This is a genomic window from Robertmurraya sp. DFI.2.37 (genome assembly GCF_029211245.1).
GTDB classification, from domain to species: Bacteria; Bacillota; Bacilli; order Bacillales; family Cytobacillaceae; genus Robertmurraya; species Robertmurraya methanolica_A.
Genome location: NZ_JARGEJ010000008.1, coordinates 57,672 through 115,342 on the forward strand (window position 1 = coordinate 57,672; position 57,671 = coordinate 115,342).

The following is a 57,671-nucleotide window of genomic DNA, read 5'->3' on the forward strand; positions in this document are numbered from 1 at the left end:
TGATGCGCTGTCTTACCTTGGCCAATTTTTTAAAGGAGAATGGAGCCAGGGTTACTTTTATTTGTGCTGAGCTAGCTGGTAATATGATCGATTATGTGAAGTCTTTCGGCTTTAAAGTGGTTGCTGTTAGTGGGAAATTTGAGTATGATGCCATGCGTACAGTAGCCATATTGAAGGAACAAGAATGTGATCTAGTGATTGTTGATCATTATCAAATAGACGAAAAATGGGAAAGTGTCTTAAAAAGTGAATTAAGTAAGTTAAAGCTTATGGTGATTGATGATTTAGCGAATCGCAAGCATGATTGCGATCTTCTTTTAGATCAGAATTACCAAGAGAATTTTGAGAGCAGATACGATACTTTAGTGCCTGAGCAATGTGAAAAGTTATTGGGACCTTCATATTTACTTCTCAGACCGGAGTTTTATAAAGAAAATAGGGTGCGGACAAATGCTCAGATTGGCAATATTTTAGTTTTTTACGGCGGTTCTGACCCGACTGGTGAAACGGTGAAGGCGCTGCATGCCCTTAGTAAATTAGTGTAGGGGGATGTCCAAATTCATGTAGTAGTTGGACTATCAAACCCGAAGAAAGATTCGATTGCAAAAATATGTAAGAAATCAGGCTTCCGCTATTATGAACAAATCAATTATCTTGCCGACTTAATGAGAGAGTCCGACTTGTCGTTGGGGGCCGGAGGTGTTACGATGTGGGAACGCTGCTATCTTGGGGTGCCTTCGATTGTGACGATTGTTGCTGAAAACCAACTGGAGTCTACCGTTGCAGCAGCTAAGTATGGAGCAATATGGAGTCTGGGCTGGCATGAAGGTGTAAAAGAAAGGGAACTTGTCGATATAATAAAGAGAGCAATGGAATCCCCTGAGAAATTAAGGGAGCTTTCAGCGAAATCAACATTACTCATGCAAGCAAATCGAAAGCATGAAATACACCCTGTTGTTAAAGCAATTATGGAGGTTGGAAATGGCGATTAATATTGGAGGGCGTCTCGTAGGTTCTGCACATAAGCCTTTTATTATAGCAGAAATGTCAGGGAACCATAACCAGTCTTTAGAAAAGGCGTTGCAAATTGTAGAAGCAGCAGCTAAGGCTGGGGTTGATGCATTGAAATTGCAGACATATACAGCAGATACTATGACTTTAGATATAAAAGAGGGAGAATTTTATATAGATAACCCGGAAAGTTTATGGAAGGGAACGTCTTACTATGACCTATATAAAGAAGCCTATACCCCATGGGAGTGGCATGAACCGATCTTTCGAAGATGTCAGGAGCTAGGACTTATTGCTTTTAGTTCTCCCTTTGATGAGACAGCAGTGGATTTTCTTGAAGAGCTTAATGTACCATGTTATAAAATTGCATCCTTTGAAAATACGGATATCCCTCTTATTGAAAAGGCAGCTTCTACTGGAAAGCCACTCATCATCTCTACAGGAATGGCAACAGTAGCCGAGCTCGATGAATCTATTCGTGCTGCCCGCACTGCAGGATGCAAAGATATTATTCTTTTAAAATGTACGAGTACTTATCCGGCTTCTCCTGAGAATTCGAATTTGTTAACTCTTCCTCACATGAAAGAGTTATTCCAATGTGAGGTTGGTTTATCCGACCATACGATGGGAATAGGAGTTGGCGTTGCGAGCGTTGTTTTAGGTGCAACTGTGATCGAAAAACATTTCACGACTTCTCGAGCTGAAGGTGGAACAGATGCTGCGTTCTCTATGGAGCCAGAGGAAATGCAAGCACTCGTAGAAGAGACTGAAAAAGCATGGCAAAGTCTTGGTCAAATTAGCTATGGGCCGACAAAGGCGGAGGAACGTTCGTTAAAAGATCGCCGTTCATTATATGTTGTCAACGATATAAAAGCAGGTGAAATGTTGACGAAGGACAATATTCGTGCTATCCGACCAGGATTTGGTCTGCCTCCCAAGCATTACAAAAATGTATTAGGAAAACAGGCGAAAGTAGATGTGAAAAAAGGAACCCCATTATCGTGGGACATTGTATAAAGTAAGGTGGGACTAAAATGAACGTGTTACTTACTGGTGGAGCTGGATTTATCGGCCGTGCCGTTGCGAAAAAACTACTCTCAGATGGGCATAAAGTTTGGATTTTAGATGATTTGTCGAATGGGCGTGAAGAGAATATCGCAGAATTTAAACAGGAACTTGAACAATTCATCATTGGGGATATTAAAGATGAACCGTTGCTGAAAGAGATATTTTCCAAGAACTCTTTTGATATTTGCTATCATCTTGGTGCGTCCATTAATGTCCAAGATTCAATCGATGACCCTCGTACAACTTTTAATAATGATACGGTTGGAACTTTTTACATACTGGAACAATGCCGAGAGTATAACGTCAAGGTCGTGTTCATGAGTACATGCATGGTTTATGATCGTTGTTTTGATGAGACAGGAATTACGGAAAAGCATCCTATTAAACCAGCTTCACCTTATGCTGGTTCGAAGATTGCTGCCGAGAATATGGTATTGTCCTATTATCATGCTTACGGCTTGCCGACTGTGGTGATACGACCTTTTAACACATATGGTCCCTTCCAAAAAACAGGAGGCGAAGGTGGTGTAGTCGCCATTTTTATTAAGAAGAAGCTTGCTGGTGAGAAGTTAAGCATTTATGGCGAAGGTACGCAAACAAGAGATCTTCTTTTTGTAGATGACTGTGCTGATTTTGTTGTCCAAGCAGGTTATTCAGAGCAGGTTGATGGAGAAATCGTCAATGCAGGCCTTGGTAGAGATATTTCAGTCAATGATTTAGCGAAATTAATTGTTGAAGACTCAGCAAGAATTGAACATGTGGAGCATATCCATCCTCAAAGTGAAATTCAAAAGCTACTGTGTAACTATGATAAAGCAAACAAACTTTTAGGATGGCGGCCAAAAGTAAGTCTCGAAGAGGGATTGCGCAGAACTGAAGATTGGATTAAAACGAGTCACCTTATTTAAGGGTGACTTTTTTTGGAGGAGACATTATGACACTTGCTATATTTGGTGGTCAACCAGTGAGAGCTAACTATTTATCCTATGGCCAGCAGTGGATTGATGAAGAGGATGTTCAAATCGTTGTCGATACATTGAAGGGAGCGTTTATTACGCAGGGGCCTGCAATCGAACAATTTGAACGCACTGTTGCCGAATATGTCGGCGCAAAGTATGCAGTTGCCTTTTCTAATGGGACAGCAGCTTTGCACGGAGCTTGTTTTGCAGCCGGAATTGGGAAGGGTGACGAGGTGATTACTTCCCCTATTACCTTTGCAGCCAGCAGTAATTGTGTTCTTTATTGTGGGGGAAGACCGGTATTTGTTGATATCGATGAACGCACGTACAATATTGATCCCCAAAAAATCAGTAGGGCCATTACCGAGAGTACAAAAGCGATTATTGCTGTTGATTTTACGGGACAACCTGCGGATATGGACGCTATTAGAGAAATAGCAGCAGAACATAAGCTAGTTGTCATTGAGGATGCGGCCCATTCATTAGGTGCAAGTTATAAAGGTCAAAAGATAGGAAAGCTCGCAGATATGACGATGTTTAGCTTTCATCCAGTCAAACACGTGACAACTGCCGAAGGAGGAATGATTGTCACGAATTCGCAGGAGTATGCAGAAAAATTAAAACGTTTCCGTTCGCATGGGATTACCAACCATCATTTATCTAAGGATGAAGGTCCTTGGTATTATGAGATGATTGAGTTAGGCTACAATTATCGTTTGACCGATTTACAGGCAGCTCTAGGTGTTTCGCAAATGAAGAAACTCGATTCTTTTATCGAGAGACGAAGAATGATCGTTGCTAATTACAACAAAGAATTTTCTAAACTTGACGGTGTGCAAATTCCCTATCAGTTGCAGTCAACGGATTCAAGCTGGCATTTATACATGCTCCAGTTGGATTTATCGAAGTTTAAGGCTGGACGAAGAGCTATTTTTGAAGCTCTTCGGGCAGAAAATATCGGTGTACATGTCCACTATCTGCCCGTTTATCACCATCCATATTATCAGGGGTTAGGGTATGAAAAAGGTCTTTGTCCGATTGCGGAAGAATGGTACGAATCTGCCATAACGATTCCTCTCTTTCCGAAAATGTCTGATGAAGATGTGCAATCAGTTATAAAAGGGGTGTCGAAGGTCCTAAGCTACTATTTATTAGATTAAATGATTCCTAAAATAAACAAAAGAGGTTTAACAATAACTCATTGTGTCCGATATAATAATTAGGATAAAAATGAGGAGTTGTTCTTATGAATATTGGAGGAGTTTCCCTTACTGCCAATTCATCTTCTCTTACAGCTTCTACTGGTTTAAAGGAGACACCAATTAACCGTACAGGGCGAGTAAGACAATCAGAACAACATCACGACAGACATCAGGATAAAGTAAAAGAAGAACATAATGGCAAGCTTTCAAAAGAAGAGGTAGAACATATCGTAAAAGGGATGAATGAATTTTTGCAACCGAAATTCACTTCGGTCGTCTTTAAACTGCATGAGGATCTCGATCGTTATTATGTAGAAGTCATTGATAAAGAGACGAAGGAAGTAGTGCGAGAAATCCCGGATAAAGAAATATTGGATATGTATGCGAAAATGACAGAATATCTAGGTCTGTTTATAGACAAAAAGCTGTAAATAGGAGGACAAGATCATGGTAAGTACTATTAGATTTTCAGGGATTGCTAGTGGAATGGATACTCAATCCATCGTTGATTCACTCATGCAGGCTCAAAGAATACCACTTGATAAATTAAATCAAAAAAGGCAAGTCATTGAATGGCAGCGTGATAGCTATCGTGAGATGAATAAATTGTTAGACGATTTTAGCAATTTTATCTTTGATGGAATTTACAGGCAAGCGAATATGCTAACAAGGTCAGCGGTTAGTTCCAATTCAGATGTTGTTACTGCAAAGGCAGCTCCTAATGCTGGGACGATTTCGTACAAGCTCGAAAATGTGACGATCGCAACGGCAGCCAGAATGCAAAGTACGGCAGCTGTAAGTAAAGATGGAAAAATTGATTCTACTAAAAGCTTATGGTCGCAAAGAGATAAGCTAGAAGGGTTTACTTGGAAGCAGGAAGAAATCACAAGTAATTTTAAAGTACCTGAAAAAGGTGCAACAGATTTTCAGCTTACAAAGGGTGCTGTCTCTGAAACATTAAATCTTAATGCTAATGGGAAATTAGAAGTTAAGAATGCAGATGGAGAAGTGCAGGAGTTTGACGTAGTAGTGGGAAGTATTCCGGAAACGAAGGATGCGAACACGGTCTACATTGATGAAAATACTGGAAAAATGTCCTTCGGAACCAAGCTAGAAGGCGATAGCAGTTTTTCTGTTAGTTACAATCATAACTACTTAGAATTTAATATTGAAACGTACAAAGAAGACGGCTCTACCAACAAAAGAGATAGTGATTTCAAGATCGCTGGAAATGTAACTTTAGATAGCATGCTAAGTCAAATCAATAGTTCTAACGTAGGCGTTAACATGTTTTATGATAGCCATACAGATCAAATGGTTGTTCAAAGGAAAGATACAGGGAATTTAATAAATAGTGAAGGTAAGTCGATTAATTTTACAGGGGCTTCAGCAGACTTTTTTACACAAGCATTGAAGTTAACTGAGGAACAAGCTGGTTCAAATGCTAAATTTACGATTAATGGTTTGGAAACTGAACGTGCTTCCAATACATTTACGATGAGCGGTGTCACATTTACGCTGCACAATAATTCGGTAGCAGGCGAATCGACTTCCGTAACAGTCGGCACGGACACTGATGCAATCATGACCACGATAAAAGACTTTGTCAATAAGTACAATGAGTTACTTGATAAAGTAAATGGGAAGTTGACTGAAGAAAAGTATTCTTCTTTTACACCTCTTACACAAGAGCAAAAATTAGCGATGTCTGAAAAAGAGATTGAGCAGTGGGAAGAAAAGGCAAAAAGCGGCTTGCTGCGCAGAGATCAAATTTTAGACAGTGCGATGACAACGCTGCGCAATAATTTGTACTCTGAAGTGAAGTCTAACGAGGTTACATTAACGGATCCGAAATTCAACCAATTAGCAGAGATTGGTATTACGACAACGAAAAATTATATGGATCGTGGTAAGCTTGAAATAAATGAAGATAAGCTGAAAGCGGCTATTGAGGAAAATCCGGAGGCTATTTTCCAATTGTTTATGGCAGACGGTCCAACATATGAGGAGCAAGGTTTAGCAAGACGTGTGCGTGATACGCTTTCAAGCACCGTGAAAAAGATTGAAGAGCGTGCAGGGAATGTTTTTAAAACTGAAGATAATTATACATTAGGTAAACAGTTAGGAAGAGTAAAGGATGATATTTCCCGACTTGAAGACCGCTTGAAAATGGTGGAGAATCGCTACTGGAGCCAATTTAATGCGATGGAAAAGGCGATGCAAAACCTAAATAATCAATCGAATATGTTACTTTCTTATTTAGGCATGGGAGCACAACAACAATAAGTTTATAGAAGGTGATAAAGAAATGGCAATGAATCAACCGCATCAAGCGTATAAACAAAATTCAGTTAATACGGCATCACCTGGAGAATTAACATTGCTTCTATATAACGGCTGTTTAAAGTTTATTAAACTGGCAAAAAAGGCGATCGAAGACAATCAAGTTGAACAGCGGAACGAAAATTTGCTTAAAGCTCAAAACATCGTGCAAGAGCTAATGGTAACACTTAATATGGATGTTGAAGTGTCCCATAATCTATTGCAAATGTATGATTATTTGCATAGGAGACTTGTTGAGGCTAATTTAAAGAATGATGCACAAATCCTTGAAGAAGTTGAGGGCTTTGTAATGGAGTTCCGTGATATGTGGAAGGAAGTTATTCAATCAACAAGAAAACAATATGCTGAAAGTGGCAAAGCGTAATGAGAGAACTTGACCAATTCATGACTGTCTCAAAGGAATTAAAGACTTTGCTTGAAGGTGAGTTTTTAATTGAACAGCGGGAAGAGCAGATTGAGAAAATGGATGAATTACTTGAGAAAAGGCAAAATTTCTTAAATGAACTGTCCGATCTTTCACATCTGAATGAGGAAACAAAGCTGGAGTTGGCGCGTCAAGAACAGGAAATCCAGGCTTTAATGGAACAAAGAAAGAACATGATAAAGCAGGATATAAAAACACTTCAATTAAAGAAACAAAAAAATGAACAGTATGCTAATCTATATGAAAATTTGTCTGTAGATGGCATGTTTCTTGATAAGAAAAAATAACATTCACCGTAGAAGCATGGTGAAATCGGAGGTTCCAAATGGACGTCGCACGATTATCAATGGCTTTAAGCCAAGGGCAGACAAGTCAACAAGCATCGATCGCCCTTTTGAAAAAGACGATGGATATGGCAGAAGGAAATGCAACGGATTTTATTCATCAAATGATGGGCAGTGTTGATGTACAAGCATTACAACATGCTGCTCAGCCCCATCTTGGTGGAAATATTGATATAAAAGGTTAAACATAAATCGGCCCTGCAAAGGGTCGTTTTTTAATTTATAGAAAGAAAACCATACGCTAGGCGTATGGTTCCGGGTAGCTTTCAGCGGTGTATTAAAAAAGCCCCTCTTAGTGCAAAAATAAATTTTGGTTCGCCAACCAAATTTATCTAGCTAGGAGGGACCTTTGTGTCGTCTGATGTTAACAGTTTAGCACATACAAAATGGAATTGTAAGTATCACATTGTCTTTGCACCAAAGTACAGAAGACAAATTATCTATGGAAAATACAAAAAGAGTATTGGAAAAATTATCCGGGATTTGTGTGAACGAAAGGGTGTTGTCATTCATGAAGCAAATGCTTGTTCCGACCACATTCATATGTTAGTGAGTATCCCACCAAAATTAAGTGTGTCTCAGTTCATGGGTTACTTGAAAGGAAAGAGCAGTCTCATGATTTTCGATAAACATGCCAATTTAAAGTATCGATATGGAAATCGAAAATTTTGGTGCTGTGGGTTCTATGTAGATACAGTAGGTCGAAACAAAAAGCAAATACAAGAATACAATCGAAATCAGCTAGTAGAAGACTACCGGGCAGACCAGTTAACATTGTTCGAAGAGTTTGATCCGTTCACAGGAGAAAAAATAAAAAGAAATAACGAGATTCTTTAGAATTGGTGAGTGAATGTGGTGCAAAAGGGAGACCATTTCAGTGGGCCTTTAATGCCAAGGCCGGTAAGAGAGGCTTTCAGCCGCAGAGCAAACCACCAGTTTACACTGGTGGTTTTGATTTCCGTTCTTCTCTAACGAACTACGATAAGTCAAGCGGAGGTGCTAGCACCATTGTTTTCCTATATCGAAAGAACTGGACCTTTTAAGACGTAAGCAGCTTTGGTTGAATGTCCGAATGACCCTGCTATTCGGACAGAAAGTGCAAGGTGCTCCGGTTGAATGTCCGAATGACCCTGCTATTCGGACAGTAAACGCAAGCAGCTCCGGTTGAATGTCCGAATGACCCCTCTATTCGGACAGAAAGTGCAAGCAGCTCCGGTTGAATGTCCGAATGACCCCTCTATTCGGACAGAAAGCGCAAGGTGCTCCGGTTGAATGTCCGAATGACCCCTCTATTCGGACAGAAAGTGCAAGCAGCTCCGGTTGAATGTCCGAATGACCCTGCTATTCGGACAGAAAGCGCAAGGTGCTCCGGTTGATTGTCCGTATATCCCCTCTATTCGGAAACAGAGCATGCAAAAAACAAAAAAGTCGGTAAAAAGTCCGAATGGAAATATACACAAAACTCGCAATTTGTTCAAACTGATGCAATTTAACGAGATCGAAATCAATTCGGTTGTGTTTTAGGTTTTCTCATTTTTGTTCTTGAAGGTGAGTTGCAGTTCTTTATTTCACGGAGTATCTTTGCGGTCATAGACAAAGCAAGAAATAGGGCATGCATTTCTTCCTTCACAATTTCGACAAACTTTTTAAACCTTTTTCACTGTTTTAGCAGGAGTTTCTTGGGTTAAAATAGAAATATAATATATAGTCTTTTTAAAGGGCTATATATCACATCTTTTGTTGTCTGAGCCGTGACGGTAACCGGGCTGCAAAAGGATTGATAGGTGAAGGATAATCAAAAAGGAGGAGTTCACTTATGAATTTTAACGTACGAGGAGAAAACATTGAGGTAACTCCAGCAATTAGAGAGTATGTTGAAAAGAAAATTGCTAAACTCGAAAGATATTTTACTGAAACTCCTGAAGCAAATGTCCATGTTAATTTAAAGACCTACAATGACAAGAGATCTAAAGTAGAAGTAACGATTCCGATGCAGAGCCTTGTGTTACGTGCAGAGGAAATTCATGATGATATGTATGCAGCGATTGATTTAATCACAGATAAATTAGAACGCCAAATTCGCAAACATAAAACAAAAGTAAACCGCAAGTTCCGTGAAAAAGGCGGTGTTAATACACTGTTTGCAAGCTTTGAAGAGCCGGATGCACCTGTGACTGAAGAAGAGCAAGAAGAATTAGAAGTTGTTCGCCAAAAAAGCTTTGATTTAAAACCGATGGATAGCGAAGAGGCTATTCTGCAAATGAATATGCTAGGTCATAATTTCTACGTTTTTACCAACGCGGAAACAAACCTTACGAATGTAGTGTACAAGCGTAAGGATGGCCGTTACGGTTTAATTGAAGCTCAATAATGATTCGTTATCTGAACCGCATTCCAAAGTAAATGGAATGCGGTTTTTTAGAGTGGCTTTTAAGATGATTTAAGATGCACAATGATCTCGCAAACCTCCGTAATTCATGACCATGTTTCTTTGATAAGAACTGTGCTCCATAAAAAATGTGATTGGATTTCTTAAAAAAACAAAAATTGTGAATTTTCCACTTGTCTATTACAATATGAGTATACGAATCTTTCGTATTTCGGAATATAGTTAACACTAAAAAATGCTGGCTGTTATCTTCTGGCACATCTATAAAACCTTGGGAGGATATAGGCATGACACGGGCTAGATGAATGTTTGCAGGCAGCTTGTGTGCTTTTCAAAATAATAAGGAAGGCTCTTGTCACCAATTTTGGTTGGATAGTACGCATTTCGAAACAATTTGCGTCATATTCTGAAAACAAGGCCTACGACAAAGGGGGATATATATGAAGTTTGATTTTTTAAATTACCCATATCAATCGCAGCGAATGGCTGTATTTGCCAATAGAGGAATGGTCGCAACCTCGCAGCCGTTAGCAGCACAAGCAGGCCTTGATATATTGAAAAAAGGTGGGAATGCAATTGATGCGGCGATTGCTACGGCAGCGACATTGACCGTTGTGGAGCCGACATCGAATGGAATTGGCAGCGATGCGTTTGCCCTTGTGTGGACAAAAGGAGAGCTGCATGGATTAAACGGTAGCGGCCCTTCGCCCAAATCGATTAGCATCGAGGCTGTCAAAGAAAGAGGCTATGAAAAAATGCCGACCCATGGCTTAGTTCCAGTTACTGTGCCCGGCGCTCCATCAGCTTGGGCTGAATTATCACAGCGTTTTGGCAAGCTGTCTCTTCAAGAGGTGCTAGCACCTGCAATTGATTACGCGGAAAATGGTTATCCGCTCACACCGATACTCGGAAAATATTGGGAGCTTGCTTATCGTAATTATAAGCAAAAACTAACGGATGAGGAATTCCAGCATTGGTTTGAAACTTTTGCTCCAGATGGGAGAGCACCTAAAATCGGGGAGATCTGGAGATCGGCCGGTCATGCATCAACGCTTCGTTCGATTGCTGAAACGAACGGGGAAAGCTTTTATCGCGGTGAATTGGCTGAGAAAATGGTCCAGTTTTCGAAAAAATACAATGGTTTTCTCGCTGAGGAGGATTTCGCCGAGTATAAGGCTGAATGGGTGCAGCCTATTAAGGTAAATTACCGTGGCTATGATGTGTGGGAAATTCCGCCTAATGGTCAGGGCTTGGTCGCTCTTTTAGCATTAAATATTGCCAAAGGGTTTGAATTTAATGAGAAGGATACAGTTAATACGTATCATAAACAGATTGAGGCAATGAAGCTTGCCTATACAGATGGCAAAGCATTTATTACTGATTCAAGGGATATGCCTGTAACGGTTGAAGAGCTGTTGTCAGATGCCTACGGGAAATCACGAAGAATGGAAATAGCTGAGCAGGCACTTGCTCCAACTCCATATCAACCTCCGCGTGGGGGCACCGTTTATTTGGCAACTGCTGATGGTGAGGGGAATATGGTTTCTTTCATTCAAAGCAACTATATGGGCTTTGGTTCCGGTCTTGTCGTCCCTGGTACAGGTATTTCCTTGCAAAATCGAGGCCATGATTTCTCCCTTGATCCGGAGCACCCTAACGCATTAAAACCAGGAAAGAAAACCTATCACACCATTATTCCAGGATTTTTGACAAAAGGTTCTCAGGCAGTTGGCCCTTTCGGGGTGATGGGAGGATATATGCAGCCTCAAGGTCATATGCAGGTCATAATGAATACCATTGATTTTGGATTGAACCCACAGGCTGCTTTAGATGCGCCACGTTGGCAATGGATCGGGGATAAAAGAATTCAAGTTGAGCCAAGTTTTCCGAATCATATTGCACAAGCACTTTTGCGGAAGGGTCACCAAATTGAAGCAACTGTTGATACAGGTGGATTTGGTCGTGGTCAAATTATTTGGCGCGATCCGGACACTGGTGTATTAATGGGGGGGACGGAATCGAGGACAGACGGATCGATTGCCGCGTGGTAAACTGGAAAGGAAGGTTTGTGGCCGCGGAAAGGCCGCAAGCCATCTGAAAAGGGAGACATTGAAAACAATGAAGCAACTACACATTTTTATCGCTTTTTTTCGCTCTGGGATTTTAGGGTACGGTGGCGGTCCATCAGCAATCCCGCTTGTACATAAAGAGGTAGTCGATAATTTTAAATGGATGGATTCAGATGAATTCGGAGATATCCTCGCTCTCGCTAATGCCCTCCCAGGGCCAATTAATACAAAAATGGCGGGCTATATTGGTTATCGTGTTGGTGGAATAGTAGGAATGCTGAATGCTATTCTTGCCTCTATTGTTCCGACGATTATTCTCATGATCCTTCTGTTAACAGTTTTAAATGCATACAAGGACCAGCCTTGGGTACATGGCATGTCTGTAGCTGTTGTACCCGTTGTCATGGTGATGCTTGGCACATTAACTTGGGATTTTGTGAAAAAATCGACGAATTCAAAGCTTGGCATGAAGTGGGCTATTATATTTATTATCGTTAGTATTATTGTGTTGGAATTTTTGCATATTCATCCGGCTATTATTATCGTTCTTTTATTAGTAGCAGCGTTATGGAAAAAGGATTCAGCAAATAAGGAAAAGAAGGAGGCGGAAGGAGCATGATTTATTGGCAGATCTTCTTAGCTTTCTTCATTCCAGGGATTCTTGGATACGGTGGTGGTCCGTCTTCAATCCCGTTAATTGAAAATGAAGTGGTCGATCGTTACGGTTGGTTTACCGTAAATGAATTTAGTGAAATGCTCGCACTGGGAAATGCGTTGCCGGGCCCTATTGCCACGAAAATGGCGGGTTATATTGGTTACCAGCAAGGGGGAATTCTTGGTTCCATCGTGGCTGTTTTTGCTACAGTTGGTCCTTCGCTTATTCTTATGATTACCCTTCTTGGTCTATTAATGAAGTATAAGGAATCACCAAAAGTGAAATGGATGACCATTTATATTCGACCAGTCATTGCCGTATTACTAGGGATTATGACGTATGATTTCTTTTTCTCATCCTATGAAGGAATAGGGATTGGACAGACACTCTTTATCGGCGGATTGAGCTTTGTCTTAATGGAAAAAATGAAGGTGCATCCTGCCTACGTAATCGCCGGAGCACTTGTTTACGGAGCCTTAGTAATTGGCTAGGCTCTGCATACGGTTATTCTGCTAACCATTGTTGGAAATGGTGAGAAACTACAGCGCTCTTAAGGGCGCTGTTTTGAATGGCTGAACTTATTGTGCTTTCGTCGGAAGGAATGTGCGAGTTTTATAATTGATTGCGCAAGTTTGTTAGGAAGAGCCTTGGATGAGAATGCGCCAGTTTTGGCGATAATTGCGCCAGTATCAAGTGGGGATGCCCTGTATAGAGTAAAGGTGCTGGTTGTTCAGGTGCAAATCTCGTCATTGCTCAAGTGAAAACGTGCCAGCTTCAGAAGCAATTGCGCTTATTTCGCGAGTAATGGCACACTTTTCTCCTTTACTACCGTGGTAGAACCATCGCAATTCGTTCAGCTTACGCTTTCAGGGGCTTCGCTTATCTTTGGAAGGAACGGACAAACGGTAAAAGAAGCTGGGACATAACTAGCTTTTAATCATGAGAAAGGTGAATTTGAGTACGCTCAAATTCACCTTTCTCTATTTGTATGTATCAAATTCCTCTATTCCCTCACCGCATTCCTGTTAAAGAATGCGGTTGATTTAAATTATCTTACAATTTAAATTTACTTAATTCCTTTTGCATGGTTTCGGTCATTCCTCGCAGTTTTGCGACCATTTGGCTGACTTGTTCGAAGGCTTCCAGTTGATCTTCAGTTGAAGCAGAAATTTCCTCCGTACCTGCGGCTGTTTCTTCGGTAATAGCAGAGATGTTTTCCACTGATACCGTTACTTGATTGCTCATTTCATTCGATCTTTCTATGCTGCGGACAAGCTCTTCAAGCTTTTCTTGAATGGATGTAACGTCCGTCGCAATTGTCTCAAAGGCATGCTCAGTCTCTATTTTTGCCTGATCTTGCTGTGTCGATAATTCATGACCAAGATCGGTTGCCTTTACGATGCTTTGCAGACCGTCCATGATATTCGATACCATACTTGTAATTAAATGGGTTGCTTTTGTTGAATCATCGGCAAGTTTGCGAACTTCATCAGCAACGACTGCAAAACCTTTACCTGCTTCGCCTGCTCTTGCCGCTTCAATGGCAGCATTAAGGGCAAGTAAATTCGTCTGTTCCGCAATTTCGCGCACGGATTGGGCAGCGGTATTAATCTCATCAGTAAATTGAGTGAAATCTTGAACAGAGCGTGCAATCTCCTCTGTCGAAAGAGAAAGACGCTGGGCGATTTCCCCTTGTTTTTCGAGAGATTCACGGCCTTGTTGAACCGATTGAAAGGCGCTTAAACTCGCTTCGGATGCAAGTCTGCTCTCATCCTGAACATGGAGGAAATCTTGGCTCATGCTGGCCATCAGTGAAGCAGTGGACTGAATATCCTCAGAAATTGATTCACTTCCTTTTGCCAATTCCTCTGTGGATGCGGCAACTTGAGTACTCACATCTTGCAGTTTTTTCATTTGTTCGGAAACGTCTTTTGTAAAGGTTGTTACCTCGTCACCGATTTGATCAATCGATTGAACGGTTCCACGCAAATGACTAATCATGGAGGCGAAAGCAGCATTCAACTGTTCAATCTCAAATTTGCTATTTGCATTTTTGTCTGATAATTCAATTTGGCTGCTTAAATCCCCGGCAGCAATTTGGTTGGCTACTTCAACGACACTATTTAACGGTTTCGTGATTTTTCTCGCCACCAACCATGAAGCAACGACGGATAATAGAATCATAATCACTATACTTATGCTGGAAAATATCACGACATAATTTATTTTCCTTTCGGTTTGTTGCAGCATTTCTTGGTACCATTCATCCGTCAACCTATCAAGGAGATAAATATCATTTAAAATTCCAGATGTTCGAAGAGATTGTCTTTTAACAGTTGGAACATCATTTTGCTCGAATGCTTCGTTTGACTCTGTTGAAAGCGCCTCGAACTTCTCCTTCGCTTTTGCTAAAATTTGTAGCTGTTCTGCCTCCGTCATTTTCGCTTCTAGATCTTCAAAGCGAGTGTGAATTTTTTCGAATGTATTTAACGCTTCTGTTTTATTTGCTTCAGATGCATTGTATGTGTAATTGGAGAGGGATTGCTTAACAGCTGCTAGTTCTCCGTTTAATTGCTCTACCTCTAGGAGGATTTGTACATCATTTTCACCAGAGCTTTGGATATTGATTAATTGAACAATCATCGTTGAAATGACAATTACCGCTAAAATTAAAGGAATGATAGCGATAGTTAGTAAACGTTCTCTCAGTCTCATAGTCTATCTCCTTTACTCCGCTTCAACGGTTATTTCCCCTGAAGTAATTTTTTTCGTTACATCTTCAAGTAATTGCTGTTCTTCTGGTGTTAGTGTTTTTAAGCGAATTTCTGCTAGGCCGACTCCGTCCTCAGCTAACCCGAGTTGGAAAGAGGAAGCCTCAATTTTTCCGTTTTCATGAAGTGTTTTGGCAATATCATAAACCGCTTGATCGACTTTTTTAATCATCGATGTAACCACGGCTTTTTCTGCAACAAAGAATTGGTCGATATCTACTCCTGCTGCATAAATATTGTTTTCCTCAGCAGCTTGAAGGGAACCGTATCCTGTAAACCCGGCAGCGTGATATATAAAATCAGCGCCTTTTTCGATTTGAGCAAGAGCTAAAGTTCGGCCAAGTTCCGCATCATCAAATGTACCAGCAAAATCGACGAACACTTCAGCATCGGGCTTTACATATTTAACACCTTGAATAAAGCCCGCTCTAAAATGATGAATAACAGGAACGTCAACACCGCCGATGAAGCCTATCTTATTGGTCTTGCTGGTCATCGCTGCGATCATGCCGACAAGGAAGCTTCCTTCCTGTTCCTTGAAGGTGATGGAAATGATGTTATCCATGTCCGATACTTCATCTATCAATAAAAATTGTTGCTCTGGGTACTTTGCTGCAACATTTTCAAGAGCATCCTTTGCAGAGAACCCAAGTGCAATAACGATGTCATGATCATTCTCAACAAGCTCGGTTAGCGCACCCTCTAGATCTCCGTCTGTTGCCTCACGGTAATCAAAAATCATCCCGAATTCGTCACGGGCATTTTCTAAGCCGCGGAAGGCAGAATCGTTGAAAGACTCGTCGCCAAGCCCTGCATCTGAAAGGAGTATCCCAATTTTATATTCTGTGTCCTTTTTCGTTGTCTCTGTTTTCGAGCAACCTGCAATGATGAAAAAGGCAAGCAGTAACACTAAAGCAATTTTTCTCATGTTGAAATCCCTCCATTGTAGTAATCACCCTACTAATATCGGAGAGACTCGAATAGGTTTTAGGGGATTTTGTCGAAAAATGCTATAATGAGAATAACTTTTACACGAGGTTAATAATTCATCAACATAAATATAAAAAGAACATTTTTTGCTGATCACCTTGTTTTATTTTTGGGAAAAAATGTTTACACTTAATACTAGAATAGTAGGATATAGGAAAGAGGAGAAGCAAATGAATACGAAGGTGAGCCGCAATGAGCCTTGTCCTTGTGGAAGTGGGAAGAAATATAAAAAATGCTGCGGGCTGCAGAAGACCGTTTCGATTACTTCCATTATAGAAAAAGAGGTGATGGAACTTCAGGTTCAATTGATTCAATATGCAACCCGTGAGTATGAACTGGAAATTGATCAAGATTTTGAGAGTGTGGCCGAGGAATTAATGATCGAAGATGAGGAGGAGATGGAGTATTTCCTATTTGTCCATTTGGTCTGGTTTACATTATTTGAACATGTCGATAACGGTGGTACGATATTACAGCGCTTTATTAAAGAAAAAAGTAAAATGATTCAGCGCTCAAAAGTGAAGGAAATTTTACAATCATGGACAAAGCCGCGTCCAATTGCAGGAAAATTGCTTTCCATTGAGGACAACTATATGACCGTGCAGGATACATTGACGAAAGAATCATTCTCTATTAAGTTGCTTGAGCCGACTGAGTCGGAAGCAGGATCGTTTGTGTTTGGATTTTTAGTTCCGTTTGCGAATGAATGGATTCTTTTCCCAACCATTTTTGATTTGGAAGGGGAAGAAGATGGGAAAGATGAGCAGTATTTAATAGAGAGATTTGAAGCTTCAGAATACGAGGATGCAATTGAGTTCTTATCAGATGAGTTTCTTTTTATCATGAATGAACTGCCATTTGCAACAATCGAATATGGCTCTAAAGATTTTAAGTGGAGCACCCCGTTCCATAAGGAAGTAGCCGAATTGTATGAGAATGAAATGGAGAAGCTAGAAGCTCCAATGATGATCGTGGCGTCCGGAATCATCCTTTGGTACAAATACTGCGAACAAGGCTTGCGGCTTACGAAAAGAGCAGAGACTTATGCAGCAGCCATTCACTATCTCAATATGACCGCCAACCCTTTAAACAAAATAACGAAAAAAGAGGTTGCCCTTCAATACGGGATTTCCCCGTCGACATTAAGTGCTGCAGTTAAGGAAATGGAAGAAGATTTACAGGAAGAATTGAATAAGTTACGAAGCATGTACTTTGAAGATATCGTCGAGGCTCTTGAGAAAAATCAAGTGAGCGATGATAAGGATATTCCGTTCTAACGACAAGAGACTGACCTTTATGGTCGGTCTCTTCAACATTTATCAGTATGAGGTGACAGCAGGTCTTGTATTTATATATAAATGCCCAAGTAAGCCTACCATAGTCTTCAAAACCCTGAATGATGTCAGCCCGTTAAACTGAGTAATGGGAGCAACAATGGTGCAGCGCCTTTGAGACAAACAGCAACTCGTGTCAGCGGTTAAAAAAGCACAAAGGCTTAATTGGCATGTTTCTTCGTCTCGATACGCTGTCTTTGTTAAGGTGAGAACATATTATTCCTTTTAAGCCTGTGCCTGTCAATGGCAATAGTGGCAGTACTAGAGAGTAGCCTTGTTACTCTAACATGTGTTAGATATTTATTCATTTATAAAAGATTTCTTGTACATATTATTAAGTTGCGAAGGTTTATGTGGTATAATTTTACAAAAAGAGGGGTTCGAAATGACCTTTAAGAAAGGGTATTATTTAGGATATCTTATATTTGTTTTTGCCATAGCGATCGTGTATTTTATCATTCCACCTCAGTATGGTTTTCGCGCTTTAATCACATTAACGATTCTATTTTGTTTGTATCAGTTTTTTTTATATTTAAAAGGAAAATAACTTAAAAAAACTAGCCCTCTTGTATGAGGGATTTTGTATGTTTGCCAGTGTTCCTTAAGGTGGGAACTTTTTTCGCGCATTTAACTGGATGGGTACAGTCATATGAGGTTCTTTGTGTGGGATGTCAATATTCATAATGATAAGGCGAAAGAACAGGCAAAGGGTGGGTGCTAAATAACCCCTTTGTCGCTTTGTTCATTTTAGGATTTCTGATTTTGAAAATGAGCAGGATGAAATACTCCCTCCAGAAAAAGCTAAGGTTTTTTCCAAAAGAAAGTTTACAATGCTCGCTTTTACTAGATGTTTATTCTAAAAGAATATGAGCTCATAGGTGAAAAGACGGTTGAATTGTTTATTGGTGTTTAGCAAAAGTCTTTTTGCGTACTATTGCGCAAACGTGCACCATTTTGAGGGGAGATTTTTAGACCGGTGTTTCCTTTGAAGGCTTGAGATTTCTCCGTTTTTGTTGTGGAGAACATGAGAAAAGCTTTTTCATGAACATCGTTGAACCTTCAAAGCCCACCAAAGTTGTCACCCCAAAGTGGAAGTGGTAATATTAATTACGAATATAAGACGTATAAGACGATGGGAAGTATTGAGAAAAGAAGGGTTTTGCCAGTCTTTTTTTTAATTGAAATAGGACATGAAAGAAGAGCCTTACTTTATGAAATAAAGGAGCGTATTCGATGCTTGGAATGTTAAATAAAGTATTTGATCCGAATAAGCGAGAGATAAAGAAGTTAACGAAGATGAGTGAGCAAATTGAAGCTCTTGCTTCTGAAACGGCTGCTTTAAGTGATGATCAGCTACGGGCAAAAACAGAGGAATTCAAAGCCCGTTACCAAAAAGGAGAAACATTAGACGAGCTTTTAACGGAGGCGTTTGCCGTTGTCCGTGAAGCGGCAAAGCGCGTGCTAGGTTTATATCCATACCCGGTTCAGCTTATGGGGGGTATCGCCCTTCATGAAGGAAATATCGCAGAAATGAAGACCGGGGAAGGTAAAACATTAACGGCGACGATGCCTGTTTACTTAAACGCTCTTTCTGGAAAAGGTGTTCACGTTGTGACTGTTAACGAATATTTAGCAAGCCGTGATGCCACCGAGATGGGTGAGCTCTATACATTTTTAGGGTTGACTGTTGGTCTGAACTCTAATGGGCTTACGAAAGAAGAAAAGCAAGAAGCGTACGCATGTGACATTACGTATAGTACAAATAATGAACTTGGTTTCGATTACCTTCGCGACAATATGGTCCTTTATAAGGAGCAAAAGGTGCAGCGTCCTTTGAATTTTGCTGTTATTGATGAGGTTGACTCCATTTTAATCGATGAAGCGAGAACGCCATTGATCATTTCTGGTTCTGCGCAAAAGTCGACTGCATTATATATTCAAGCGAATGCCTTTGTGCGCACATTGAAACAGGATGAAGATTATACGTATGACGAAAAAACAAAAGGGGTTCAGTTAACGGAAGATGGAATTTCCAAAGCGGAGAAAGCGTTTGGAATCGAGAACCTCTTCGATATTCGTCATGTGGCACTTAATCATCATATTGGTCAAGCTTTAAAAGCGCATGCCAGTATGCATTTAGACGTGGATTATGTCGTTCAAGACGGGGAAATTGTGATCGTTGACCAATTTACTGGTCGTCTAATGAAAGGGCGTCGTTACAGTGATGGGCTGCACCAAGCAATTGAAGCAAAAGAAGGCTTGGAAATCCAAAATGAAAGCATGACGCTTGCATCGATCACGTTCCAGAATTATTTCCGCATGTATGAGAAGTTATCTGGGATGACCGGTACGGCAAAAACGGAGGAAGAGGAATTCCGTAACATTTATAACATGAATGTTATTGCCATTCCAACCAATAAGCCGGTTACTCGTGATGACCGTCCAGATTTAATTTATGCAACAATGGATGGGAAATTCCGAGCTGTCGTGGAAGATATCGCTGAGCGCAACAAGAAGGGACAACCTGTACTAGTTGGTACGGTCGCGATTGAAACATCGGAATTAATCTCAAAGTATTTAACGAAAAAAGGCATTCATCACAATGTATTAAATGCGAAAAATCATGGGCGTGAAGCAGAAATTATTGCCAATGCCGGTGAAAAGGGCGCTGTGACCATTGCTACAAATATGGCGGGTCGTGGTACAGATATCAAGCTTGGCGAAGGGGTAATAGACCTTGGTGGCTTAGCGGTAATCGGTACGGAACGTCATGAGAGCCGCCGCATTGATAATCAGCTCCGCGGTCGTTCCGGTCGTCAAGGCGACCCTGGGGTGACTCAATTCTATCTCTCAATGGAAGATGAATTGATGAGACGTTTCGGCTCAGATAACATGAAGGCGATGATGTCTAGGCTCGGTATGGACGATTCTCAGCCAATTCAAAGTAAAATGGTTTCGAAAGCAGTTGAATCTGCACAAAAACGTGTAGAAGGAAACAACTTTGATGCACGTAAGCAGTTGTTATCTTATGATGATGTTCTTCGTCAGCAACGGGAAATCATTTACAAGCAGCGTAATGAAGTACTTGAGTCAGAGAATTTACGCGATATCCTAGAAAATATGATTTTAAGTTCATTATCTCGTCATGTGGAGGCTTTTACACCAGTTGATGAAGAGAGAGAGACGTGGAATCTACAAGGGATTATTGATTATGTAAACGGAAATCTTTTACAAGAAGGCGATATAACAGTTGATGATATCAGCAACAAGGATACAGAGGAAATCATTGACGTTATTTTTGCTAAAGTGAAAGAGCGTTATAATGAAAAAGAAGGTCAGCTTGATGAAGGGCAAATGCGTGAGTTTGAAAAGGTTGTGCTTCTGCGCGCAGTTGATTCAAAATGGATTGATCATATTGACCAAATGGATCAGCTTCGTCAAGGAATTCATCTCCGTGCTTACGGTCAAATTGATCCGCTTCGTGAATATAATAAAGAAGGCTTTGCTATGTTCGAAGAAATGGTTATGTCTATTGAAGACGACGCAGCGAAGTATGTGATGAAGGCGGAGATTCGCAATAACCTTGAGCGTGAAGAAGTAGCGAAGGGTCAAGCGGTTAATCCGAAGGAAGATGGCGAAAAAGTGAAGAAAAAACCAGTTGTTAAAGCGATTAATGTCGGACGGAACGATCCATGTATTTGCGGCAGCGGCAAAAAATATAAAAATTGCTGTGGAAGAACGTCTTAATTTTGAGCGTTTGTGGCAAAATTGGCATAAAGGAAATGTTGTGATTTGGGAAAATGGAGGGTCGGTGAACCGGCTCTCTTTTTCTGCCAAATGATTTTATAAAAAACTATGAGGTGACATGAATGGAATTAGCGGATATTCGTCATGAATTGGAAAATACAGCTAAGAAATTAGCGGACTTTAGGGGGTCTCTTTGACTTAGAGAACAAAGAGGCGCGCATTGCCGAGCTTGAGGATGAAATGCTGCAGCCGGAATTTTGGAATGATCAGCAAAGCGCTCAAGCAGTCATTAGTGAAGCGAATGGTTTGAAGGATCAGGTTCATGAGTTTTACGATTTAACAGAAACGTTTGAAAATCTAGAGCTTACTTACGAGCTTGTGAAAGAGGAAAACGATGAGGAGCTTCGTGAAGAGCTTGTCACAGAAATGCAGGAGTTAGTCAAACGGATGAACGCTTATGAGCTTCAGCTTTTATTAAGTGAGCCATATGATAAAAACAATGCCATTCTAGAACTTCATCCCGGTGCTGGTGGGACAGAGTCTCAAGACTGGGGTTCAATGCTTCTTCGCATGTATACGCGCTGGGCAGAGAAAAAAGGCTTCAAGGTGGAAACATTGGATTATCTTCCTGGTGATGAAGCAGGAATTAAAAGTGTAACCCTTGCTATTAAAGGTCATAACGCCTACGGCTATTTGAAAGCAGAAAAAGGAGTTCACCGCCTTGTGCGAATTTCTCCTTTCGATTCATCTGGGCGCCGTCATACTTCTTTTGTCTCTTGTGAAGTGATGCCGGAAATGAATGATGAAATTGAAATCGAAATCCGTTCAGAGGATTTAAAAATTGATACGTACCGCGCCACTGGTGCCGGTGGTCAGCACATTAACACGACCGACTCAGCAGTTCGGATCACGCATCTGCCAACAGGTGTTGTCGTTCAATGTCAAAATGAACGCTCGCAAATTAAAAACCGTGAAGCAGCGATGAAAATGCTCCAAGCGAAACTTTACCAAAAGAAAATTGAAGAGCAGGAAGCGGAGCTTGCCGAAATTCGCGGCGAGCAAAAGGATATCGGCTGGGGCAGCCAAATTCGCTCTTACGTTTTCCACCCGTATTCCATGGTCAAGGATCACCGTACAAATACAGAGAGCGGAAATGTGCAAGGCGTGATGGATGGGGACTTAGATCCATTTATTAATGCTTACTTGCGTTCGAAATTAAGTTTATAATGATTGTTTGTTGAACCCTCACGACTTCGTGGGGGTTTTTAAGTGCGAAGACCGATATATAGCGATAAAGACCGATAAAATGAAGTAAAGACCGATATATTTAATTTAAGACCGATAAAATGAAGTAAAGACTGATATCCATCCCAAAAGAGAGATTTGCATGGGGAAATGGAGTTCAAATTGAATAAGGATATTTGTTTTTCGCCGATATAATCGTGAAAACGCCGAAAAAAATGCTTATTCGCCGATATAATCGTGAAAACGCCGATAAAAACGCTTTTTCGCCGATATAATCGTGAAAACACCGATAAAAATGCTTTTTCGCCGATATAATCGGAAAAACGCCGATAAAAACGCTTTTTCGCCGATATAATCGTGAAAACGCCGATAAAAACGCTTTTTTGCCGATATAATCGTGAAAACGCCGATAAAAATGCTTATTCGCCGATATAATCGTGAAAACGCCGATAAAAACGCTTATTCGCCGATATAATCGTGAAAACGTCAATAAAAACGCTTATTCGCCGATATAATCGGAAAAACGCCGATAAAAACGCTTATTCGCCGATATAATCGTGAAAACCGCCGATAAAATTCATATTTCGCCGATATATCTAAAAAAACGCCGAAATACACATAGTTGCGGCATATCGGCTTTCTTGTCTAAATCAAAAAGCAGTGTTCGATCAACAAGTTTTATCCCATTAAAACGTTACTACAATAGCGTTTACAGCAATTTCCCCTCATGATATACTCACTGACAGCATGATCCATTCACATCTGAGATATCCTAAGCAAAAGGAGAAATTGTAAAAATGCGTAAAAGAACAAATGCAAACAATCCGAAATGGGAGAAAGCACTTGAATACATATATATTTTAATCGGTTCTGCGGCAATCGCCCTTTCTTTTAATTTATTTTTGCTTCCCAATCGAGTAGCATCTGGTGGAGTAAGCGGAATTAGTACAATAACGGATGCGGTCTTTAACTGGGAACCTGCGTATGTACAGTGGGCATTTAATATTCCTTTATTTATAGCCGGAGTCGTTTTTTTAGGAAAGCAGTATGGTTTAAAGACGTTGATCGGTACGATCTTTCTGCCGTTTATCGTCTTTTTATCGAAAGATTTAGAGCCTTGGACGAACGATCCCTTGCTGGCTTCCTTATTTGGCGGAATTGGTGTCGGGCTCGGACTTGGCATTGTTTTTCGTGGTAAAGGCTCGACAGGGGGAACCGATTTAGCGGCGCAGATCATTCATAAATTTACGGGTCTTTCTCTTGGCACATGTGTGGCCATGATTGATGGACTGATTGTCTTAACAGCAGCGACGGTCTTTGACATTGAAAGAGGTTTGTATGCTTTGATCGGTCTTTACGTTACGAGTAAAACCATTGATTTAGTGCAGATTGGCTGGGGTAGGTCGAAAATGGTTATGGTCATTACCAATCAGCAGCAAGAAGTTCGTGAAGGAATTTTGAATAAAATTGATAGAGGTGTGACAAAACTATCAGCATACGGTGGTTATACGGATCAAGAAAGGCCGATCCTAATGTGTGTCGTCGATCAAACGGAGTTCACAAAATTGAAACAATTGGTGAAAAGCATTGATCCGACAGCATTTGTCGTTGTAATGGACGCAGCAGAGGTGCTTGGAGAGGGTTTCAAACGAGTTTAGAATTGGTATAATTATGCCGTATATGTATTATTTACCTGAGGGGGCGTTGCAATTGAAGAAGAAACTTCTTGCACTATTGATGGGTACTTCATTAGTATTGGCTGCTTGTGGCGGCGGAGATGATGAAGCTAAGGACAATACAGGTGGTAATGAAGAAACTGCAAGTGTGGATGCAGAGCAGATTTATAATGAAAAAGGCTGTGTTGCTTGTCATGGTGGGGATTTGACTGGTGGAGTTGGTCCAGACCTAACAGCAGCTGGAGGACATTTATCAGCTGACGAAATCAAGGATGTTATTGTCAATGGAAGAGGCTCAATGGCCGCTCAGAATGTTTCTGATGAAGAAGCAGATGCACTAGCCGATTGGCTTGCAGCAAAAAAATAATTGTAAAAAACGTTCTGCCTCTTAATAGACAGAACGTTTTTTTATAGAAAGATGCAGATTATAACAATTATAAGAAAAGAATAAGTTCACTAAATTGCTACAAATTTACGTCCTAAAGCATAAGTGGCTTTTTTATAATATAGAGAGGAAATCATGTTATTTTCACAGAATTTAGGGGGAGTTGTCATTGAAGAAACAGCATCTAGCAGTATTAGCAGCACTTATTATCGTATTGATCGCTTTGGTGTTTTTCACTTTACAGAGTGAAAAAAATGATGGAGGTAACAATACAGACACAACGACTGAAACTAACAACAATGCGGAAACAAATACAAATGATGATTCTAATGAGCAAGCAGGCGATGAAGAAGAAGTTGTCAGTGTTGACTATGAAAAATCTTACGCTCAAAAATGTTCGACTTGTCATGGTGGAGATTTAACTGGTGGCGTAGGTCCTGAGCTAACTCAAATCGGTGCAAACATGTCAAAAGAGGAAATTGAGCAAATTATTCTTGATGGAATTGGAATCATGCCAGGAGGCCAGTTGAAAGGTGAAGAAGCTTCAGCGGTCGCTGAATGGCTGGCAGATATGAAATAAAGTTAGGCACTGAAAGATATCGATAGACTTGAGCAAGCAAAGAAAAGGGAATCTTTTTTTCTTTGCTTGCTTTTTTGATCGTTTACAAAACGGTAGATCACATCAAGCAATGGCAAGCCTACATGATGATGAACACTATGGAAAGCTTCTAAGAATGATCATCGAAGCACCAAGCCATTGTTTAAAGGCCCCTCACTTTTTTCTACATCTAACCCTAACAAACTTCCGATCCAGTAAAAAATCAGTAACCTTTTCCTTTATCTCGGTCGAAGCTCGCGAAAATTTGTAAGGCAGAAAAAGGTGCTTTCGCCATTGTACATCGAACTCCAGCGCCTGTCGTCTGATCCGATAAGTCATCGTAACTATCGAAAAAACAGGCCATTAGGCGATGAGCAAGGAGCTTGCATCTTTAATAAAATCAAGCATAATTTAATCATCTCTTCGTAATAAAATGAGTGAGAATCCTCCATTTTTCGAGGAACCCTCTCTTTGCCACATCCAATATTCGCCAATTTTCCCATTAAAATTCACCGAAACTAGGTAAAATAGACGGTGTCCAACTGGAAATTTTAGTGCAAAAATCCTTCTTTTTTGTAAAAAAATAGGATTTTTCCCACTTTGAAAAGAAAATGTAATATTTTTTAAAGGGTTATCGACAAAATATGATGTTATAATGGGTTTGGCTACAAAAAAGAACAAAAATAATGTGAATGTTTATAAATATTATAGAAAGTACCTGAAGGGTGATATAGATGATTGAAATGGAAGATGTGTATAAAAAGTACCCGAATGGTGTCGTCGCTGTTAGTGGAATCAGCGTTCGTATCAATCAAGGGGAATTTGTATATGTAGTAGGTCCAAGTGGAGCTGGTAAATCTACTTTTATCAAAATGATGTATCGAGAGGAAAAGCCTAGCAAAGGGACGATCATGATTAACGGTGTGAATTTAGGGAAGCTGAAGGAAAGTAAAATCCCTCATTTTCGCCGCCAATTAGGCGTTGTTTTCCAAGATTTTAAATTGTTGCCGAAATTAACTGTTTATGAAAATGTTGCCTTTGCTTTGGACGTAATCGAAGAGCAGCCTAAATATATTAAAAAGCGTGTAATGGAAACTTTGGAGCTTGTTAATTTAAAGCATAAAGCAAGAATGCTTCCGACAGAACTTTCTGGAGGAGAACAACAACGGGTCTCGATTGCCCGTTCAATCGTTAATTCTCCGAAGGTTGTGATCGCTGATGAACCAACTGGTAACCTCGATCCGGATACTTCATGGGAGATTATGAAAATTTTTGAAGAGATTAATACTAGAGGAACTACGATTTTGATGGCCACTCATAATAAAGAAATTGTAAATACAATCAGACATCGCGTAATTGCCATTGAAAATGGACAGATAATCCGTGATGAGCAGCGAGGTGATTACGGATATGAAAGCTAGGACACTTCGCCGACATATGAAGGAGAGCTTAAGGAATCTTGCGCGTAACGGCTGGATGACATTTGCATCCGTAAGTGCTGTGACAGTGACGTTATTGCTTGTAGGTGTATTCTTCGTCATCATGATGAACTTAAATAAAGTAGCAACCGATATTGAAGAGGATGTTAGCATTCGGGTTCACATTGATATTGCTGCAACGAAGGAAGATCAGGACGCTTTAAAAAACAATATTGAAAAAATCTCTGAGGTGGATTCTGTCGTTTATTCACCGAAAGAAGATGAACTTAATAACTTGATTTCTAGCCTTGGTGAGGAAGGGGAAGCTTTTAAGCTTTTTGAGCAGGATAATCCCTTATACGATGTGTTTATCGTCAAAACAAAACAGCCTGAGCATTTAGAGAGTGTTGCAAAAAAAATAGAGAAACTCGATTTTGCCTTTAAAGTACGATATGGACAAGATGACGTCGAGAAACTATTTTCCTTTATTAAAACAAGTAGAAACGTTGGTTTAGTTTTAATTGTTGGTCTATTATTTACAGCGATGTTCTTAATCTCAAATACAATTAAAATTACGATTGTTGCGAGACGAAAAGAAATTGAGATTATGAAGCTGGTAGGTGCGACCAATTCATTTATTCGCTGGCCTTTCTTTATGGAGGGGCTCATGTTAGGGATTTTAGGTTCAGTCATCCCGATTTCCTTCATTAGCATGATCTATCGCTATTCCTATGAGTATATTTCATCTAAGCTTCAAGGACATTTTATCCAACTGCTGGAATTTAATCCGTTTATGTTCCAAGTAGGCGGTTTACTAGTGTTATTAGGTGCACTCATCGGGATTTGGGGAAGTGTTATGTCCGTAAGAAAGTTCTTGAAAGTTTAATGACGATTCATTTGCAAAAATAGGGTCTCCAAGATCCGTTCTGGAGATCCTAATGATTTTACATAATGAGGGAGGAGAAATCTGAATTGAAGAAAAAGCTTTTAACCATTTCAGTTGCTTCCACCCTAGGGTTGGGGATTTTGGCAACAAGCAATCCGATAAACATAGCGTCAGCAAATTCGAAAATTGATCAGCTGAATGAGCAGCAAAAAAACATTCACGAAAAACAATCAGAAATTAATTCAAAGCTCAACGAACAAGGCGAGAAGCTTAATGAGGTCAAAAATGAACAAGTTAATGTTGACAAAGAGATCAAGCGAATTGATCAAGCCGTTGGAGATACGGAAACAAAAATAAAGGAAAAAGAGCTTCAAATTGAAGAGGCAGAAGCGAATATTGAAACACTAGAAGAAGAGATTAAAGTATTGGAAACCCGCATTGCCAATCGAAATGAGCTATTGAAGGATCGAGCACGGACCATTCAGGAGAATGGTAGAGTCACTTATTTTGATGTTCTGCTTGGAGCAAAGACATTTAGCGATTTTATTGATCGTCTTGGGGCTGTTGCCGCCTTTGTAGAAGCGGATCAAAATATTCTCAAGGAACATAATGCGGATAAAGCGGAGCTCGAAAGAAAGCAAAAAGAAGTACAGGACACCCTCTCTAAGCTGCAAAAGCTGAAGCAGGATTTGGAAGAGATGAAAAAATCTCTTGCTGCTCAGAAGGCTGAGAAAGAGAAGGTAATGGCCTCTTTAAAACAAGAAGAGGAGCATATGCATGATGAAATGATAGAGTTAGAAGAAGAAAAAGCGATTCTTGCTGCCCAGAAAAAAGCGATGCAAAAAGCAATTGAACTTGAGAAAAAGCGAGTAGCTGAGGAAAAACGCAAGGCAGAGGAAGCGGCGAAACGGGCTTCATCAGGTGGAGGAACGGCCGTTACAGCACCTCCGATTTCGAGTGGGGTTTGGACAAGACCTGCTGCAGCGGGATATTTATCTTCAGGCTTCGGGAATCGTTCTCTAGGAGATCATAAAGGGGTGGATATTGCAGCGAGCGGCATTGTTCCGATTTATGCGGCTGCCGATGGCGTTGTCATCCGTTCCTATTATTCTACTAGTTATGGAAATGCTGTCTTCATCTCTCATTCTATTAATGGGCAAATTTATACGACTGTCTATGCGCATATGAGAAATCGTGAAGTGAGTGAAGGCCAAGTTGTTTCGAAAGGTCAGCAAATCGGTCTGATGGGTAATACCGGTCGTTCGTATGGTCAGCACTTACATTTTGAACTGCATAGGGGCGAATGGAATCTATCAAAAACAAATGCTATCAATCCAGTTGGAATTGTTCCATTATAAAAAGCAGGAGAAACTTCATTTCTCCTGCTTTTCTTTATGTTTAAACCATATGTCTGTTAAAATAAATTTTGGTGCATTTCTTGTGCCTTTCAATTATACTGCAAACTCCTCTGAGTCGATAAAACGATAGGAGGAAAAATCAGCACTAATCTATAACAAAAGCCATGCAAAAATAGAGGCTTGAATTCATAACTTGTCCGCTTCCGTCATATAGTGAAGAGACAAACTTATCAAAAGGCTAACTCTCGCATAGATTGTTGCGAACGTTGCCTTCTATAGGGGCTTACCAATGGACAGGAGGTAGACAATGAAACATATATGGACTGCTCTTATTATCGCTTGTTCCTTAGGACTAGGTGCTGCTGGTACATATGCCGTGCTTGAGTGGACAAATGGGGAGGAAACACAATCGCAAGATGAGAGCGAAAATCATGTGGAAGTAGATTTAGCAAGCTTAGATAAAGTCGGAAAAGCCTATGAGTTAATTTTGAGCAGTTATGTGGAGGAAGTGGAAGAAGAAGAACTGGTAGAAGGGGCTATTCAGGGGATGCTTGGCACACTTGACGATCCTTATTCCGTCTATATGGATAAGGAGATGGTGAAGCAATTCAATGAAACGCTAGAGTCGTCTTTTGAAGGAATCGGTGCTGAAGTAAGCATGGTTGACGGAAAGGTAATCATTGTGGCTCCATTTAAAGATTCACCAGCAGAAAAGGCAGGATTGAAGCCCAATGACCGCATTCTATCCGTCGATGGAGAAAGCATTGATGGACTTGATCTGTATGAAGCTACTTTGAAGATCCGTGGAGAAAAAGGCTCCACTGTAAGGTTAGAAATTGAAAGGCAAGGGTTGCGGGAGCCTTTAGTGGTCGAAGTAAAGAGGGACGAGATTCCGCAGATTACTGTTTACGGAGATGTGAAAAAACAAGGCTCTAAGAACGTCGGCTACATTGAAATTACGTCCTTCTCTGAAGAAACTGCCAAGGAATTTAAACAGCAACTAACGGAGATGGAAAAGAAGGGGATCGCGGGGCTGGTTATTGACGTTCGTGGAAATCCTGGTGGTTTGTTAACAAGTGTCGAGGAAATTCTGAAAGAGTTCGTGACCAAGGAGAAACCGTATGTTCAAATTCAGCAACGCAATGGAGAAAAGCTCCGTTATTTTTCCAGTTTAGAAAAGGAAAAGCCGTATCCGGTTGCGGTGTTGATCGATCAAGGTAGTGCCTCTGCTTCTGAAATATTGGCCGGTGCTTTGCAGGAAGCAAATGGCTATAAGCTTATCGGGGAGAATACTTTTGGCAAAGGTACGGTTCAACAGCCTGTTCCGATGGGGGATGGCAGTAATATTAAACTGACGATATTTAAATGGCTGACACCAGAAGGAAACTGGATTCATCAAAAAGGAATTGAGCCTGATATAAAAGTGAGTCAGCCGGAGATTTATCACACCCATCCATTGCAAATTGATACTGCTTTAATAAAAGATATGAACAATGAACAAGTGCAAACTGCGCAGCAAATGTTAAACGGCCTCGGTTTTGCACCAGGACGCGAAGACGGATATTTTGATGAAGCTACTGAAAAAGCAGTCATGGCGTTCCAGAATCAAAAGAAGCTCTCTGCTAGTGGAAGAATTGATAAACAAACAGCTTCGGCTTTAGAGGCGGCCATTGTGGAGGAAATGAAAAAAGAGCAAAATGACCTGCAATTGCAAACCGCATTGCGCTATATTGTGAGATAATGACAGCGAATGACCGAAATAGGTAGCTGCAGGAGCTGTGAATATTTTTGTGGTTAATAGGTACTGATTATCAAACCCTTCTATAGGGCTTCATATTGAGTAAGCAATAACGGCTAAATGTGGCATTATTTTCATGCTTACAAATAAAGGGGCATAGGGGGAAGGAACTTGCTCTGCATTCTCCTTCAGGAAGACTCCAAGAAATCCTTTTTCGACAATAGAGGAAATCTTTCAAAAAAATCGGCAAGTAGCAGCCACGCTACTTGCCGATTTTCTCTTTTACATAGTCATAGAGCCAAATCGCGTCTTCTTTGAATTCTTCAACGGCGCGTTTCCATTTAGGGCTTTCTTCTTTAATGACTTCCTTTAGCTCATCTGTTTTTTCTTTTAGTGTTTTGGTGATTTCCTTGCTCTCTTTGCTTGCGCTTTCTTCCTTTTTATTAACACCTGCAAGCCTTGAGTTAACGGAAACGACATCGAACTCGCCCGGTTCAAAATAGGGCAAAGATTGTTCCATAATTGCGCGAAAGATCGGAACAACATTTTCAGAGCTGCTATTTGATAAGTAATGCTCCCGATCTGTTTTGTCATAACCGAGCCAAACAGCACCAACAATATTTGGGGTATAGCCAACAAACCATTGATCTTTTGAGCCATTGATGTCTTCGTACGGAAGCTGAGTGGAACCGGTCTTACCGGCAATTTCAACGCCGGAAATTTTGGCAGCGGTACCTGTACCAGATTCTACGACATTCAATAACATTGAGTTCATTTCACGAACAACAGATTTTGAAGTTACGCGTGTAGACTTGCCTTTATGTTCGGCGATCACGTTTCCAGTCGGGCCGACGATTTTTGTAATTAGATGTCCATCAGGGCGCTTTCCTTCATTGGCAAAAGTCGAGTAGGCTTCTGCCAGCCTTAAAGGAGAAATTCCTTTATGCATTCCTCCGAGAGCTATTCCTAAATATTTATCCTCATCAGTTAAAGGAATTCCGAATCGTTTTAAGGAGTCAAGCCCTTTTTCTAAGCCAATTTCGTTTAATAGCCATACCGTCGAGGCATTGAGCGAATCCTCAACTGCCTCATACATTGGGACGTCCCCTTTGTATACGCCATTTGGGTTAGTAGGAGCATACTTGCCGTATGTTTTCTGCTCGTCCTGCAAAATAGATGTCACGAGATAGCCTTCTTCAATGGCAGGTGTATAGACCGCTAATGGTTTCAGAGTAGAACCGGGCTGGGCTTGCAGATGCGTGGCTCGGTTGAACCCGCGGAATACATATTCTCCACGACCACCGACAAGTCCAAGTACACCGCCGCTATGAGGGTCGAGCATGACCGCACCGCTTTGAACGATTTCACCGCCTCTTCCTCTTGGAAAAACGGAGTCCTTCGCATATACCTTTTCAAGAGCAGTTTGTATATTTTGATCCATATTGGTATAGATTTGGTAGCCTCTTGTTAAAATTTCTTCTTGCGTTAACCCATATTTTCCGATTGCTTCATCCAAGACCGCATCGACATAAAATGGGTAATCCCGTTTAATAAAACTGCCACCACCATCTTCTAAATGAACCTCTTCTTTTTTAGCTGCTTCATATTCTGCTTCAGAAATCAATTTGTTTTCCAGCATGCGGGAAAGGACAACATTGCGCCTTTCTATCGCCCGATCTAAATGCTTGTACGGATCTCTTGCAGATGGCGATTGAAGGAGTCCCGCTAAAAGGGCAGCTTCACTTATTGATACATTTTGAATATCCTTATTAAAGTATTTTTTAGAGGCCTGACCAATTCCCCATGCACCGCTGCCAAAATAACTTTGGTTTAAATACATTTGAAGGATTTCGTCTTTTTTATATGTTTTTTCAAGCTCAACAGCTAAAAATAACTCTTCTATTTTGCGTCGATACGTTTTTTCAGGTGATAGCAGCGCGTTTTTGGCAAGCTGCTGCGTAATTGTACTGCCGCCACCAGTAATTCTCCCAGCTAAAAGGTTTTTGAAAAATACGCGCACAATCCCTTTTACATCGAAGCCATTATGTTCGTAAAAACGATGATCCTCAATGGCGACAACTGCGTTGCGAACATGTTCAGGAATTTCGTCTACCTCGACCCCAGATGTTCGATTGGTTGTGATTTCTGATGCTACTTCTTCATCTTTATCGTAAATGACTGTTGATTGGCTTAAGCCAGCCTTTAATGATTCCACATTCGCCTGGCTTGCCAAGACGGCAAAATAAATGATTGTAAATAAAATGAAGGATAAACCTAGTAAGAGGATAATTTGCGTAAAGTGCATCCTCTTCCAAAATCGTACTATTTTCTCCCATATGGGTTTTAATCTTTCCATTGAAATCTCCTCATTCTATAAAGATCTGCATTCTTATTCTTATGAAGTCATATTAAAAATAGACGGGGTATCTGTCATCTCTTTCATTATATATCACTGTCGTGACTGGTGCGCGATTCTTAAATACTGATCCATTACTGCTCTCTCGAGAAACGGATTGTAACTTGTTATGGACGAGCGCCTTGTTCAATTCATCAACAAAATAAGCTTTAAAAAAGTGCTTATAATGGTATAGACGAAAAATAAACGCAATTGGATGCAAAAATTTTTATTTTGTAGGCTTTGCTTTGTTAAAGAGAATGGTTGATTAAATGATGTTTAGCTGATTTCGTGTAAAACGATGTATACATCGAAATTATAAGCGATTTTGTAAAGAAGCTAATGGCATCGTTTATATTAAGCGTTTTTCATAAGTGGTTAACTATGATGAAATCTCATTCATCGCCGGCTTTCTATGCCCCTTTTTTATATGGTCTGATTTTAAAAGAATTTGACGAATTTGTGAATGCATGATAGTAATAGATTATCATTAGGTTAAATTTGTAAAAGAAGGGAGATCCTCCAAGTCCTGTTTTGGAGGTCAAAGCTCACGTTTCCTTCGCGATGATAATAGTTCCTTCTTCACAGGGAGAAAAGGGTTCATAAGTCTTAGAAACTATCGATTTGTAAGTTCGTAAAACTTATAGACTAGAAAAAGGAAAGCACAACGGATGGATTAAGGAGGAGAATATGAAACGGATGCGATTACGATTTGTTTTTTTTTGTTTGCTTAGTTTCGCTTTGATGACAGCATGTGCGAATACAGAAACAAGTGATTCTAAACTAAAAGAAGAGAAGGATGAATACGAACAGCTAGTAGAGCAAAGAAATGGTGAATTGGAATTGATTCCTCTTGAATTGACCTCATATAGTGAGGAAATTGGCGCTTCGCTTAGCAATCCTAAGTATCAAAAGTTTGCTGCCAATGGAAAAGTGAAGATTGAGGGGAAAATTGAACAATACAATGAGTTAAAGTCAGACTATGTATGGATTAAAGTTCGCTCAAATGAAGAAGGTCCGGCTGGAATTGAACATGAATATTATGTACCGATTAAGGACGGAGCTTTTAAGGAGACGCTTCATTTTTTTAATGGAGAGGGCGATTATCGGGTCACGGTTCTACTTCCGAGTACGGAACATGAGGATTCTTATTACGATACTGCCAGCTTTGAAGTGATTAACGTTAATCCAAAGATGATGAGAGATTTGACCTATACTCCTTTTGGATATGGTGCAGGACTGACCATCGATATGGACACTAGTTATGTCGAGGAGAATGAAACTTTCCTCTTAAAAGGCGAGGTCACGGAATTAGCAGATGGGGAAAAAATGATGCTTGTCATCAGGAAGGATTCTGAACAATGGAAGCATGTTATCCCTGTGAAGGATCGAGAATTTGAATTTGAAATTCCTCTATTTTTCGGAAAAGGACTTCATGAGGTAGAAGTGCTTGTTCCTGACAAAGAAATGGAGGATTATTATCAGGTTGGGACGAAAATCTTAGTAAATAATGAGTCCGAGCAAGTGATGAAGCCAATCGAGTATTCCAATACTTATATTGAGCGAGGCGTTACGTTAGAGTATCCGACTTTCGGAGGAAAGGTGACGGAAGGACAATATCAAATAAAAGGCTCAATAGATGAAAACGCTGAATTTGCTAAAGATACGACCCATATTTATGTTACAACGAAAAAGGGAGAGGATACAGCACTGGATGTCATTCCAGTTGAGAACTTCTCTTTTGACGACTCCTTTTATTTACGATTTGGACCTGGCACCTATGAGGTGACTGTAAGTGTTCCAGAAATTAAAGAGGAAAACAGCAATTATTTTCGCTATTTCGGCTTTGCGAAATTTGAGATAGAGTCTACAGGCGAGGATAAACGCGATCTTCTTCCTTCAAGAGGGATAGAGTCGGACGACCCGCAAATTAAAAAACTGGCAGAGGAAATTATTAGTGGAAAAACGACCGAGCGTGAGAAAGCAAAAGCGGTATACGATTACGTTACTAAGACCATTTCTTATGATGTTGGCAAGATGAAAAACAAAGAGTTCGAATGGGATGATAGTGCTCTTAAAACGCTTGCGGAAAAAACAGGTGTCTGTCAGGATTATTCCTATTTGGCAATTGCTTTGCTTAGAGCGGCGAATATGGAAGCTAGATTTATTGAAGGGACAGCGCTAGGCGGCTATTGGCCACAAAATCATGCTTGGGTAGAAGTGAAGGTTGACGGAAATTGGCTTACGATGGATCCGACATGGGGGTCCGGCTATATAGAGAAGGATCGATTTGTTGCTGCCTATACAGACAAATATTTTGATCCGAATATGACGGAGTTTGAGAAAACACATATCCGCAATGGAGTATCGTATTAAAAGGTTTATCGCGATTCTGCTAATCTGCTATATGCAATCACCATGAGTCGGGAGTGGAGACAATATCCATAAGTTGATTGCAAACGAGCGTTACATCACCGCTCCGCACCTTGAGAAGAGCGGAGTGATGGGGGGAAGTATTAAAGACGAGCATTTGTGGGCTATTCGATAGAGAATGCTAATCTATTAATTGAATGTTGAGTGCAAAAGGATATTGCAGCGACTGCTTATCAAAAACTTTTTTCTTAATATTTCGTGAGCTTGAATAATGGCCGTTCTTGTCTCCCTTTTCAGCATTTAAGCTCAATCTTATGATACTTTCCGGTTGACTATTTTACAAATTTGCCCTATCTTTATAGTTAACTTAATGATCGGTAGATGTTTACTCGTGCTTTTTTTCATATTGTGCGCTTTAGCATTCTTTTAATAGTTCATATTGATTCGAATGAAAAAGAATTCCAATTTAAAAAAGAGGGGTAACATGAATCGAGAAGAATGATACTGCTTGTTAAATATGGAAGTTATTTTATAAAACGAAAAAAGGAAGCACTTCAAAAAACTTCATTGAAGTTAGTTAGAGTGAAGCCGACAATTTTCAGAATTCAATGATCTAAAAAGGATTATTGAGTTCTAAAGTTGTCGGTTTTTTTATTGTTTTTAGATTTCGTTTCGTGAGGAACACTCTTTATAAGAGTGTCGGAGTCCAGCACAAGCTCCCAAAGCCCATCAAACCTCTTGTACCGTAAAAATCGGTATTTGTATTTTTACAGCCTGCGATAAGTTAACTAAGGGTGGCTAATGTAAAACACGTTTCTTTAAATCGCCCTTTATCGTTTGTACGACGATCGGCACCAGGGCACAAGATGGTTAGAATGTTCATCGCAGGAGCCATTTGCTTTCCAAATGTTCTGAGGCTACCCCACGTTTCTGTTTATAAATGTTAATTGTTAGTTGAAAAGGGAGAAATGAAAATGTTTGTTTCGCTTAGTATGTCTTCATTGTTGAACATTTTTTTCATTATGTTGATCGTTGCTGGGCTTAGTGGACTAGTGTTTTTACATCCACGGGTTCCAATCGGCTATGTTCGTGTTCATATTTGGATCGTGGCTTTGCCACCTTTTATTTCTGTGTTGGCACTTGCAAATACAAGTGCGAATGGTCAAATGGGGCCATGGTACGCAGATTCCTTAGCTTGGTTAATGGTTTTTTTTGTGCTTGCAATTGGCTTTATCATTCAGCGTTTCTCTGTCCGTTATTTACTAGGGGATCGTGCCTATCGTAAATATTTTACCCTCTTTACCTTGACTACAGGTGCTGCTTCCATGGCCTGGCTGAGTGCTGATCTTCGTTTAATGGTTTTATTTTGGGGTGCAACTCTTACAGGTTTGACTCTTCTTATAAGATTAAACCATGAATGGAAAGTAGTAAGTGAAGCAGCAAAGGTTTCTGGTCGCTTATTTCTACTAAGCTGGCTTGCTTTAGTATCGGCCATGGTCTGGCTCTTTCAAGCTAGCGGGCAATGGCTGTTGCCATCAGCGCTTTCAAATGAAAACTTAGTTTTGCTCGAGGATTGGGAGAGAACAGCGATTAATTTATTCATTGTGTTAGCCGTGATTATTCCAGCAGCGCAGTGGCCTTTCCACAGGTGGTTAATTGAGTCTGTTGTAGCACCGACACCTGTTTCAGCGATTATGCATGCTGGCTTAGTAAATGCAGGTGGAATCATGCTGACTAGATTTTCACCGCTTTTTAATGGGGATATTGCCTCGGTTACATTGCTTATACTTGCCAGCATCTCTGTTTTAATTGGCTCTGGAATTAGTTTAGTTCAGGTGGACTATAAGCGTCAGTTAGTAGGATCTACAATTGGACAAATGGGATTTATGCTCATTCAATGCGCTTTAGGTGCGTATATAGCAGCTATTATTCATCTTATTTTACATGGTTTGTTTAAAGCAACGCTATTTTTACAATCCGGTTCAGCAGTGCGCCGTTTTGAGGTATCGAATCGGATTAATGAAAGAGCCTCTTATTTATGGATCCTTGCTGGCCGAGCGTTAGGAATCGTTGCAGGGGGAGCTTTTTGGCTGATGGCTCCTGGAGAGGGATATCAATTGATTAGCGCTTTAATTATAGGCTGGTCATTGTCTGTTTCTTGGACACAGCTTGTCGCTTTTGGGGAAGGAAGGATTGGCCGTAGTGCTGGTTTCCTCTTTCTTGGAGGCGCTGCACTTGTGTATGTTATGATCCATCATCTTTTTTATGAGTTATTGCAAACAACTGCTTTTCAAAGTGTTCAACCTCCGATGGCAGTTGTGATCATTGTCGCCTGCCTTTTACTGTTTGGTAGTACTATAGGAGCGTGGATTGCCCGTCATCAGTCTTCTGTTTTCTTTGCCGTGCTTTATCTTTGGTTAGTTAAATTGGGGGAGGCAAAGGCTAAATCTGTAGACAGTCATCCTAGCTACCTTGAACGATATTTACAAAAAGGAGGTAATCATTGATGAGTGGGACATCTGTATTAATGAAGGAATCTTTGAAAACAAAGGATGCACATAGCGATTTTCAAGAAATGAGCGCGTTAATTGCTGCGGCAAGTCAGGTAATCGCCCCACTTTGGCCGATTTCAACCTTTGCAGCACGCAGCCCGTGGCTAGGTTTGGAAAAACAATCCTTTACTGGGGTGGCGAGTTGGTTAAAAGAAACCCGTGACGTTGATATATATCCTAGTGCTTCAATGATTTATGCGGCGAAACGCAAAGGGGAAATTGATGAGAAATTTGTGCAAAGGGCCTTACAGCATTGGCTTGATTCAAATTCATTTGATATTCCACGGGATGAGGCAGAACGATTTTGTCAGGCGGCCCTTAAATTGGAGCCACTACCAACTGAACTTTTATCATCATCTAAGCTTGAGCAGTTGGTCGCTCATCTGCATGAATTAAATAGTGGTTCTGGTGGAAAATTTACCATGCAACCATTGAGCTCATCTATAGAGAATCAAAGTCATGAAAAACTAATTAACATTCTCGATCATCATGTCATCAAGTGGTGCAAATTGTATTTGGATGATTCTCAAGCTGGCTGGACAATGCCGAATCGTGAGAAGGGGTTCTATCGTGCATGGCAACGCCTGATTCAATACGATCCGGCACTTAGTAAAAAACAGCGTCAAAGTCTAAAGGGGTGGCCAGAGGAGCCACAATCTGCCCTAAAGGCAGCGTTGCTTGCATTAGAAATCTCTGAGTCAGAGATCCAACCTTATCTTGAGGGGCATTTACTTTCCCTTCCTGGTTGGGCTGGAATGATGCTATGGCGCTCACAACAATCAAGTACAGAACAGGAACTGTTAACAGAGTATTTGGCTGTCCGAATTTCAATGGAGTGGGCCCTGATCCATCCTTACATGCCTTTGATCAATAAACGAGTTGCAGATAAGATATCCATGGCTTCGCTGTTAGCATCATGGTTTCATTGGGGAGAGCTTCCAATGGAGGAATGGTCAAAGATGTCTGTTGTGCAACAACAAGCGTATTTATCGTTTGCATCCCGATTCGATGAGCAACTTCGCAGGAAATTTTGGTTAGAAGCGTGGGAGCTAACACATGCGGAGCAATTAAGTCAGAAAATGAGAGTTGGTCAATTTAAGGACGATAATAAAAAAACACCTTTGGCTCAATTGGCGTTTTGTATTGATGTCCGGTCAGAACCTTTTCGTCGTCAACTCGAGCAAGAAGGTCCGTTTGAAACGATTGGAATTGCTGGTTTTTTCGGCTTACCAATTGCAACTAGTGAGCTGGGACATACTCACAGTCATCCTTCCTTGCCGATTATGTTGAAGCCTCAGCATAAAATAAAGGAGCTGGCAGAAAAGCATGAGCTCCAATTATATCAACACCGAAAGCAGGCAGTTCATTCTTTAAGCTATACGTTTAAAACGATGAAGCAAAATGTACTTGCGAGTCTGCTCTTACCTGAACTGAGTGGACCTTGGCTTAGCCTGCAAATGGTAGCACGGAGCTTTGTCCCTAGGAGGGCAGGACGCTTCATACGTGATCTGCGTGAGAGATGGCTCCGTAAACCGAATACAGAGCTTTCGCTTCATCATGCTGATGAGAGGGAAGCGGAGTTGCCTGTTGGATTTTCGGATGAGGAAAAAGTGAACTATGCACGTCAAACTTTAAAAATGATGGGATTAACAAAAAATTTCGCACCATTAGTTGTCATATGTGGACATAGTAGCCAAAGTACCAATAATCCTTATGCGGCAGCCCTTGATTGTGGCGCCTGTGGTGGTGCTGCAGGTGGTTTTAATGCAAGGGTCTTTGCTGCTATATGCAATCTTCCTGAAGTAAGAGAAAAGCTTTCTTATGAAGGAATAGACATACATGACGATACTGTTTTCGTTGCCGCTGAGCATAGAACGACGGTCGACGACTTAGAGTGGATTTATGTTCCTAAACTTTCCAAGGCAGCACAGGAAGCATTTGCGCGCATTGAGGCTATTATGCCTAACGTCAGTTATAAGGTAAATGCGACGCGACTTGCCCAATTGCCCCAACTTCAATCGAAGCTTAAGAAACCAAGCGCTGAGGCCCAACGATTTGCCGAAGATTGGAGTGAAATTCGGCCTGAATGGGGCTTAGCACGCAATGCCGCTTTTATCATAGGAAAGCGTGAACTAACTGAAGGGTGTGACTTGGAAGGAAGGACATTCCTCCATAACTATGATTGGCAGGAGGATGCAGATGGTGCACTTCTCGCTAGTATTATTGCGGGTCCTGGAACAGTGGCTCAATGGATTAATCTGCAATACTATGCTTCAACGGTCGCACCTCATTATTATGGCAGTGGAAGCAAAGCCACACAAACGGTGACAGCAGGTCTTGGGGTCATGCAGGGAAATGCGAGTGATTTGTTGACTGGCCTCCCTTGGCAATCGGTTATGGCAACAGATTTTGAGGCTTATCATTCACCGCTACGATTATTGATCGTTATTCAAGCACCGAGTGAATATATTGAACGATTATTAAATAACGATTCAGCATTTCGACAAAAGGTAAAGAACGGATGGGTTCGACTTGCCAGTGTTGATCAAGAGGGGCATTGGCGTAACTGGTAGCCTCATGATGAACAAAAAATAATCCATATATGGAAAGGAGCGAATGCTATGAATTTAGAGCAAGCTCAAAAAGCGTTATTTCTGACAGATATTGAATGCGACTGGCACTCACTTCTGCAGGAAACAACGAATATTCTGCCGGAAAACATGCTGACGATTCAATGCTATGGTCCGGTCATTTCAAATCCTTATGGAGATATAATGAGGTCGATTATCATCGCGATTTATCAGGAAAAAATAGAGGAGATTTATGTCGTAGGCACGGAAAATAATGAAGCTGTATCCGCAGATGTTCTTATCGAGCTTGATTCAATGAAAGATAAAATTCAAACTTTGGATTACCTTTTTCAACATAGCAAACCGGAATTTTCAGGGGAAACGGTTCATGAATGGTTAAATGAAAATGGTCGCGATCGGATTGAAAAATGTGTGAATATCATTTATCACCATCCGTTAGTGCCATCAAATGTTAAGGTCCGCGGTTTAATTATTGATCATGAGAATGGGAAACCTTCAATTGTGGAAGTCTCGCCTCAGATAACAGCATGAATTTGCAGTGGAGCGTGGAAATGCTAAAATGGGATGGTCCATGCAGAGGCCATTGACTGTAATAAGTTCATATACCGTTGCGACGAGTGCTTAATTGAAATTATTTTTTCACTTTATAGGAGATGTTTTAAATATGAAAAAGACGAAAGGTTCTTACGAATCCGAGATAAGCAAGGCCATCACACAATGGGAGAAGGACTTTCTTGGACGCGGCTCTCTATCTGTGAAAACAGATATATTACGCGATATGATTATTGTTAACTTGCAAGGAGTTTTAACACCAGCAGAATATACCGTTTGTGAAACAAAAGAAGGATTATTAACGATCAAGAAAACTCGTTCAGAACTAGTTGAATCTGGTGTTGAAGATCTTAAGAAAATAATTTTAACGATAACTGGAGAAAAAGTGAAAAGTTTTCATACAGATATAAGCTCTCGTACCGGTGAACGAGTAATGGTATTTAAATTATATAATGATCTTGAGAAAAGTTTATTTATGTGAATCGAATTCACAAGGTAAAGCTGCTTATTAAAAAAACGAGCAATATTAAGTTTGAAATCATTTATATCCGGAATTTTACGAATTAAAATCCTAAAAGAGTTGATTGATGTTCGTTTATTTACTTGAAGTCAATTATGAAATTGACTAATGTAAAAGCATTTAAAGGTTATAGCACTAATATAACAACGAATAATTTTCCTTTTGACCATGGACATACTCGATTTTTCGAATTTGTCTATGGTCTTTTTAATACACTTTTGTGAACAATGCTTTAGATAAAATGTTTTTTGGCTTATTTTTTCCTACCCAAACGCAATGAGCAAAAAATCAACATAAACCTTAGTTTTTTCGTTTATTTACTTGCTGGTCCATTCATTTAATATGAAGGATTTGGCGTTCTGTATGGATAATGCTCGGAATGGATTGATTGTAAGTCGTTGCCGCATATAGCAGTTATTATTGTGAAAAGCGCACCGATTGCTCCTTTAGAGGAAATGATTAAATTTGCCTCATGGTTGCGAGAGCTTGTGCGGGACTTTAGACTATAATGACAAGATTTTGAGAACCTCTTCTCCTCACCACTAATTACTCATATAAACCTATTCCCATTCTCTATTCATATTTTCTCAGCAACTTTCCAAAAACTTTAAAAATATAGCAAAATAACACCTAATTATATCCATATATATCCATAGATTTCAAGGATATGGAAAATAAATATAGTATAACGGAATAATTTAGAAAAATCGTATAAAAGAACTAAAAATTTTAACATTTGTAACAAAACACAAAAAGAATTACCAAATGTCTAGTTGCAATGAAAAACGACCTGTACTTTTTTCCTAAATATTCCCCCTTCTTTATACCTTTTAGAAATTTTGAATTCAAAATTTTCGTAGGACTATTTTAACTAAAGGTATCTTTGGGATGCTGAAGAAAGTTTGACGAAAATGTGAACGGGTGGTAGTAAATATATAGGCAATCAGGAAATATTTCGGAAAAATTCCAAGTGAAAAAGTATCATTATACATCAGTTTATTCAAAATGTAGGAGAGAGGTATTGGATGTTAGAGTCAAAAAGAAGAGCTATCATATTCATTTCGATTTCATTAATACTTGCAGCGATAGCTGGATTTATGTTTCTACAAAAAGTAAATGAATTGAATGCTAACTTAGGTGGAACCACAAAGGTTTTCGTTGCTAAAAGTGATATAAATTCAAGAACAATTATTACACCGGAGATGGTGGAAACGATTGACCTTCCTAATAAGTTCGTTACAGATACCCATGTAACAGACCCGAGGGAGATAACGAATAAAGTAGCGATAGTGCCATTATTTGAAGGGGATATGATTACAACCAATCTATTAAAGCCATTTTCAGAGGTTGGGGATCCTAATCATCGATTGGTCGCACTTTTTGCAAATGAAAGAGTCTCTTTTGACCAGGAGCTAGAAGATCTGGATCGTGTTGATATTATTGTTTCGCAACAATTCGATGGTCAACCGAAAACAGAGATTTATATGACCGATGTACATGTATTTCGAGTGGATAAAACAAAATCTGAGTTTAGAGGAGTAGCCTTGGAGGTTTCGAAGGAAGACGCTCCTAAATTAATTCATATGCAAAATTATGCTGATAGTATAAGAGTTTTAAAGGCGAATGTGGGACAGGAAGATAAAGCGGAAGAAGTAAGTGGAGAGACTGTTGAAAAGCAGGCAGAAACAAAAAATGAACAGCCTGCACAGCAGCAGGGAGAAACAAGTGAGCAGGCGAATACAGAGAAGAAGCCTGCAACGGAAAATAAGGCAGATAAAGAAACAGGAAAAGAAGCCCCGCAGAAGAGTGAAAATGGAAAAACAGAAGAGTAACGATTAATTGAGTGGATTTTAGCATGTTTTAGTTAAAGTATGAAATTTTCATGATTAGAATCTTAAAAATATTTTGTCATGATCCTTTGTTTAAGAAAATAAAATACAAATGTTCGTTTTTTATATACTAGGCTTTGTCAGAAAATCATTTTGAGAATTTGATGCTCCTGATGATTCTATCAAATGGGGAGTGGGTGATCCTTATCCTAGGGTTTTATCGCTTTGTAGCGATGCATAATTAAAGGATAAAAGTGAGATCAACAAGATGAGAGAGCAAATGCCACTTAAAAAGAAATTTGATTATATGTTGGAGGTACTGGATATGGGTACGGAAAGCAGTATTCTGCTTGTTAGCGATGATAAACAAATAAGTGAGCAGATTATTCAACAAGCATTACAAATGTATCCTAATTTAACTCAGGCTGCTCCTTCTGAGGTGAAGAAGGAAATCGATCGTTTATCTCCGGATGTCGTTCTATTAGTCAATCCAGATGATGAATCAGGGATTGAGCTAGTTCAATATATACACGGTGAGTATCCAAATATTATTATCGTTTTTATTGCAAAAGAGCAGGATTTTCTTTTGCTTCGTGATGCGTCGAGAGCGGGAGCAACGGATTTCTTTATTCTTCCCGACGAGATGGGGCAATTTAGTGACAGAATCGAGAGGATTCTTCTAATTGCAAAAGAACAAAGCGCCACGATTGAAGGGAACTTAGTACCACATCAAGGAGGTCTTCGGAGGGGGAGAGGCCAGATTTTTTCCTTTTACAGTGGAAAAGGTGGCAGTGGTTCAACACTAATTTCAAGCACCTTTGCCCAAACACTTAAATTAGAATCAACATCACAAGTTTTATATATTGATATGAATTTACAATTTGGCGGGGCAGAAATGTATCTTGGGCTTGAAAGCAATCGTTCGCTTGCTGATTTAAAACCCGTTATCAATGAACTAAATGAAAACCATATTCGCAATGTCAGTGAAAAAGAGCCCAATTCGAAAATGGAAATATTACTAAGTCCACGAGATGCTGAAGTGGCTGAAGGGTTGAATGATGATTTTTTTACAAAGTTGTTGAGAGCTTGTAGAAGAAGCTATGACTTCGTTATCGTCGATCTTCCTTCGAATATGAACACCAATACATATGTAGCGTTAGAAGAGGCAGATAAAATTTTCTATGTTATGAATCTCGACACACCTTCCTTTAAAGTATTTAAGCATGTGGAGGATCTATTCAATCGATTAGGAATGGATACGGATGGACGGCTGCACATTGTCGTCAATGAGAAGGGGAGAGAAAACGAGCTTACTCCTAGTGACTTAAAAAACTTTATTGGAGTTCCAGTAGTTGCGGAAATAAGAAGGGATATTAAAGGGGTCCAATCCTTTATTAATAAAGGAGAACCGTTAAGAAAGGTGCCAAAAGAGAAAAAGCTAATCCCGCTCGCAAAGGATATTCGCAAGTGGACACTGACGATTCTTAAATAAACAGGTATGGAGATGAATGCGAGAAGAGCGAGAAAGGAGGAGGCCCTCTTATGTCATTATTTAACCGTTCAGAGAAAAAAATTGAGAATGCAAGTAAAGAAGGTCAAGTTCATTATTCTTCTTACGATAGTCATTATGTCGATGAGCTACTTGAACATTATAAAACAAGATTACTCCGTGAAACGAATCTTGAACAGTTGACAAGTTTGACGCAAGGAGAAATGAGACTTGCGATCGAACGAATGATCAGTCAATTTATGTCAGAGGAAAAAGTGATTATTTCCAGACGCGATAAGGAAATTCTTCTAACCCGACTAATTGATGAGTCTGTTGGCTTAGGTCCATTAGAGCCGCTGCTTCAGGATGATGAAATTACTGAGATTCTCATTAATGGCCACAACCAAGTGTACATTGAGAAAAAGGGGCAGCTGCAGCTAACAGGAATTCAATTTCGCGATGAAGCCCATGTTAGACATATTATTGATCGGGTTGTAGCCCCGTTGGGGAGGCGTGTCGATGAAAGTTCTCCGATGGTGGATGCTAGGCTTCCTGATGGGAGTCGTGTCAATGCCGTTATTCCACCTGTCAGTTTGAATGGAACGCTGATTTCAATACGGAAATTTAGAGCAGACCCTTATCAAATGAGTGATCTCCTTGACTTTGGCTCATTAAATGAAGCGATGGCACAATTCATCCAAGCAGCCGTTTTTGCCAAAATGAGCGTCCTGATTTCTGGGGGAACTGGTAGTGGGAAAACGACGTTATTAAATGCGTTAGCAAGGGCAATTCCAAGCGGCGAACGGGTTATTACAATCGAGGACTCAGCAGAGCTAAAGCTTGGTCGACCAAATGTGGTTGGCATGGAAGCAAGACCACCGAATGTTGAGGGAACTGGTGAAATCACGATCAGACAATTGGTTCGAAACGCTCTTAGAATGCGGCCCGATCGAATTATTGTAGGAGAGGTGCGCGGTGCAGAGGCATTTGACATGCTACAGGCGATGAACACTGGACATGAAGGTTCTCTTACGACGGTCCATGCCAATTCTCCGCTCGATGCATTGAAACGTGTAGAGGGGATGGTTGTGATGGCAGGGATGGATTTGCCTTCAAAGGTTATTCGTGAATACATCGTTGGGGCGCTAGATTTAATTATTCAAGGAACCCGTTTGCCTGATGGACAGAGAAAGCTTATATCCATTTCAGAGGTTGTCAAGAGACCGAATGGCGAGGCCGAAATCCAAGAAATATTTCGTTTTAAACGTACGGGAATAGATTCAGATGGAAAAGTGCTAGGTTACTTTACACCAACAGGAATTGTCCCGCAATGTTTAGAGCGATTACAAGTGTTTGGAGCTGCCATTGATGAATCCATTTTCCAAGCAGAGGAAGAGGTGAAGAATAGTGATTATATCTATTCTTTATAGTTTAGCGGTTCTATTTGCGTTATGGAGCGCCTACAATCTCTTAGGTTATCGTGCTTCTAAAAAAGAATGGGGAAACAGAGTAAGCAAGTGGTTTGGCAGTAGGAATACGAGAAAAAGTTTTATTTTGATTCTAGGTGATAAGTTCGATGAAACCAAGTATGGGAAGAAAACGAATCTCCAGTTAAAACGGGCTAATATCCAATTGATGCCGTCAGAATTTTATGGAATCTTACTTTTAGGTGTCAGTGTAACCGCCCTATTGCTCAACAGTTTCTTCTCCATCAAATTTCCCATTAATCTTATTATTTCAATCGTTCTAATGGAAATGGTAAGAAGGGGCCTGTTTTTGATTCGAAAAAATAAATTCCAAGAGAGAATGAATGAGCAATTGCCGGAAATTTGTCGGATTCTTGCCAATTCTACTCGATCCGGCATGACGTTAACACAAGGAATCGGAATTTGCGCTCAAGAATTAAATGAACCAGCAAAAGACGAATTCCGAAGATTATACGGAGAACTTCAACTTGGTGTTGATTTTAATCGGGCGTTAAAAAATTTAGAAAAAAGAATTCCATCCAGAGAGTTTAAACTATTTATTGCCTCGCTCTTGATTCAAAAGCAGGCGGGTGGAAATATGCATGCGGTTCTAGATGAAATGGGGCAAACATTGGAAGAAAGAAAACTGCTTTTGCAAGAGATCAAAACGATGACTGCTGAGCAGCGATATATCGCTTATATCGTACCTGTTTTACCAATATTTTTATTGCTCATTATGAATAATCTAGTAGACGGGTTTTTAGATCCGCTGTTTTCAGGAATTGGTATTATTCTTCTCGGTTTATTTGTGATTGGGACGTTATTATCTTTCTTTTTAGTAAAGAAAGTAACGGATATAAGGGTGTAATGATATGGATGGAATGATTTTAATAAGTGTGGTCATTAGTTTTTTTCTACTAGCAGCCGGCCTCAAGTATTTCTATGATTACTTGACTGAAAAACAAGAATTAAAACAGCATGTTCATGAAAATGTGATGGTCAACCGCTTTGATATGAAGAGCGGGAAAACGAGAAAAGAAAAAATTTTAGAAAAGACCTTTTATTATGCCGATGATTTTTCTGCATTAGGAAATAGAATTAACTTTTTCAGTGAATCTCATGAAGTAGAAAGATGGTTGATACAAGCAGGGTATCCATACGCTTTAACGGTTGAACGTTTTCAGGGGTTAAAAATATTTATGATGCTTGTAGGCTTTGTAATGGGAGTATTGTTAATGATTATTGGCTTCCCATTCGCGCAATTTTTAATTCTTTTCTTGCCTCTGATTGGTTATTTTGCAACGATTTTTTGGCTGAAGGGAAAAGCGACAAAAAGGCAGGATGAGCTTGGTTTCTCTTTACCAGACTTCCTTGATACGGTCAGTGTCACGCTTCAAGCCGGCCTTGGTTTGGATCAAGCATTAAGAGAAATTGTTCCATATTTTCGAGGACCAATAGGTGAAGAATTTTCAAGGTTTAATCAAGAAATCGACCTTGGAGTTCCGAGGGAGCAGGCGTATAGGAGGATGCTAGAGCGAAATGATAACCTCGCTTTTCAGTCATTAATTAAATCATTAATTCAGGGCTCTAAGCTGGGAGTTCCAGTCGCTACAACATTCAAAATACAAGCAAACGAGATGCGGCAAATGAAGAAAGAGAAAATTAAGGAAATGGCGGCAAAGGCCTCTCCGAAAATCACCATGATTACATCATTTATTGTCATGCCGACCGTGATGATTTTGATCGGTGGCCTGCTTATTTTAAATATGTTCACTGGTGATGACAGTTTACTAAACATGTTTAAGTAAAAATTAACAGAATAAAAGAGTAAGAGAATCCACTTGAAAGGAGGTGAAAGGCAAATGTTCAAAAAGAAATGTATTGAAATGTATGTGAAGTGCAAAGGGCTTCTTCAAAATGAAAGAGGTGCACAAACACTTGAGTGGGTTGCAGTTGCTGCAGTTGTTGTCACAATTGCTGCATTACTGGGGGCTGCATTTAAAGATGGCGATGGTCTAAAGGGTCTTGTTGATAAAATTATTGAGAAGGTCCAAAACAGCCTGTAAAGATGTACTTGAAGTACATATTATTTAGTAGACACCTAAGGTGGTGGTAATTGAATGGTTCAATTGCCACTATCATTTTTTGAGGAGTGTACATTTTTTATGCAAATAAAAAGCTATGTATTAGCCATTATTCTTCTTTTGGGAATCAATGTTCTAGCTGCTTGCAGTGAGAAAAAAGAATCAGATGCACCGGAGAATGGTGATGAAGTGCAACAAGAAAAAACGGAAGGGCAAGCTGTTAGTATACAGGAACTTATTGCTGAACTTCCTGAACCATCCACAACTGCCGAGGAATATATCAACGCTGAACCAGGGCTGTATGCTGGAAAACTATATGCTGATTTGCCAACGGAAGAACAGGAGGAAGTTGTTAGTTTATTTAGGGAGCTACCAAAAATTGGTGAAGAACCAACAGAGGAAGAAATTGAATTATATTGGCGCAAAACGCTTTCCCTTCTTCATGAGGACTACCCTAATCCTGCCGATGCCCTTGATGAAGTAAAGATTGAATCGTTCGGAAGTCCAGAGCTCGAAGATGAGCGTTTTCATTTTAAAGAGCAACTGAATGTACAAATCATTCTTGATGCAAGTGGCAGTATGGGGAATGAAATGGATGGGAAAACAATGATGGATATCGCTAAAGACTCCATTACAGAATTTGCTGCTTCGCTACCTGAAGGAGCAAACATCGCACTCCGCGTTTACGGACATAAGGGAACAGAGAAAGAGAAGGATAAAGAGCTTTCCTGCAGCAGCAATGAACTTATATATGATATGCAAGCATATGAACAAAACGCTCTTCAACAAGCATTGAGCGGGGTTAATCCTGCCGGTTGGACACCGTTGGCAGATGCGATTGAGCAAGCAAAAAATGATTTATCTCAGTATAACAGTGAAAGCAATACAAATATTATTTATTTGGTTAGCGACGGGATCGAAACCTGTAATGGGGATCCAATCGCTAAAGCAAAAGAGCTTGCGGGATCAAATATTCAGCCTATTGTTAACGTCATCGGATTTGATGTCGATTCAAAAGGACAGCAGCAACTAAAGGAAGTGGCTGAAGCAGCTAAGGGAATTTACGAGAATGCAAGAAATGCGGAGGAGTTAAAACAACAGCTCCAAAAGGCGAAGGACGTCGCTGACAAGTGGAAAGAATGGAAGGAAAAATCCATCAATACAGCCAATTCGAACAGATTGGATCAATTTTTAAAGAATATCCCAGCCTACCATATTGAATGGATGGAAGCGAACCGTCGTGAAAACTTAAATTTTTCAAAGCCATTAATTAAATTGCGGGATGAAGGCCATATAAGCAGAGATGCATATCAGCAGTTGATTGAAAAAGTAGATCAAAGATTTAGTACAGGAATAGAAATCGGTGATCAAATACGTGAGGACTTACGTGCATTAGCTGAGAAAAATTTCGAGGATGCAGAAAAAGAGATTAATGAAATATATAGAAACAATGTAGAAAATACCGATCAATAGGTTTGTACTTTTTCAAAGAGAGAAAAGGCGTTGAAATTAAGGGGTGGAAGAATGCTCCAGTTACGAAAGAAAATTCAGGAGGAAAAAGGGTCTGCAACATTAGAATTTATCATGGTGATGCCCTATTACCTTTTCTTTATGCTATTACTTTGGCAGGCTGTTGCTTCAGGCATTACAATTATGCAAGCTCAATCAGCAGTTAATGAAGCAGCGAAAATATACGCTGTAACCAAAAATGAATTCGAAGCAAAAGAGGTGGCGGAGAATATAATTGGGCACAGTGATATTATGACATTTGAACAGTTTCATGTTCCCCCACATTCAGGTAAAGAGTTTACCGCAGAAGTAAAATTGAAACATGGACTTGTTTTTGTTCCAAAAGAGTGGAGAAATGTTGCGTCCGTGGAACTGACTCATTCTGCTTCAGGAAGGGTAATTGAATGAAGAAGTACTTGGACAATGAACGGGGCAGTGGCGTTATTTTAACGATTTTCAGTTTTGCGATTGTGGGGATCATGTTAATTCTAGTGCTTAATATTGCCATGGTTTTTACAAAGAAAGAGCAGGCGTCGATTGCGGCAGAGCATGCCAGTATAGCAGCAACGAGCGTTGTGTATGAAAAAATTGATAGCGTTGTGAAACATCATGAAAAAAAAGTGCTGATTGGCATTGATGAAGATGGTGTTGAAATTTTCAAATACGAGCCGCTCATTGATAAGGTGCGTGACAAAGAGTCTGCGATTAAAGCTTCCAATCCATGGCTTTCAAATAATGAGGCTTATATTAAAGCGGTCAATGATGTCTTAAGCAAGGAAATTCCAGATGATGAGGATTTGCCAGCTAAAATTTCTGCTGCAATAGATTCTGCAAAATATTCTATTCCATCCGTGATAAGAAATACGATTGCAGAGAACTCTGGTGAGGTGACCGATTTTGACTGGAACTTCTTATATGATGAAAACCGTATTGAAGTAATAGCGAAAACAAAATTTGAAGCTGTTAATCATGATGGCATTCAGTTTGGCGGAGAAAGCGATATTCCGCAGAGGGGAAAAGGTCCGGTTATTTCGTTTATTGAGGTATCTGGATGGTAAGAGTTCAATCATAGCTTTCTAAGAAAGGAGTGGATGGAGCGGATGAAAAGAAAGACAAAAGTTTGGATAAACAGAATTACTGCTGTGTTTATGGCAGTTATGGTTGTTTTTATGAGTTTCTTTCCTATTATTACATTTGCCGAAGGGAATTTTAAACCTGGAAACTTCTCTCCGGGTAACTTTACACCCGGAAATTTTACCCCTGGGAATTTTACTCCCGGTAATTTCTCGCCAGGCGAGTTTACCCCAGGTGATTTTCAACCAGGAGAATTTAGCCCAGGAGAATTTGCTCCGGGCGATTTTCAACCAGGAACCTTTAGTCCAGGTGAGTTTAATCCAGGCGATTTCGTGCCAGGTGAAGGAGCGACACCGGGGCAATACACTCCGGGTCAAACAACGCCAGGAAATTTCACAGAGGGAACGCCTGGAACAAACCCTGACGGCCAAAACAGAAATCCCACACCATCCACAACGAATCCATCTACTATAGAAAATCCATCTTATGACACGAATGCTCCAACAACCGGTAGTGGTGAAACGGATCAGAATCAAGGGGATTCAAGCTCCGAGGGTACGAAAAAGTATCCATTTAGTGATGATCCGGCATACCAAGGGCTTAAATTTATCACGAACAGCATGATCTTTCCAGCTATAAAGGGACTCGATAAACATACTTTAATTGATATTGATTGGAATCGCTATGAGGAGAATTTAAGTAAAAGTGTAGCGAAGAGTCTCATAAAAAATCAGCTAGGAAATATGTTTGATGGGAACACATTATACGGGGGCCTTGGTAAGTTAGGATTAGATATATGGTCAGGAGTAGACAACGCTAAGCACATAAGCGGGTTTTTTAACTCTTGGACGGATATTAAATCCATTTGGAATACTGCAACAACTACAGGTGGCAGCTTTAGCGGTGCAGCTCTTGGTTCAGGTTCATTTTTCTCAAAAATAACAAAGCCTTTTGATATGGGGACAGGTATTGCAGGAAAAGCTGCCCCGTGGATGGCTGCAATTAGTACGGGTATTTCAGGAGCAGAAACGATCATGAATTTTGCCAATGGAGATACTGTAGACGGTTTTGCTAGTCTTGGCGAAACCCTCATGTCTGGGGCAGTCGTCTTATCTGCAACAGGAGTTGGAGCGCCAATTGCGGCAGGCGTTGCGATTGCTGGTGGAGTACTTTGGGCAGGAGCAAAGATTGTGAAACATAAGGATACAGTTGTTAAAGCTGTCAAAGCAGTAGGAAATGGTATTGCTAATACTGCAAAAGCAGTAGGTAATGTTGTAAAAGGCGGAGTAGATGTCGTGAAATCTGGGTTTAAGAAAATTGCAGGCTGGTTTGGGTAATAGGATGCTTACTATCTAAAAGCAGGTTTGTTATGCTTGGTTTATGAGTACAAATAGGTGGGGGATTGAGAAATCCTCCACTGAAAGAAAAATGATAAGACATTCAAAGAATAGAAGTTTTTAATGGAGGCAACAAACATGCTTAATATGGGGAATATTCCAGAACATATTCGTACATCTCTAAAAAATTTTTATAAACAAAATGAAAAGCCAGACGTCTTTCCATCAAAATTTCAAGTCAATGGTGAATATTATTATTATTTTACGTTTGCGCCTGCCAAGGAACAACTGATCATGAAAGAGGATGGTACTGTCCCGTATTTCCATGAGATAAAAAGAGAAGCTCTAATTTTTAATAACTACAATATTTCAATTGAATCTCTTATTGCTGTGGGTGGCAAGTGGGTGAAATCTGATAAAAGAAAAAATTATGAGCAATTATTAAACATATTGAAAGATCTAAAGAAAAAATTACCAACAGATTTAAATAGTTCATACAATTCATATGTAATGACAGCGGAGAGGATTTTAGAGGAGCAGTCCAATATCGAGATGACTGTGCAAAAGGCGACTGAGATTTGGGATCGAACTAATCATGAAGAGCTTGCTACAGAGCAGGATCAAATTGATATGAGACAGTGTATTGTTGATCTATCGCGAGCTGCTTATCGACAAAATGAAATTCAATTACGTACAGAAAAAGAAAGAGAGATCATTTGGAATTATGTTTCTTCGAATAAATGGTCTATTGGTTTAGGTTTATATCTAAACTTAAAAAAATATCAAAAAAACATGATGAAAAACACACCAGAAAATATTAGAGAAGCAGAAGAGACAGGAAAAATGGTACTTGGGAAAGATCTTCCTCTTGAAAAGCACGAAAATGCTGAACAAGTATGGAAACAGCTTCGAAACCCAAGGTAGGAGGATACGAAATGCTAGCATCAATTAAGGAAGCTTTAGCGATTTATAAAAGGAATTTTTGGCGCGTCCTATTAATAGGATTGACGATTATTTTACCGATTCAACTTATTTATACGATTGTCGTGAATTTTGTTTCTCTTCCGCTTGCTTTTTTTAATATCCCCCTTTGGAGTAATTTGTTTCAAGGCATTTTTATGATCATGAGTCTTTTTTTAATTTTAATCCCACTGATTAGTTTAGTAGTCCAAGAGACAAGAACGCAAAAGGTGAATACAGGAAAAATATATGTTGATATGCTGCGATATTCTTTCTTTTTATATGTAATTAGTATTCCTGTGTCTATCTTAACGACGATCGGTTTTTTTCTATTAATTATTCCTGGGCTCGTCTTGTTAATCTTTTCGATGGGAATGCCATTTGTGAAAGTGACAGAGGATGACTCTTTAAAGGGAGTTTTGAAAAAATCTATTGCGTTTGGGAAAGAGCATTTTATGAATATTTGCGGACTGCTACTTCTTTTTGCTGCGGTTGATTTTCTTGCTTCATTTTTATTAACCTATTTAGCGATTGGTTTAACGGGGCTGATGGCCATTACAAACTGGGCATTAATGGTCTTGAATATGTTTTTGCTTCCCGTCTTCGTCTTCACAGTCGCAAAGCTTTATCTTGATTGGAATGGAGAAGCAGATCTTGTCCATGAAGATGCCTATTTTCAACAGTTAAAACAATATCAATAACTTCCCTTGAAGGAACCTCCTTTAAGGGTTTTTTATTGCCTGTTTTTAATGTAGAATGCTCTCACTTTTAAAAAATCGCTGCTTTCCTCATATAACAGGTGCCTTATCTCCCTAACATTTGGTAAAATAAAAGTTGAAACTCATTTTACATTATAGTAGATGAATGGATCATTTTAATAGATTTAGAACAAAGGTAGGTGGCAGATGTGGGACTAGATTGGCTCATGGAATTTTTAAAGGGTACATTTAAACTTTTTCTCCATCCGATTTTTTATTACAGTTTCTTTTTAGCAGCCGTATTGGGTGTATCACGAGTTAAAAGAGAACGAAAAAACTTCAGTGTTAGAGCGGAGAATGCCTATTTTGAGCTGAGACAGCTCCTACCATTAGGAATCGTCATTGGACTTGGAATTTCTGTCGTCATGATTGGGGTTGGATTAGCGATTCCATTTGCAACGATTATTTTTGTGGCACTTCTTACTTTGGTATTAAGCATTGCCATGAATCCTCGACTATTATCACCTGTCTTTACGATTGGTTTTGCTTTCTTCCTCACCATTTTTGCAGGGGGAGAAAAGTGGTCAGTACCACTGTTTCAGAATGCGTTTCTCCAATTAGAGGAGAAAATTTATCCGTCTATCGCCATTCTTTTGGCGCTTCTTGTCATTGGTGAGGGCATCTTGATATTCATGAACGGCAAAAAAGGAACCTCTCCTAAGCTTACCATTAGCAAAAGAGGACAGCGTGTTGGAATACATGAAGTCAAGCGTTTGTGGATGATTCCTGTCTTTTTGATAATCCCGGGCTCATCTTTACAAGCCCAATTCGAATGGTGGCCAGTTTTTTCAATCGGATCAGAAAGCTTTTCATTGCTCCTCGTTCCATTTACAATAGGATTTCATCAACGGATCCAGGGCATTCTCCCGATAAAAGCTGTCCAAGCTGTCGGGAAAAAAGTGATAGCTTTAGGCCTTCTCTTGGTTCTCATGGCAATCGGAAGCTATTGGCTCCCAATTTTAGCGATCGTTACGGTGTCGTTAGCTATCCTAGGAAGGGAATTTATTGCCTTAAGACATCGCATAACCGACGATAGTTTGCCGTTTTATTTTTCCAAACGTAACAATGGCTTGATGATATTAGGTATTCTCCCCGAATCGCCTGCAAGTAAAATGGGGCTGCAGGTCGGTGAACTTGTGCTCAAAGTGAATGGAAGTCTCGTTCACGATGAGACAGGATTCTACACGGCCTTGCAGCGAAATCGTGCCCATTGCAAACTGGAAGTACTTGATGCACAAGAGCAAATACGCTTCGTCCAACGGGCACTATACGAAGGTGACCACCACGAGCTAGGCATTCTCTTCGTCCAGGACGAGAAAAAGTGGGGAACAGAGGTAGGGTAATGTGTGATTTTTCATAATTAGTTAGAATCGTTTCATAATAAGTTAGAATGATTTTTCATAATAAATTAGAATATTATTGATTTTATTTTTAACGTCTTGAAGGTAAAGCTTTAAGACGTTATGTGTTTATTTATCAAATATTAAAAAGGTATATGGGTGTTTTTATTTGGAGGAAGGGTTTATGGCAAATAAAAAAACTTTATTAATTTGCCCGAAGCCGTTTAATGATGAAAGTCTAGCGGGCTATATATTGAGGTTAACAGAAAGAAACTTTTACGAAAAGATAAGTCATATATATATAATGTCTGATCTTTGGGAAACTGTAAAAGGGAGAAGTAGTAATGGAAACCTTTTAAGCCCGTTAAAAGTGAATATGAATAACCTATGCGAATTAATTAACTGTTCTATTGATAATATACAAAAATTATCCTTTGCAACTAGTAACGTTGACTACACCTACCCTTTTCAATTTAATAATCAACCAATACATCGAGAAGCAATACATACTACAAAAACAAAAATATGCCCTAATTGTTTAGCAGAGGAAGCATATCACAGGAAGGCATGGGATTTGGTACCAGTGACGGTATGTATTAAACATAAAAAGATTCTGGTTGATCATTGTAATAGTTGTAAAAAGGAAATTTCTTGGTCTCGTACAAAGATTTTAGAATGTTCTTGTGGACAATTATTAACAGAAATCCCTACGAGGCGTGTATCCATTCCAGAAACATTAATTAGCTCTTTATTTTATAATAAGGCTCCAAAAAGATTAAGTCTATCTAATGGTAATCCATTAATAAATTTGGGTTTCTTTGATTTATATGAGGTTCTAGTGTTTTTTTCTTGGTTCCTAAAAAAAAGTAGTAACTGGAAATTGAGAAATAAATACATCGGCAAATCTCTGAATAATGAAGAGGTTCATAGGTTATTTTCAGAAGTTTCTGTGATATTTAAAAAGTGGCCAATAAATTTTTTGAAACTCCTTGATAATATCCACGAATCTTCACTGAAGGTAGAGGGTGATACCTCAATTGAAAATCATTTTGGGTATTTTTATACTTCGATTTACAGACACTTAAATAGAACGAATACAAGATTTATACTAGAAGAGTTTGATGATTACCTCGCTAAAAATTGGGATGGTGGCTATATTGCGGTATTAAAGAGCTCATCGTCTAAAAACTTGAATAAAAAGTATATCTCTGCAAAAGAGGTTTATGAAATATACGGAATATCTGCTGATATAGTTAAAGATTATATAAATAAAGGTGTTTTTCGTGGAGTGATAAAAAAACGGGGACAAGCAACATTGATATTAGTAGAAAAGGAAAGTGTAGAGAGGCATAAAGAGAAAATGGAAAATACAATATCTACGCAGGAAACAAGTGAAATTCTTGATATTTATGATAGGAGTGTTCATATACTTCAAAGGTATAAGTGTATTGAAGCATTCAGGGGACCTCAATTAGATGGATATCCCCATTGGCGATTTTCTAAAGAAACTGTCTATGGACTGTTAGAGGAGATAGACAAAAAAACTTTAACTTTTAATAACGAAAATGTTGAAAAAGAGATAATCACTTTCCGTATCGCACTACAAACAGCTGGTAGTTATAAGTTTGGTATAGGAGAACTTGTGCAGGGAATCATAAACAATCATATTAGACCTGTTAGATTAGGAAAGGGAAATGGTTTAAACCAATATGAGTTTCTAAGAGAAGATATAAGGGAATATTTTTTAAAACTTCGAGCATATGCAGATAAAGAATATATACTAATGATAGAAATGGTAAAAACATTAGGAGTTAAAAGAGAGAATATTGCTGATTGGATGAAAAAAGGGTTTCTTAGTTATGAAGTTGGAAATACAGAGGAATTTAAATCAAAAAGGCAAGAGTTTGATAGCTTTATTAACACTTACATACCATTGTCGATTGTTGCTAAAGAATTGAATACAAACTCAGGTAGCTTATATCAAAAATTATTAAGTAAAAATATTGTTGCTTTAACTGGTCCCAGGATAGACGGTGGAAAACAATACTTATACGATAAATTTAAAATAGATAGTTACCTAGAAGCAATAGGGTTCAAAAAAATTACACTTATAAATAAGTAGTGAAGGAAGATGCCTCCGTTAAAATTAAGGGGCATTTTTTAAATCACAGATAAGTAAATCAGTATATTCATAAACCAGATGGTAAAGGCTGACCATTATTTGGGGATCGG

48 protein-coding genes (1 of these 48 only partly in view) are annotated in these 57,671 nt (G+C 39.7%); 45 read left to right on the plus strand and 3 right to left on the minus strand.

Translation table 11 applies throughout. The annotated features are described in order from the left end of the window. The 15 genes from pseG to PZE06_RS06675 form a co-directional block, all read left to right on the plus strand. A protein-coding gene (gene pseG / locus PZE06_RS06605; RefSeq protein ID WP_225310622.1) for a UDP-2,4-diacetamido-2,4,6-trideoxy-beta-L-altropyranose hydrolase crosses the window boundary here: on the plus strand, window positions 1–545 show its 3' portion. The gene continues 52 nt to the left of window position 1, outside the view; 545 of the gene's 597 nt are visible here — the last part of the coding sequence; its start codon lies off the left edge, out of view; the stop codon is at window positions 543–545. A gap of 12 nt (window positions 546–557) precedes the next feature. Then, a complete protein-coding gene (locus PZE06_RS06610; protein WP_225310625.1) occupies window positions 558–992 on the plus strand; it encodes a glycosyltransferase in 435 nt (144 codons plus the stop codon). Next, on the plus strand, window positions 982–2,028 hold the full coding sequence (pseI, locus tag PZE06_RS06615) for a pseudaminic acid synthase (RefSeq protein ID WP_150914874.1): 1,047 nt from the start codon (window positions 982–984) through the stop codon (window positions 2,026–2,028). The genes PZE06_RS06610 and pseI overlap by 11 nt, the downstream gene beginning before the upstream one ends. Before the next feature lie 17 nt (window positions 2,029–2,045). Then, window positions 2,046–2,987 (plus strand): GDP-mannose 4,6-dehydratase, encoded by a 942-nt coding sequence (locus PZE06_RS06620; RefSeq protein ID WP_150914875.1) that lies wholly within the window; start codon window positions 2,046–2,048, stop codon window positions 2,985–2,987. A gap of 26 nt (window positions 2,988–3,013) precedes the next feature. Then, a complete protein-coding gene (gene pseC / locus PZE06_RS06625) occupies window positions 3,014–4,198 on the plus strand; it encodes a UDP-4-amino-4,6-dideoxy-N-acetyl-beta-L-altrosamine transaminase (protein ID WP_150914876.1) in 1,185 nt (394 codons plus the stop codon). A gap of 86 nt (window positions 4,199–4,284) precedes the next feature. Continuing rightward, window positions 4,285–4,671 (plus strand): flagellar protein FlaG, encoded by a 387-nt coding sequence (gene flaG / locus PZE06_RS06630; protein ID WP_095311844.1) that lies wholly within the window; start codon window positions 4,285–4,287, stop codon window positions 4,669–4,671. 16 nt (window positions 4,672–4,687) lie between these two features. Next, entirely contained in the window at window positions 4,688–6,526 is a 1,839-nt protein-coding gene (locus PZE06_RS06635; protein ID WP_150914877.1) for a flagellar hook-associated protein 2, read from the plus strand. A gap of 22 nt (window positions 6,527–6,548) precedes the next feature. Then, the gene (gene fliS / locus PZE06_RS06640) at window positions 6,549–6,947 is read left to right on the plus strand and encodes a flagellar export chaperone FliS (protein WP_150914878.1); all 399 of its coding nucleotides are present in this window, start codon (window positions 6,549–6,551) and stop codon (window positions 6,945–6,947) included. Then, window positions 6,947–7,294 carry a flagellar protein FliT gene (gene fliT, locus PZE06_RS06645; protein WP_095311837.1) on the plus strand — a complete coding sequence of 116 codons (348 nt, stop codon included), beginning with the start codon at window positions 6,947–6,949 and terminating at the stop codon, window positions 7,292–7,294. Before fliS ends, fliT begins: the two co-directional genes overlap by 1 nt. Window positions 7,295–7,332: 38 nt before the next feature. Next, window positions 7,333–7,536 (plus strand): YjfB family protein, encoded by a 204-nt coding sequence (locus PZE06_RS06650; protein ID WP_150914879.1) that lies wholly within the window; start codon window positions 7,333–7,335, stop codon window positions 7,534–7,536. A gap of 166 nt (window positions 7,537–7,702) precedes the next feature. Continuing rightward, complete coding sequence (gene tnpA / locus PZE06_RS06655; RefSeq protein ID WP_150914880.1) at window positions 7,703–8,188, plus strand: IS200/IS605 family transposase; 486 nt, start codon at window positions 7,703–7,705, stop codon at window positions 8,186–8,188. Between the two features lie 979 nt (window positions 8,189–9,167). Continuing rightward, window positions 9,168–9,722, plus strand: coding sequence for a ribosome hibernation-promoting factor, HPF/YfiA family (gene hpf / locus PZE06_RS06660; protein WP_150914881.1), 555 nt, complete (start codon window positions 9,168–9,170; stop codon window positions 9,720–9,722). A 458-nt stretch (window positions 9,723–10,180) separates the two neighbouring features. Next, window positions 10,181–11,791 carry a gamma-glutamyltransferase family protein gene (locus PZE06_RS06665; RefSeq protein ID WP_150914882.1) on the plus strand — a complete coding sequence of 537 codons (1,611 nt, stop codon included), beginning with the start codon at window positions 10,181–10,183 and terminating at the stop codon, window positions 11,789–11,791. A 67-nt stretch (window positions 11,792–11,858) separates the two neighbouring features. Then, window positions 11,859–12,428 (plus strand): chromate transporter, encoded by a 570-nt coding sequence (locus tag PZE06_RS06670; RefSeq protein ID WP_095311869.1) that lies wholly within the window; start codon window positions 11,859–11,861, stop codon window positions 12,426–12,428. Next, window positions 12,425–12,955, plus strand: coding sequence for a chromate transporter (locus tag PZE06_RS06675; protein ID WP_095311829.1), 531 nt, complete (start codon window positions 12,425–12,427; stop codon window positions 12,953–12,955). Before PZE06_RS06670 ends, PZE06_RS06675 begins: the two co-directional genes overlap by 4 nt. 562 nt (window positions 12,956–13,517) lie before the next feature. On the opposite strand, the gene PZE06_RS06680 is transcribed toward PZE06_RS06675, so the two are convergent. Further along, on the minus strand, window positions 13,518–15,179 hold the full coding sequence (locus PZE06_RS06680; protein ID WP_150914883.1) for a methyl-accepting chemotaxis protein: 1,662 nt from the start codon (window positions 15,177–15,179) through the stop codon (window positions 13,518–13,520). A gap of 12 nt (window positions 15,180–15,191) precedes the next feature. Then, window positions 15,192–16,163, minus strand: a complete 972-nt coding sequence (locus PZE06_RS06685; protein ID WP_150914884.1) for a BMP family lipoprotein — start codon at window positions 16,161–16,163, stop codon at window positions 15,192–15,194. 232 nt (window positions 16,164–16,395) lie between these two features. Here PZE06_RS06685 and PZE06_RS06690 point away from each other — a divergent pair, with 232 nt between their 5' ends. The 11 genes from PZE06_RS06690 to PZE06_RS06740 all read left to right on the plus strand — a co-directional run bounded on the left by PZE06_RS06690 (window position 16,396) and on the right by PZE06_RS06740 (window position 30,613). Next, window positions 16,396–17,502: a YecA family protein gene (locus tag PZE06_RS06690; RefSeq protein WP_225310621.1), complete on the plus strand. Its 1,107-nt coding sequence runs from the start codon at window positions 16,396–16,398 to the stop codon at window positions 17,500–17,502. Window positions 17,503–17,944: 442 nt separating this feature from the next. Further along, window positions 17,945–18,106 carry a hypothetical protein gene (locus tag PZE06_RS06695; RefSeq protein WP_191963172.1) on the plus strand — a complete coding sequence of 54 codons (162 nt, stop codon included), beginning with the start codon at window positions 17,945–17,947 and terminating at the stop codon, window positions 18,104–18,106. Window positions 18,107–18,792: 686 nt separating this feature from the next. Further along, entirely contained in the window at window positions 18,793–21,306 is a 2,514-nt protein-coding gene (gene secA, locus PZE06_RS06700) for a preprotein translocase subunit SecA (protein WP_150914886.1), read from the plus strand. Between the two features lie 122 nt (window positions 21,307–21,428). Then, window positions 21,429–22,533 (plus strand): peptide chain release factor 2 gene (prfB, locus tag PZE06_RS06705; protein WP_137743571.1). Its coding sequence is split into 2 segments (ribosomal slippage): window positions 21,429–21,500 and window positions 21,502–22,533, totalling 1,104 coding nucleotides; the frame shifts between segments, so codons are not numbered across the junction. 815 nt (window positions 22,534–23,348) lie between these two features. Then, window positions 23,349–24,209, plus strand: a complete 861-nt coding sequence (locus PZE06_RS06710) for a YitT family protein (protein ID WP_150914887.1) — start codon at window positions 23,349–23,351, stop codon at window positions 24,207–24,209. A gap of 52 nt (window positions 24,210–24,261) precedes the next feature. After that, the gene (gene cccB, locus PZE06_RS06715; protein ID WP_150914888.1) at window positions 24,262–24,594 is read left to right on the plus strand and encodes a cytochrome c551; all 333 of its coding nucleotides are present in this window, start codon (window positions 24,262–24,264) and stop codon (window positions 24,592–24,594) included. Window positions 24,595–24,781: 187 nt separating this feature from the next. Next, complete coding sequence (locus PZE06_RS06720; protein ID WP_225310620.1) at window positions 24,782–25,192, plus strand: c-type cytochrome; 411 nt, start codon at window positions 24,782–24,784, stop codon at window positions 25,190–25,192. Window positions 25,193–25,944: 752 nt separating this feature from the next. Next, window positions 25,945–26,631: a cell division ATP-binding protein FtsE gene (gene ftsE / locus PZE06_RS06725; protein ID WP_150914889.1), complete on the plus strand. Its 687-nt coding sequence runs from the start codon at window positions 25,945–25,947 to the stop codon at window positions 26,629–26,631. Continuing rightward, a complete protein-coding gene (gene ftsX, locus PZE06_RS06730; protein WP_150914890.1) occupies window positions 26,621–27,514 on the plus strand; it encodes a permease-like cell division protein FtsX in 894 nt (297 codons plus the stop codon). The genes ftsE and ftsX overlap by 11 nt, the downstream gene beginning before the upstream one ends. An 86-nt stretch (window positions 27,515–27,600) precedes the next feature. After that, window positions 27,601–28,872: a murein hydrolase activator EnvC family protein gene (locus tag PZE06_RS06735; protein WP_150914891.1), complete on the plus strand. Its 1,272-nt coding sequence runs from the start codon at window positions 27,601–27,603 to the stop codon at window positions 28,870–28,872. A gap of 307 nt (window positions 28,873–29,179) precedes the next feature. After that, entirely contained in the window at window positions 29,180–30,613 is a 1,434-nt protein-coding gene (locus tag PZE06_RS06740) for a S41 family peptidase (RefSeq protein WP_150914892.1), read from the plus strand. Window positions 30,614–30,872: 259 nt separating this feature from the next. Here the strand turns inward: PZE06_RS06740 and PZE06_RS06745 are convergent, their stop codons facing one another. Beyond that, window positions 30,873–32,966: a transglycosylase domain-containing protein gene (locus tag PZE06_RS06745; RefSeq protein WP_150914893.1), complete on the minus strand. Its 2,094-nt coding sequence runs from the start codon at window positions 32,964–32,966 to the stop codon at window positions 30,873–30,875. A 729-nt stretch (window positions 32,967–33,695) separates the two neighbouring features. On the opposite strand from PZE06_RS06745, the gene PZE06_RS06750 reads away from it, so the two are divergent. From PZE06_RS06750 to PZE06_RS06840, 19 genes are all read left to right on the plus strand, one after another. Next, complete coding sequence (locus PZE06_RS06750) at window positions 33,696–35,381, plus strand: transglutaminase domain-containing protein (RefSeq protein WP_150914894.1); 1,686 nt, start codon at window positions 33,696–33,698, stop codon at window positions 35,379–35,381. 971 nt (window positions 35,382–36,352) lie between these two features. Further along, entirely contained in the window at window positions 36,353–37,885 is a 1,533-nt protein-coding gene (locus PZE06_RS06755) for an NADH dehydrogenase subunit 5 (protein ID WP_150914895.1), read from the plus strand. Beyond that, window positions 37,885–40,503, plus strand: coding sequence for a DUF2309 domain-containing protein (locus tag PZE06_RS06760; RefSeq protein ID WP_150914896.1), 2,619 nt, complete (start codon window positions 37,885–37,887; stop codon window positions 40,501–40,503). Before PZE06_RS06755 ends, PZE06_RS06760 begins: the two co-directional genes overlap by 1 nt. A 48-nt stretch (window positions 40,504–40,551) precedes the next feature. Then, window positions 40,552–41,052, plus strand: coding sequence for a carbonic anhydrase (locus PZE06_RS06765; protein WP_150914897.1), 501 nt, complete (start codon window positions 40,552–40,554; stop codon window positions 41,050–41,052). Window positions 41,053–41,185: 133 nt separating this feature from the next. Beyond that, a complete protein-coding gene (locus tag PZE06_RS06770) occupies window positions 41,186–41,554 on the plus strand; it encodes a Na-translocating system protein MpsC family protein (protein ID WP_150914898.1) in 369 nt (122 codons plus the stop codon). A gap of 1,064 nt (window positions 41,555–42,618) precedes the next feature. Next, entirely contained in the window at window positions 42,619–43,425 is an 807-nt protein-coding gene (gene cpaB, locus PZE06_RS06775) for a Flp pilus assembly protein CpaB (protein WP_150914899.1), read from the plus strand. 265 nt (window positions 43,426–43,690) lie between these two features. After that, the gene (locus PZE06_RS06780) at window positions 43,691–44,914 is read left to right on the plus strand and encodes a CpaE/TadZ family protein (RefSeq protein ID WP_225310619.1); all 1,224 of its coding nucleotides are present in this window, start codon (window positions 43,691–43,693) and stop codon (window positions 44,912–44,914) included. Between the two features lie 50 nt (window positions 44,915–44,964). Continuing rightward, window positions 44,965–46,341: a TadA family conjugal transfer-associated ATPase gene (locus PZE06_RS06785; RefSeq protein ID WP_150914900.1), complete on the plus strand. Its 1,377-nt coding sequence runs from the start codon at window positions 44,965–44,967 to the stop codon at window positions 46,339–46,341. Beyond that, window positions 46,319–47,245 (plus strand): type II secretion system F family protein, encoded by a 927-nt coding sequence (locus PZE06_RS29840; protein ID WP_150914901.1) that lies wholly within the window; start codon window positions 46,319–46,321, stop codon window positions 47,243–47,245. Before PZE06_RS06785 ends, PZE06_RS29840 begins: the two co-directional genes overlap by 23 nt. Window positions 47,246–47,249: 4 nt before the next feature. Continuing rightward, complete coding sequence (locus PZE06_RS06795; RefSeq protein WP_150914902.1) at window positions 47,250–48,185, plus strand: type II secretion system F family protein; 936 nt, start codon at window positions 47,250–47,252, stop codon at window positions 48,183–48,185. A gap of 54 nt (window positions 48,186–48,239) precedes the next feature. Beyond that, complete coding sequence (locus PZE06_RS06800) at window positions 48,240–48,443, plus strand: hypothetical protein (RefSeq protein ID WP_137744507.1); 204 nt, start codon at window positions 48,240–48,242, stop codon at window positions 48,441–48,443. A 54-nt stretch (window positions 48,444–48,497) separates the two neighbouring features. Continuing rightward, complete coding sequence (locus tag PZE06_RS06805) at window positions 48,498–49,934, plus strand: vWA domain-containing protein (protein WP_150914903.1); 1,437 nt, start codon at window positions 48,498–48,500, stop codon at window positions 49,932–49,934. A 51-nt stretch (window positions 49,935–49,985) separates the two neighbouring features. Beyond that, a complete protein-coding gene (locus tag PZE06_RS06810) occupies window positions 49,986–50,378 on the plus strand; it encodes a TadE/TadG family type IV pilus assembly protein (RefSeq protein ID WP_095314689.1) in 393 nt (130 codons plus the stop codon). Continuing rightward, window positions 50,375–51,028, plus strand: coding sequence for a pilus assembly protein TadG-related protein (locus tag PZE06_RS06815; RefSeq protein ID WP_150914904.1), 654 nt, complete (start codon window positions 50,375–50,377; stop codon window positions 51,026–51,028). Before PZE06_RS06810 ends, PZE06_RS06815 begins: the two co-directional genes overlap by 4 nt. A 42-nt stretch (window positions 51,029–51,070) precedes the next feature. Beyond that, entirely contained in the window at window positions 51,071–52,381 is a 1,311-nt protein-coding gene (locus tag PZE06_RS06820) for a hypothetical protein (RefSeq protein WP_150914905.1), read from the plus strand. Between the two features lie 138 nt (window positions 52,382–52,519). Next, complete coding sequence (locus tag PZE06_RS06825; RefSeq protein WP_150914906.1) at window positions 52,520–53,305, plus strand: hypothetical protein; 786 nt, start codon at window positions 52,520–52,522, stop codon at window positions 53,303–53,305. Window positions 53,306–53,316: 11 nt separating this feature from the next. After that, window positions 53,317–54,042, plus strand: coding sequence for a hypothetical protein (locus PZE06_RS06830; RefSeq protein WP_137744502.1), 726 nt, complete (start codon window positions 53,317–53,319; stop codon window positions 54,040–54,042). A 206-nt stretch (window positions 54,043–54,248) separates the two neighbouring features. Then, a complete protein-coding gene (locus PZE06_RS06835) occupies window positions 54,249–55,442 on the plus strand; it encodes a PDZ domain-containing protein (protein ID WP_150914907.1) in 1,194 nt (397 codons plus the stop codon). 181 nt (window positions 55,443–55,623) lie between these two features. Continuing rightward, complete coding sequence (locus PZE06_RS06840) at window positions 55,624–57,561, plus strand: TniQ family protein (protein WP_150914908.1); 1,938 nt, start codon at window positions 55,624–55,626, stop codon at window positions 57,559–57,561. Window positions 57,562–57,671: the final 110 nt, after the last annotated feature.

Bases quoted from the DNA above. Each gene is read 5' to 3' on its own strand.
- pseI (WP_150914874.1), top strand. From the start codon at position 982: ATGGCGATTAATATTGGAGGGCGTCTCGTAGGTTCTGCACATAAGCCT.
- PZE06_RS06620 (WP_150914875.1), top strand. From the start codon at position 2,046: ATGAACGTGTTACTTACTGGTGGAGCTGGATTTATCGGCCGTGCCGTT.
- pseC (WP_150914876.1), top strand. From the start codon at position 3,014: ATGACACTTGCTATATTTGGTGGTCAACCAGTGAGAGCTAACTATTTA.
- flaG (WP_095311844.1), top strand. From the start codon at position 4,285: ATGAATATTGGAGGAGTTTCCCTTACTGCCAATTCATCTTCTCTTACA.
- PZE06_RS06635 (WP_150914877.1), top strand. From the start codon at position 4,688: ATGGTAAGTACTATTAGATTTTCAGGGATTGCTAGTGGAATGGATACT.
- fliS (WP_150914878.1), top strand. From the start codon at position 6,549: ATGGCAATGAATCAACCGCATCAAGCGTATAAACAAAATTCAGTTAAT.
- fliT (WP_095311837.1), top strand. From the start codon at position 6,947: ATGAGAGAACTTGACCAATTCATGACTGTCTCAAAGGAATTAAAGACT.
- PZE06_RS06650 (WP_150914879.1), top strand. From the start codon at position 7,333: ATGGACGTCGCACGATTATCAATGGCTTTAAGCCAAGGGCAGACAAGT.
- hpf (WP_150914881.1), top strand. From the start codon at position 9,168: ATGAATTTTAACGTACGAGGAGAAAACATTGAGGTAACTCCAGCAATT.
- PZE06_RS06665 (WP_150914882.1), top strand. From the start codon at position 10,181: ATGAAGTTTGATTTTTTAAATTACCCATATCAATCGCAGCGAATGGCT.
- PZE06_RS06670 (WP_095311869.1), top strand. From the start codon at position 11,859: ATGAAGCAACTACACATTTTTATCGCTTTTTTTCGCTCTGGGATTTTA.
- PZE06_RS06675 (WP_095311829.1), top strand. From the start codon at position 12,425: ATGATTTATTGGCAGATCTTCTTAGCTTTCTTCATTCCAGGGATTCTT.
- PZE06_RS06680 (WP_150914883.1), bottom strand. From the start codon at position 15,179: ATGAGACTGAGAGAACGTTTACTAACTATCGCTATCATTCCTTTAATT.
- PZE06_RS06685 (WP_150914884.1), bottom strand. From the start codon at position 16,163: ATGAGAAAAATTGCTTTAGTGTTACTGCTTGCCTTTTTCATCATTGCA.
- PZE06_RS06690 (WP_225310621.1), top strand. From the start codon at position 16,396: ATGAATACGAAGGTGAGCCGCAATGAGCCTTGTCCTTGTGGAAGTGGG.
- PZE06_RS06695 (WP_191963172.1), top strand. From the start codon at position 17,945: ATGACCTTTAAGAAAGGGTATTATTTAGGATATCTTATATTTGTTTTT.
- secA (WP_150914886.1), top strand. From the start codon at position 18,793: ATGCTTGGAATGTTAAATAAAGTATTTGATCCGAATAAGCGAGAGATA.
- PZE06_RS06710 (WP_150914887.1), top strand. From the start codon at position 23,349: ATGCGTAAAAGAACAAATGCAAACAATCCGAAATGGGAGAAAGCACTT.
- ftsE (WP_150914889.1), top strand. From the start codon at position 25,945: ATGATTGAAATGGAAGATGTGTATAAAAAGTACCCGAATGGTGTCGTC.
- ftsX (WP_150914890.1), top strand. From the start codon at position 26,621: ATGAAAGCTAGGACACTTCGCCGACATATGAAGGAGAGCTTAAGGAAT.
- PZE06_RS06740 (WP_150914892.1), top strand. From the start codon at position 29,180: ATGAAACATATATGGACTGCTCTTATTATCGCTTGTTCCTTAGGACTA.
- PZE06_RS06745 (WP_150914893.1), bottom strand. From the start codon at position 32,966: ATGGAAAGATTAAAACCCATATGGGAGAAAATAGTACGATTTTGGAAG.
- PZE06_RS06750 (WP_150914894.1), top strand. From the start codon at position 33,696: ATGAAACGGATGCGATTACGATTTGTTTTTTTTTGTTTGCTTAGTTTC.
- PZE06_RS06755 (WP_150914895.1), top strand. From the start codon at position 36,353: ATGTTTGTTTCGCTTAGTATGTCTTCATTGTTGAACATTTTTTTCATT.
- PZE06_RS06760 (WP_150914896.1), top strand. From the start codon at position 37,885: ATGAGTGGGACATCTGTATTAATGAAGGAATCTTTGAAAACAAAGGAT.
- PZE06_RS06765 (WP_150914897.1), top strand. From the start codon at position 40,552: ATGAATTTAGAGCAAGCTCAAAAAGCGTTATTTCTGACAGATATTGAA.
- PZE06_RS06770 (WP_150914898.1), top strand. From the start codon at position 41,186: ATGAAAAAGACGAAAGGTTCTTACGAATCCGAGATAAGCAAGGCCATC.
- cpaB (WP_150914899.1), top strand. From the start codon at position 42,619: ATGTTAGAGTCAAAAAGAAGAGCTATCATATTCATTTCGATTTCATTA.
- PZE06_RS06780 (WP_225310619.1), top strand. From the start codon at position 43,691: ATGAGAGAGCAAATGCCACTTAAAAAGAAATTTGATTATATGTTGGAG.
- PZE06_RS06785 (WP_150914900.1), top strand. From the start codon at position 44,965: ATGTCATTATTTAACCGTTCAGAGAAAAAAATTGAGAATGCAAGTAAA.
- PZE06_RS06795 (WP_150914902.1), top strand. From the start codon at position 47,250: ATGGATGGAATGATTTTAATAAGTGTGGTCATTAGTTTTTTTCTACTA.
- PZE06_RS06800 (WP_137744507.1), top strand. From the start codon at position 48,240: ATGTTCAAAAAGAAATGTATTGAAATGTATGTGAAGTGCAAAGGGCTT.
- PZE06_RS06805 (WP_150914903.1), top strand. From the start codon at position 48,498: ATGGTTCAATTGCCACTATCATTTTTTGAGGAGTGTACATTTTTTATG.
- PZE06_RS06810 (WP_095314689.1), top strand. From the start codon at position 49,986: ATGCTCCAGTTACGAAAGAAAATTCAGGAGGAAAAAGGGTCTGCAACA.
- PZE06_RS06815 (WP_150914904.1), top strand. From the start codon at position 50,375: ATGAAGAAGTACTTGGACAATGAACGGGGCAGTGGCGTTATTTTAACG.
- PZE06_RS06820 (WP_150914905.1), top strand. From the start codon at position 51,071: ATGAAAAGAAAGACAAAAGTTTGGATAAACAGAATTACTGCTGTGTTT.
- PZE06_RS06825 (WP_150914906.1), top strand. From the start codon at position 52,520: ATGCTTAATATGGGGAATATTCCAGAACATATTCGTACATCTCTAAAA.
- PZE06_RS06830 (WP_137744502.1), top strand. From the start codon at position 53,317: ATGCTAGCATCAATTAAGGAAGCTTTAGCGATTTATAAAAGGAATTTT.
- PZE06_RS06840 (WP_150914908.1), top strand. From the start codon at position 55,624: ATGGCAAATAAAAAAACTTTATTAATTTGCCCGAAGCCGTTTAATGAT.